General features: G+C 34.6%; 45 protein-coding genes. 21 read left to right on the top strand and 24 right to left on the bottom strand.

Annotated elements, in window-relative coordinates:
• Positions 1-504: 504 nt before the first annotated feature.
• Entirely contained in the window at positions 505-1,245 is a 741-nt protein-coding gene (locus BUC11_RS10590) for a DUF3891 family protein (RefSeq protein ID WP_073353940.1), read from the bottom strand.
• A 459-nt stretch (positions 1,246-1,704) separates the two neighbouring features.
• Here BUC11_RS10590 and BUC11_RS10585 point away from each other — a divergent pair, with 459 nt between their 5' ends.
• The 5 genes from BUC11_RS10585 to BUC11_RS10565 all read left to right on the top strand — a co-directional run bounded on the left by BUC11_RS10585 (position 1,705) and on the right by BUC11_RS10565 (position 7,658).
• Entirely contained in the window at positions 1,705-2,136 is a 432-nt protein-coding gene (locus BUC11_RS10585) for a hypothetical protein (RefSeq protein ID WP_139259458.1), read from the top strand.
• A 438-nt stretch (positions 2,137-2,574) separates the two neighbouring features.
• Positions 2,575-3,420 carry a formate/nitrite transporter family protein gene (locus BUC11_RS10580; RefSeq protein WP_066082519.1) on the top strand — a complete coding sequence of 282 codons (846 nt, stop codon included), beginning with the start codon at positions 2,575-2,577 and terminating at the stop codon, positions 3,418-3,420.
• 747 nt (positions 3,421-4,167) lie between these two features.
• Positions 4,168-4,647, top strand: a complete 480-nt coding sequence (locus BUC11_RS10575) for a DUF6265 family protein (RefSeq protein WP_073353937.1) — start codon at positions 4,168-4,170, stop codon at positions 4,645-4,647.
• 196 nt (positions 4,648-4,843) lie between these two features.
• The gene (locus BUC11_RS10570; protein ID WP_073353935.1) at positions 4,844-7,051 is read left to right on the top strand and encodes a TonB-dependent siderophore receptor; all 2,208 of its coding nucleotides are present in this window, start codon (positions 4,844-4,846) and stop codon (positions 7,049-7,051) included.
• Positions 7,052-7,109: 58 nt separating this feature from the next.
• Positions 7,110-7,658 (top strand): PepSY-associated TM helix domain-containing protein, encoded by a 549-nt coding sequence (locus BUC11_RS10565; RefSeq protein WP_073353934.1) that lies wholly within the window; start codon positions 7,110-7,112, stop codon positions 7,656-7,658.
• A 65-nt stretch (positions 7,659-7,723) separates the two neighbouring features.
• Here BUC11_RS10565 and BUC11_RS10560 read toward each other — a convergent pair whose 3' ends face one another.
• The gene (locus tag BUC11_RS10560) at positions 7,724-10,357 is read right to left on the bottom strand and encodes a valine--tRNA ligase (RefSeq protein ID WP_073353932.1); all 2,634 of its coding nucleotides are present in this window, start codon (positions 10,355-10,357) and stop codon (positions 7,724-7,726) included.
• 211 nt (positions 10,358-10,568) lie between these two features.
• Here BUC11_RS10560 and BUC11_RS10555 point away from each other — a divergent pair, with 211 nt between their 5' ends.
• On the top strand, positions 10,569-10,955 hold the full coding sequence (locus BUC11_RS10555) for a DUF1573 domain-containing protein (RefSeq protein ID WP_073353959.1): 387 nt from the start codon (positions 10,569-10,571) through the stop codon (positions 10,953-10,955).
• A 54-nt stretch (positions 10,956-11,009) separates the two neighbouring features.
• Here BUC11_RS10555 and BUC11_RS10550 read toward each other — a convergent pair whose 3' ends face one another.
• Positions 11,010-12,338 carry a PDZ domain-containing protein gene (locus BUC11_RS10550; RefSeq protein ID WP_073353930.1) on the bottom strand — a complete coding sequence of 443 codons (1,329 nt, stop codon included), beginning with the start codon at positions 12,336-12,338 and terminating at the stop codon, positions 11,010-11,012.
• Positions 12,339-12,464: 126 nt separating this feature from the next.
• On the opposite strand from BUC11_RS10550, the gene BUC11_RS10545 reads away from it, so the two are divergent.
• From BUC11_RS10545 to lgt, 5 genes are all read left to right on the top strand, one after another.
• Positions 12,465-13,670: a pyridoxal phosphate-dependent aminotransferase gene (locus BUC11_RS10545; protein WP_073353928.1), complete on the top strand. Its 1,206-nt coding sequence runs from the start codon at positions 12,465-12,467 to the stop codon at positions 13,668-13,670.
• Positions 13,671-13,894: 224 nt separating this feature from the next.
• On the top strand, positions 13,895-14,566 hold the full coding sequence (gene folE, locus BUC11_RS10540; protein ID WP_073353927.1) for a GTP cyclohydrolase I FolE: 672 nt from the start codon (positions 13,895-13,897) through the stop codon (positions 14,564-14,566).
• Positions 14,567-14,736: 170 nt separating this feature from the next.
• On the top strand, positions 14,737-16,215 hold the full coding sequence (gene cysS / locus BUC11_RS10535) for a cysteine--tRNA ligase (protein ID WP_073353925.1): 1,479 nt from the start codon (positions 14,737-14,739) through the stop codon (positions 16,213-16,215).
• A gap of 95 nt (positions 16,216-16,310) precedes the next feature.
• On the top strand, positions 16,311-16,550 hold the full coding sequence (gene yidD / locus BUC11_RS10530; protein WP_073353924.1) for a membrane protein insertion efficiency factor YidD: 240 nt from the start codon (positions 16,311-16,313) through the stop codon (positions 16,548-16,550).
• A gap of 63 nt (positions 16,551-16,613) precedes the next feature.
• Positions 16,614-17,567 (top strand): prolipoprotein diacylglyceryl transferase, encoded by a 954-nt coding sequence (lgt, locus tag BUC11_RS10525; RefSeq protein WP_073353923.1) that lies wholly within the window; start codon positions 16,614-16,616, stop codon positions 17,565-17,567.
• A 59-nt stretch (positions 17,568-17,626) separates the two neighbouring features.
• Here lgt and BUC11_RS10520 read toward each other — a convergent pair whose 3' ends face one another.
• The 11 genes from BUC11_RS10520 to BUC11_RS10470 form a co-directional block, all read right to left on the bottom strand.
• Entirely contained in the window at positions 17,627-18,241 is a 615-nt protein-coding gene (locus BUC11_RS10520) for an acyloxyacyl hydrolase (RefSeq protein WP_073353921.1), read from the bottom strand.
• Positions 18,242-18,377: 136 nt separating this feature from the next.
• Positions 18,378-21,350: a protein translocase subunit SecDF gene (gene secDF / locus BUC11_RS10515; protein ID WP_073353920.1), complete on the bottom strand. Its 2,973-nt coding sequence runs from the start codon at positions 21,348-21,350 to the stop codon at positions 18,378-18,380.
• 226 nt (positions 21,351-21,576) lie between these two features.
• A complete protein-coding gene (gene mdh, locus BUC11_RS10510; RefSeq protein WP_073353918.1) occupies positions 21,577-22,512 on the bottom strand; it encodes a malate dehydrogenase in 936 nt (311 codons plus the stop codon).
• An 86-nt stretch (positions 22,513-22,598) separates the two neighbouring features.
• Positions 22,599-24,542, bottom strand: coding sequence for a DNA topoisomerase (ATP-hydrolyzing) subunit B (gene gyrB, locus BUC11_RS10505; protein WP_073353917.1), 1,944 nt, complete (start codon positions 24,540-24,542; stop codon positions 22,599-22,601).
• A 182-nt stretch (positions 24,543-24,724) separates the two neighbouring features.
• Positions 24,725-26,341, bottom strand: coding sequence for an asparagine synthase B (gene asnB / locus BUC11_RS10500; RefSeq protein ID WP_073353916.1), 1,617 nt, complete (start codon positions 26,339-26,341; stop codon positions 24,725-24,727).
• A 445-nt stretch (positions 26,342-26,786) separates the two neighbouring features.
• The gene (locus tag BUC11_RS10495) at positions 26,787-28,412 is read right to left on the bottom strand and encodes an amidohydrolase (protein WP_073353915.1); all 1,626 of its coding nucleotides are present in this window, start codon (positions 28,410-28,412) and stop codon (positions 26,787-26,789) included.
• A gap of 171 nt (positions 28,413-28,583) precedes the next feature.
• Positions 28,584-30,260 carry an asparagine synthase B gene (gene asnB / locus BUC11_RS10490; RefSeq protein WP_073353958.1) on the bottom strand — a complete coding sequence of 559 codons (1,677 nt, stop codon included), beginning with the start codon at positions 30,258-30,260 and terminating at the stop codon, positions 28,584-28,586.
• 221 nt (positions 30,261-30,481) lie between these two features.
• Positions 30,482-30,931, bottom strand: a complete 450-nt coding sequence (locus BUC11_RS10485; RefSeq protein ID WP_073353913.1) for a hypothetical protein — start codon at positions 30,929-30,931, stop codon at positions 30,482-30,484.
• A gap of 168 nt (positions 30,932-31,099) precedes the next feature.
• A complete protein-coding gene (locus tag BUC11_RS10480; protein WP_073353911.1) occupies positions 31,100-32,836 on the bottom strand; it encodes a porin family protein in 1,737 nt (578 codons plus the stop codon).
• Positions 32,837-32,951: 115 nt separating this feature from the next.
• On the bottom strand, positions 32,952-33,815 hold the full coding sequence (locus BUC11_RS10475; protein WP_073353910.1) for a PhzF family phenazine biosynthesis protein: 864 nt from the start codon (positions 33,813-33,815) through the stop codon (positions 32,952-32,954).
• Between the two features lie 81 nt (positions 33,816-33,896).
• On the bottom strand, positions 33,897-36,911 hold the full coding sequence (locus BUC11_RS10470) for a tetratricopeptide repeat protein (RefSeq protein ID WP_073353908.1): 3,015 nt from the start codon (positions 36,909-36,911) through the stop codon (positions 33,897-33,899).
• A gap of 246 nt (positions 36,912-37,157) precedes the next feature.
• Between BUC11_RS10470 and BUC11_RS10465 the strand changes: the two genes are divergently transcribed.
• Together BUC11_RS10465 and BUC11_RS10460 are read left to right on the top strand one after the other, a co-directional pair.
• Positions 37,158-37,844, top strand: a complete 687-nt coding sequence (locus BUC11_RS10465) for a cell division ATP-binding protein FtsE (protein ID WP_073353907.1) — start codon at positions 37,158-37,160, stop codon at positions 37,842-37,844.
• Positions 37,844-38,734, top strand: coding sequence for a glycosyltransferase family 2 protein (locus BUC11_RS10460; RefSeq protein WP_073353906.1), 891 nt, complete (start codon positions 37,844-37,846; stop codon positions 38,732-38,734). The genes BUC11_RS10465 and BUC11_RS10460 overlap by 1 nt, the downstream gene beginning before the upstream one ends.
• Here BUC11_RS10460 and BUC11_RS10455 read toward each other — a convergent pair.
• From BUC11_RS10455 to BUC11_RS10445, 3 genes are read right to left on the bottom strand one after another with little or no spacing between them, the layout of a single operon-like run.
• Positions 38,731-39,831 carry a glycosyltransferase family 4 protein gene (locus BUC11_RS10455; RefSeq protein WP_073353904.1) on the bottom strand — a complete coding sequence of 367 codons (1,101 nt, stop codon included), beginning with the start codon at positions 39,829-39,831 and terminating at the stop codon, positions 38,731-38,733. The genes BUC11_RS10460 and BUC11_RS10455 overlap by 4 nt on opposite strands.
• Complete coding sequence (locus tag BUC11_RS10450; protein ID WP_073353903.1) at positions 39,828-40,235, bottom strand: sugar 3,4-ketoisomerase; 408 nt, start codon at positions 40,233-40,235, stop codon at positions 39,828-39,830. The genes BUC11_RS10455 and BUC11_RS10450 overlap by 4 nt, the downstream gene beginning before the upstream one ends.
• Positions 40,232-41,056, bottom strand: coding sequence for a glycosyltransferase (locus BUC11_RS10445; protein WP_073353901.1), 825 nt, complete (start codon positions 41,054-41,056; stop codon positions 40,232-40,234). Before BUC11_RS10445 ends, BUC11_RS10450 begins: the two co-directional genes overlap by 4 nt.
• Before the next feature lie 44 nt (positions 41,057-41,100).
• Here BUC11_RS10445 and BUC11_RS10440 point away from each other — a divergent pair, with 44 nt between their 5' ends.
• On the top strand, positions 41,101-42,237 hold the full coding sequence (locus BUC11_RS10440) for a glycosyltransferase family protein (RefSeq protein ID WP_073353900.1): 1,137 nt from the start codon (positions 41,101-41,103) through the stop codon (positions 42,235-42,237).
• Here BUC11_RS10440 and BUC11_RS10435 read toward each other — a convergent pair.
• The 5 genes from BUC11_RS10435 to BUC11_RS10415 are packed head-to-tail and all read right to left on the bottom strand — an operon-like array spanning position 42,209 to position 46,789.
• Positions 42,209-43,498 carry an O-antigen translocase gene (locus tag BUC11_RS10435; protein ID WP_073353898.1) on the bottom strand — a complete coding sequence of 430 codons (1,290 nt, stop codon included), beginning with the start codon at positions 43,496-43,498 and terminating at the stop codon, positions 42,209-42,211. The two genes, BUC11_RS10440 and BUC11_RS10435, sit on opposite strands and share 29 nt — an antisense overlap.
• Positions 43,498-44,067, bottom strand: a complete 570-nt coding sequence (locus BUC11_RS17165) for an acyltransferase (protein WP_073353897.1) — start codon at positions 44,065-44,067, stop codon at positions 43,498-43,500. The genes BUC11_RS10435 and BUC11_RS17165 overlap by 1 nt, the downstream gene beginning before the upstream one ends.
• A complete protein-coding gene (locus BUC11_RS10425) occupies positions 44,068-45,204 on the bottom strand; it encodes a DegT/DnrJ/EryC1/StrS family aminotransferase (RefSeq protein WP_073353895.1) in 1,137 nt (378 codons plus the stop codon).
• Positions 45,201-46,151 carry a GNAT family N-acetyltransferase gene (locus BUC11_RS10420; protein WP_073353894.1) on the bottom strand — a complete coding sequence of 317 codons (951 nt, stop codon included), beginning with the start codon at positions 46,149-46,151 and terminating at the stop codon, positions 45,201-45,203. Before BUC11_RS10420 ends, BUC11_RS10425 begins: the two co-directional genes overlap by 4 nt.
• 35 nt (positions 46,152-46,186) lie before the next feature.
• A complete protein-coding gene (locus BUC11_RS10415; protein ID WP_073353892.1) occupies positions 46,187-46,789 on the bottom strand; it encodes a trimeric intracellular cation channel family protein in 603 nt (200 codons plus the stop codon).
• Positions 46,790-46,966: 177 nt separating this feature from the next.
• Here BUC11_RS10415 and BUC11_RS10410 point away from each other — a divergent pair, with 177 nt between their 5' ends.
• From BUC11_RS10410 to BUC11_RS10380, 7 genes are all read left to right on the top strand, one after another.
• The gene (locus BUC11_RS10410) at positions 46,967-47,752 is read left to right on the top strand and encodes a TrmH family RNA methyltransferase (RefSeq protein ID WP_073353891.1); all 786 of its coding nucleotides are present in this window, start codon (positions 46,967-46,969) and stop codon (positions 47,750-47,752) included.
• Between the two features lie 68 nt (positions 47,753-47,820).
• A complete protein-coding gene (locus tag BUC11_RS10405) occupies positions 47,821-49,368 on the top strand; it encodes a serine hydrolase (protein WP_073353889.1) in 1,548 nt (515 codons plus the stop codon).
• A 92-nt stretch (positions 49,369-49,460) separates the two neighbouring features.
• On the top strand, positions 49,461-51,683 hold the full coding sequence (locus tag BUC11_RS10400; protein WP_073353956.1) for a RelA/SpoT family protein: 2,223 nt from the start codon (positions 49,461-49,463) through the stop codon (positions 51,681-51,683).
• Positions 51,684-51,803: 120 nt separating this feature from the next.
• Entirely contained in the window at positions 51,804-52,271 is a 468-nt protein-coding gene (locus BUC11_RS10395; RefSeq protein ID WP_073353888.1) for a Fur family transcriptional regulator, read from the top strand.
• A gap of 43 nt (positions 52,272-52,314) precedes the next feature.
• On the top strand, positions 52,315-53,586 hold the full coding sequence (locus tag BUC11_RS10390) for an adenylosuccinate synthase (RefSeq protein ID WP_073353886.1): 1,272 nt from the start codon (positions 52,315-52,317) through the stop codon (positions 53,584-53,586).
• Between the two features lie 135 nt (positions 53,587-53,721).
• Positions 53,722-54,303: a GDP-mannose pyrophosphatase NudK gene (gene nudK, locus BUC11_RS10385; protein ID WP_073353884.1), complete on the top strand. Its 582-nt coding sequence runs from the start codon at positions 53,722-53,724 to the stop codon at positions 54,301-54,303.
• The gene (locus BUC11_RS10380) at positions 54,303-55,184 is read left to right on the top strand and encodes a DMT family transporter (protein ID WP_073353882.1); all 882 of its coding nucleotides are present in this window, start codon (positions 54,303-54,305) and stop codon (positions 55,182-55,184) included. The genes nudK and BUC11_RS10380 overlap by 1 nt, the downstream gene beginning before the upstream one ends.
• 256 nt (positions 55,185-55,440) lie before the next feature.
• Here the strand turns inward: BUC11_RS10380 and BUC11_RS10375 are convergent, their stop codons facing one another.
• Both BUC11_RS10375 and BUC11_RS10370 read right to left on the bottom strand, forming a co-directional pair.
• On the bottom strand, positions 55,441-56,079 hold the full coding sequence (locus BUC11_RS10375) for a peroxiredoxin (RefSeq protein ID WP_073353881.1): 639 nt from the start codon (positions 56,077-56,079) through the stop codon (positions 55,441-55,443).
• A 256-nt stretch (positions 56,080-56,335) separates the two neighbouring features.
• Positions 56,336-57,547 (bottom strand): MFS transporter, encoded by a 1,212-nt coding sequence (locus BUC11_RS10370; RefSeq protein WP_073353879.1) that lies wholly within the window; start codon positions 57,545-57,547, stop codon positions 56,336-56,338.
• Between the last annotated feature and the right edge of the window lie 124 nt (positions 57,548-57,671).

Here is a 57,671-nt window from a genome sequence, read left to right as displayed (position 1 = left end):
AACTTCACCGTTGTCATTAAACCCAGCGAGGAAATTTTGTTACTTGCTCACTTGCTGAGATTCCTCCTTATCGGAGTGTCAAAATAAACTCGACAATTCTTAACTATTACCTTGCCTTCATGACATTGCACGCGAGCTTGAGATTAAATCGAGATTAGTCAAGTAAAGGCAATTTGAGGTTTTTGTTATTTCAGTAGTATAGTGCCAATAGACACATATTTTAATTGTACTAGATTATTCTGCAAAAGTTCTTATAAAAACCATACGAAGTGTGTAGCCCTGATGGTAGCGGCATCCTCGCAGCGCAGCGGAGAGATACAGCGCACAGCAGGAGTATTCGTCCTTTAAAAAAATCATATCGACTGCTCCTAAAAAACAGTAAACACATGCCGTTCGTAAGTCGCTCTCCGAAGTGTTTCTTGCGTAAAGTTGCAATTGCTCTGTAGTTTATCAAGACCTTTTTTTGCTTTCGAGCAGACCTAGTCGAACGCTGGAACCTTTACATTATTTTGTAAACAGAAATTCTTCTCTCTGTACGGGAGTCCTTTCACAGATTTCATTAAAATCTTGGATGGAATTAAAGTGTAATTGCTCGATTATTTTATATTCATAGAACACCTTAAATGAATCCTTCTTAAACACCCATGGTGTTACCGTAATTTCATTTTTGGCTTTATAAAAAGTTTGGCTCATAACACCATCGGGGCTTTTGGCTATTTCCATCTTTCTGCCTTCGAGTTGTATTTTATCCATGCATATCAGAAGCGAAAAAGCATCGCACCACTGCACAAAGCGATACAAACGCTCTGCATATTTTTTATCGATGTCTAAATGTTTTAGAATATCTTTACGGTTTTTTTCTTGCCCTTTTAAAAAGGCGTCTAATTTTTTGTCCTCACTATCGCTTGTATCACCAAAAATAAAATTGATATGCAAAGAAGTGAGCAAGGCATTCAACTGACACTTTGAAGTGGCCATTTCCATCACATTTAGGTATTGCTTTAAATCTGTTTTTTTAGAATCATCATGTACCCTAAAATGTCGAGGTGCACCTGCTTCCGTAAGATTTTTAATTGCTAATGTTTCGGCAACACCATCATCATGCTCGGCAATGGTAATGAGGGTAGGTACCATTATCTCATTAGGCAAATCAATATCATATTGGTAAGCCAACATAGCTGCTAGCAGGCCGTGGGATCGCTGGTTGATAATTTTCCAACCTTTTTGATGGGATTCAACAATCATAATTTAAAATGTGTTGGTCATAATTATTTTCATAAACTAGACCGGATTCCAATCTATAAATCAGGGTCCAAATCAAATATAGTGAAAATTCTTTAAAATCCTCGGTAGTGGTGCGTTCTTTAAATCGTAAATTTAAGCTGGATCTGATGTTGGTTGGAAATATAAAATAATTGATTTCTAATTGATTGCAGTAGGCTTAACTACTGAAAATATTTTTGAGGATCCTGAAAATACTTTTATTAAATGGTTATCTTTCCATCAAATTTATGATTCATAGTGCAACTGCTACAAGTTTGAGGATTTACTAGCATTAGCTCTCTGAACTATTCCTTCTTTTTAAGTAACGATAGTTCTAAAAAGTCTCCCGACTCAGTCTATGAAAGATCTTTCCACTTAAAATTCGCGCTTGTTGTATGACTTAATCCAACTTTTAAAAAACATTACGCTAAAAATAATTTTATGAAGTCAATCTACACCATTCTAATTTTAATGTTCACTTCAACAGTATCTTCTCAATCGAATAGGGTGGTTGGTGCTTATGCGCTTACACTTGCGACTAAGGAAAATGATGTATTTGAATATAAATTGACTTTATCCCAAGATGGCACCTTTTACTTTCACTATTATTCCAATATTAAAAGAGGCATTCCACCGGAAAAACACACATACGGAAAAGGGACTTGGAGCGAGCAAAAGAATGTGATTTCATTTCTTGCCGATAAGAAATCTGATTTTGATGCGAAACACACGTTGGACTTTACAAACTCTAAGGCTAGATTTATAATTAAATCTCCAAGAAACAAAACGGATAGCGTAATTAAAACAAGACTTACATTCGTAGCATCTGATATTTTTTGGTTGAAAAATATTGCTATGATTAAACTAGATTAAAACGTTTTATAGATTAACCAATCTAATTATCAGGCACTACTTTTTAAAAGTTACTATCGCTGCATGAGCCGTCCCACTTTTATGTTCTCTCATAAAAACTACGAGTACTACGAACAATTGATTGCTTTGGTCCCCAATCTAAAATGAAACAACAAAAGGAACTTTTAACTTTTGATAAAAAATACTATCTTTATTCTACTAAAGTGTCTCACATAGATTTAAATAAGACAAAAGAGATCTAAAAATTAAAGCCTATTTTATATTTTTCACGTGACTAAATAGCAAAAAAAAGGGAAGAAAAGATATAGAATTAGGCAAAAAGGGACGATACAGCAGCACTAATTTCGACCCTGTTGTCTGTACAAAATCTTGGCTTATTTTATTTATTCGCAACTTTCTTTACACATCGAATTGTAAAATGGCCAAACAAAAAACACTATGAAAACTGAAACTAAGAAGCAAGAAAAATTCCAAAAGGATTTAGAAAAAAAATCAAAGGAAATTGACGGTGTCAGTGAATATCGTGATATTTTAAGTCGCGTAATTCATGAGGGTGAAGAGATCTTCAAGATCAATAGCAAAGCTTTGACTCTAAGTGCTGTTATTGCAGGACTTGAAATAGGATTTAGCTATTTTCTTCTTTGCACTTTGTACTATTTGTTATCAGGAAAAGTAGAAGAGACAACTATTTTTAAATTACTTAGTGTGGTCTATCCAGTAGGATTTATAATGGTTATTCTCGGAAAGTCGGCTCTTTTTACGGAACAAACTTCCGTTTTGACCTTACCGGTATTAAATGGTCAAAGAACGATCTGGGAATTACTTCGGATTTGGGGATTCGTTGTTTTAGGGAATGTCGTTGGAGGAATTTTATTCACCTTGTTTATTGGCTTTCTTGCCCCACATTTAAGTTTATTTACGCATGAAACCATGGTAAGCATAGGAAGTCACGTAATTCACTATGATGCCTGGGTCCTCTTTTTAAGTGCCATTGTTGCTGGCTGGTTAATGGGTTTATTGAACTGGTTATTGAACAGTACCTTAAATTCACTCACACGCATTTTCCTTATTTTTATGATCACTGGTGTCATCGGTTTTGGAGGCTTTCACCATAGTATTGTAGGTAACATTGAAGTGTTTGGAGCCTTTTTACATTCAGAAACGATTACGTTTTTAGACTACTTATGGTTTTTAGTTCTCGCTTTATTAGGCAATGCGATTGGCGGTGCTATTGTAGTGGGACTTTTCAAATACAGAATTTTCGAATCAAACTATGCCAATTGAAAATAACACAGGATGCGCTAAAGTAGGTCTAATTTAAAGTGGCAATTCTATTGCGTTAAATCATCATGTCTGTAAAATTCAACTATCTCCCACTGCGTTAGGTACCGCTGAAATATGCTACCTCTTTTTTAAAAAGCTAATTGCAGCATTTACAGCACGGATCATTAAAACGAAATAACTTATCAGGACTTGCTATTTAGGAAAATTAACGATACAAAAATAGAATTACATCCCTTCCGAAGTACTACCTCGTATAAATAGCGATTGCTGTGCGAAATCCTAATTCAAAAAAGCATTTTATCTTGGAAATTGCACTTGGAGAGGGTATTCTACCAACTTAGTACCTCATTAAAGAAACTGTAAATCAGGATCAATAATACTCAATAAAAACAGCCTTTCAGGAAACAAAAAGCAACACAAAGCCCCTGAAAAATACAGAACCAAAATTTAATTTGACTAAACTATAAAAGCAAATAGTAACAGTTACCGCGTTAAAAGATATCGCTATACTTCTTGTACATACTATGTGTACTTTCGAAAAAGAGAAAACAAAAAAGAAGGATTATGATTTTTTAAGCCATCCTACTAAGCATCGAAAGCTGCTACTTACTCTGATTTTTGTAGTTGAATTTAATTGCCTATTTAAAACCACATTCCCCATAAAAGGTTACCGATAATATATTCATTACTTTCGATCTTTTTTATAAATTTGTACTGCTGTCACGACGCACTTTAAAAGAAACTATTATGAAAAATACAATAACCTTGGGCTGTTTAATTTTGGTGCTAGCTTCCTGCAAAGAAGATAAGTCACGAACATACGAAAAGATCAATGCCGCAAATTGGCTCCTGGGTAATTGGGAAAACAAGTCTGTTGAAGGAAACCTAACCGAATCTTGGAAAAAAGCAAACGACAGCACTTTTCAAGCAACTTCCTACTTCATAAAAGAAAAAGACACGCTACATTTTGAAACAATTATCTTGGAACAAAAAGGAAAAAAGGTAACCTATTATGCTACGGTGCAAGGGCAAAATGACGGCAAACCGGTTGCGTTTAAATTAAAGACAGCATCCGAGAAAGAATTACTATTCGAAAATCTACAACACGATTACCCTCAAAAAATCAATTATACTTCAATTACTGCAGACAGTTTAGTTGTGAAAATTTCTGGAATGCAACAGGGAAAACCTAGCTCAGAACAGTTTTCGATGAAAAGAATCAAGTAAAAAAACTAATTTTTCGACTTCAAATACAGCCTTACTCCAGAAAAGTAAGGTTTTTTTATGCTCTTAAAATACTGTTTTTCAAAATACTAAATAAAAACTTCAAAGTACTATTCATAATTAATCTAAATAAGTTTTGTTTAATCAAAATCAGAATCTATATTTGCATCGTTATTTTTATTCAATCTAAATAAACAAAATGAAATATAGTTTAACAGTCCCATTTGCATTATTACTTTGTCTTTCTGGACAAGCCCAAGAAACAGCGAACGCCTCAGAAAACCCAACTACTTTAGAAACATTTGATTCTGTTTCCGATACCGTTAGAAATAAAAAAGGAGGTATTCTTAAAGAAGTTATAATCACACCAAATCAACACAAAAAACCAGTCTCTGCGATTCGATCCGGCTTGAAACCAATGGACGTTCCACAAAGCATTCAAATCATAGGAAGCGAGATAATTGAACAACAACAAGCCATTCGCTTAAGTGAGGTTGTAAAAAACATTAATGGTGTGTATGTAGGATCTGCTCGCGGTGGTGCTCAGGAATCCTTTTTTTCACGAGGCTACGATATGTCAGCCAACAATATGTTTAAAAATGGATTTCGTTTTAGCGGTGGTTCGATTCCCGAAGTCTCTTCCTTAGAAAAAGTTGAAGTGCTCAAAGGAAGTGCCGCTCTACTCTACGGAAATGTTGCTCCCGGAGGAATATTAAACATGGTTACTAAAACTCCTTCGTTCAAAAAAGGCGGCGAAATAGCCATGCAAATGGGTAGCTATTCTTTTTACAAACCATCTATTGATATTTATGGTCCATTGAATGCTATTATCGCTTACCGCTTCACGGGTTCCTATGAAAATTCTAAAAGTTTTAGAGATAATGTATCCAAAGAACGATATTATATAAACCCTTCTTTTCTTTTTAAAGTAAGTAATAAAACTGAAATTATACTGCAAGGAGATTACCTAAAGGACGATTGGACACCCGATTTTGGATCAGGAATCATCGGAAAAGAAATCCTGGCGCTACCTAGAAGCACGTATTTAGGGGCCACTTGGTCTACTGGAGAAACCAAACAAGCTACTGTTTCAGGATTAGTAAACCATAATTTCAATAAAGACTGGACATTAAACTTTAATACTTCTTTTCAAAATTTTGATCGAACATCAAAAGGAACAGAACGAATTCAACCCGCAGCCAATGGAGATTGGAAAAGACCATTGGGACAAAATAAAAACCAAGAACAAATTATTGCTGAGCAGTTAAGTATTCAAGGAACGTTCAAAACAGGGCAAGTAAAACATCAATTATTTACAGGTGTTGATTTGGAAAACTCCTTTACAGAAGCCAATACTTTTACCTTTAGCCCTACAACATACGGTAGTGGAAACGTTTTTGATTTCGAGAATTTCGATCAAGGTGGCGCTATACCAAACGCAACAAATACCCGAATTGTAAAAACAGATACGAATCGTTTTGGTATTTATGCCCAAGATTTAATTTCGCTTACCGAAAAATTTAAAGTTTTGACAGGAATTCGTTGGTCATGGCAAGAAGCTCTGGTAGAAACAACGGACTTAGTTAAAAATACAATTACAGAAGGTCAGAAACGTAAAGACCAAGCTTTCACTCCAAAATTGGGACTCGTCTATCAACCGACAAAAGACATGTCCTTGTTTGCCAGCTACGCTAACTCGTTTACACCAAACACCGGAACAACGTTGGATTTAAAGGCGATTAAACCTTCCATTATAGACCAGTACGAAGTGGGAATAAAAAAAGATTTTTGGAGAGGAATACTAAGTACAAATGTTACGGTATACCAAATTACCAATAGCAACTTAGCACAAACAGCCGAATTTAAAGCAGATGGATCAAGCAATACAGATACTTCTCTAAAAGTTCTAAGCGGAGAAACCACTAGTAAAGGCGTAGAATTTGACATTGTTGCAAAACCTATAGAAGGTTTAAATATTATTGCTGGATACAGCTACAATGATATGCGCTACACAAAAACTTCTGGTTTAAAAGGAAGCTTTATAGAAGGAGATCGTTTGGCAAGAACTCCAGCAAACACTGCTAATTTAAGCTTTTTCTACACCTTGCCATCCGGGGTGTTAAAAGGAGTTTCCGTAGGAGCTTTAGGAAATTACATCGGTAAAAGAGTAGGTGGATGGAACAATCAAATAGATGCCTCACTACCAAACGGAATATATGACCGAGAAATTCCTTTGGAAGGTTACACTACAATAGATTTGTCAGCAGGTTACAATTGGAAACAATTCTCCATTTTATGCAGAGTTTCAAATATTGCAAACGTTTTAAATTATACTGTACATGAAAACTACAGTGTAAACCCAATTGCACCGCGTCAAGTAATGACAAGTTTAAAATACAAATTCTAATTAAACCTTTTACCAAATAAATCATCTGATTTATAATTCATTTCACAAAATTCCAACCATGAAAAAAATCAAAGCAAGAAACTTACACCGCGATTTAGGGTACTTTTATATTGGGCTAATCGTTTCTTTTGCCATTTCTGGGCTGATGATGAACCATAGAGATTTTTGGCATCCTGAAAAATACACTACGGAGACAAAAAATATTAAGGTACAATTGCCTTCTGCTAGTGAAATAAACGAAAAATTTGCTGAAGATTTTGGAAAGAAATTAGGGATCGACGACAAGTTCAGACGCCATAATGTGAAAAAAGACGTTTTTAAAATATCTTTCGAAAAACACGATGTTGAAATTGACATGAAAACTGGAAAAGGCGAAATTGTTACCTTCTCTAAAACACCAATCATTAGCCAAACAATGAAATTGCATAAAAGCACATCGAATTTCTGGATTTACTATTCTGATATTTTTGCGATAAGTTTAATCCTCATTGCTCTAACGGGAACCATGATGATCAAAGCTGGAAAATTCAGCTGGAAAAACAGAGGCTGGAAATTGGCTTTAGCCGGAGTTCTATTTCCCTTAATCTTCCTTTTTCTATTGGCTTAAAAAAAATAAGACATAAAAAAATCCCGAATATTTCGGGATTTTCTATTTTCTAAACAAATTTGATTTTATTTCAAACCCGCCAAACTGTGCTCGATAGTTTCAATTTTTGCCAAAGCATCGGCTTCCTTTTGTCTTTCGTTTGCCAATACTTTCTCTGGTGCGCCAGCCACAAATTTCTCATTTGCCAGTTTGTTTTGAACAGACTTTAAGAAACCTTGCGTGTAAATTAGCTCCGCAGTCAATTTAGCAATCTCTGCTTCCACGTCAATATTTCCAGTAATTGGAATAAAATATTCATTCGATTTTACACGGAACGACAGTGCTCCATCTACTTTATCCGAAACATATTCTAACGTAGTGATATTCCCTAATTTGGTTATAACCGAATCAAAATAAGTAGAAGCTTTATCATTGTTTACCACTTTCAACTCGATGGCATCTTTGAACGGAATATTCTTATTTTTACGAATCGTTCTAATTCCGGAGATCACTTCAATTGTATTTTCAAAATCTGTAATTAATCCCGCATTATAAGGTTTTATTTCTGGCCAAGTCGAAACAATTAAGGCTTCCTCTGTTGTTCTTTCTGCCAAAATCTGCCAAATTTCCTCTGTTAAAAAAGGCATGAATGGATGCAATAATTTCATGTTATTTTCGAGCATTTCTATAGCTTTCGCCAAAGTAACGCTGTCAATTGGCTGCTGATAAGCCGGTTTTATCATTTCGAGAAACCAGGAACAGAAATCGTCCCAAACCAATTTGTAGATTGCCATTAAGGCATCAGAAATTCTATATTTTTCGAAATTGTCTTCGATTTCTAGAAGTGTTTGTTGCAATTTGGCTTCGTACCATTCAATCGCCACTTTTGATGCTTCCGGTTGTGAAATAGCATCTGAAACTTCCCAACCTTTTATTAGTTTAAACGCATTCCATATTTTATTAGTAAACGCTTTTCCTTGGTTGCACAACTCTTCATCAAACATAATATCGTTCCCTGCAGAAGCGCTCAAAAGCAATCCCACACGAACTCCATCGGCACCAAATTTTTCAATTAAATCTAAAGGATCCGGAGAATTTCCTAGTGATTTAGACATTTTACGTCTTTGTTTATCCCGAACCAATCCAGTCAAATACACATTTGTAAATGGTTTTTTTCCGGTGTATTCATATCCTGCAATTATCATTCTGGCTACCCAAAAGAATAAAATATCTGGACCGGTAACTAAATCATTCGTAGGATAATAGTATTTAAAATCTTCACTCTCTGGATCCATAATTCCCCCAAAAACAGACATTGGCCACAGCCAAGAAGAAAACCAAGTATCTAAGGCATCAACATCTTGTCTTAAATCTTTTGTTTCAAGTTTCAGGTTTAAAGTTTTCTCTCTCGCTAGCTTTAAGGCTTCCTCAATATTCTCGGCAACCACAAAATCTTCTTTTCCATCTCCGTAGAAATACGCAGGAATTTGTTGTCCCCACCACAATTGGCGGGAAATATTCCAGTCGCGAATGTTATTCAACCAGTGGGCATAGGTATTATTAAAACGAGCAGGATGCAATTTGATTTCACCATCTTCTAATACCGATTTAATTGCCGGTTTTACCAAATCTTCCATTTTCAAGAACCATTGGTCAGACAAACGTGGCTCGATAACCGCTTTGGTTCTTTCCGAAGTTCCCACTTTGTTCAGGTGAATTTCTGTTTTTGCTAAAGCTCCAATCGTTTCTAATTCTTTGGCAATTGCCTCCCGAACTACAAAACGATCTTTTCCTTGATAATGCAATCCAAAACTATTTAAAGTAGCGTCCTCATTAAAAATATCAATAATCTCCAAATTGTGCTTTTCTCCCAATGCTTTGTCATTGATATCGTGCGCCGGAGTTACTTTCAAACATCCTGTTCCAAATTCAATATCAACATATTCATCTTCGATAATTGGAATTACTCTTCCGCAAATAGGCACAATCGCTTTTTTCCCTTTCAAATGTGTAAAACGTTCGTCATTTGGATTAATACAAATCGCAGTATCACCAAAAATAGTTTCCGGACGCGTTGTTGCAATCGTGAGGAAGTCTTCACTTCCTTCTATTTTATATTTTAAGAAATATAATTTCCCTTGTTGTTCTTCATAAATTACTTCTTCGTCTGACAAAGTTGTTTTCGCTTCAGGATCCCAATTTACCATACGGTATCCGCGATAAATCAACCCTTTATTGTATAAATTTACAAAAGATTTAATTACAGATGCCGACATATCTGGATCCATTGTAAATTTGGTTCTTTCCCAATCGCAAGAGGCGCCTAGTTTTTTTAATTGGTCCAGAATTACACCACCATATTTATCCGTCCACTCCCAAGCATGAGCTAAGAACTCTTCGCGGGTCAAATCATTTTTATTAATTCCTTCGGCTTTTAATTTGGCTACCACTTTAGCTTCAGTCGCAATCGAAGCATGATCGGTTCCTGGAACCCAACAAGCGTTAAATCCTTTCAATCGCGCTCTTCTTATTAAGACATCCTGAATAGTGTTATTTAACATGTGTCCCATGTGCAAAACCCCAGTCACATTTGGAGGTGGAATCACAATGGTGTAGGGTGTTCTATGATCTGGTTTTGAATGAAAATAATTATTTTTCATCCAGTAGTCATACCACTTATTTTCAATAGTTTGAGCGTCAAATTGTGCAGGAATTGTCATTTTATTTTGGATTTGAAGATAGGCTAACTAAGTTCATCGATTCAATACGGAATCGACTCTACAGCTTGCTGTAAATCTTTGGTCTGATATTTGCAATTGATATTGAGAACAAAAGTAAATAATTAAGTACACTATAAAAAGAGAAATAAATATTTGTGCGTTAATTAAAACGAAGTATATTTACTTTAATGATTAAAAAATAAAAATGAAAATGAAAAAAACTATAATTCTATTCGCATTCGCATTGATCAGTAGTACCGGTTTTGCTCAAAACGGACCTAAAATCGTATTTTCTGCTAAGGACAATACCATAGATTATGGACGGGTTACTAAGAATGAAGATGGCAGTCGCGATTTCACCTTTACCAATACCGGTAATGCGCCACTAATAATCACTAACGTACTATCAACGTGTGGTTGTACCGTTCCTACAAAACCAAATGAACCAATCATGCCAGGGAAAACAGGCAAAATTACAGTGAAATACAACATGGCTCCAGGACCTATCCGAAAAACAATAACTGTGGAATCGAATGCAGTAAATTATGAAGGCGGAAGAGTCGCTCTGAAAATTAAAGGAGAAGTAATTTCCAATTAATACATTATTTATCAAACTAAAGTGCTTCTGAACTATTTTTCAGAAGCATTTTTTTTACAAAATATCATCTAGTTGAAAACTGAACTTCAAAATTTGTTTTTGACGTTCTACTTCTAAAGTAATCCACTTCTGGTCTATCGATTTAAAAAGGGTATTAATTTCTTGCAACGTGTACTTGTAAGGAACGATAGTATTAATGCTAATAATTAAATCCCCTTTTTGTAACCCTGCTATAGCGGCTGGAGAATTTTTCCTAACATTAGCAATTTCAAAAATAGGCTTTAGTTTAAATTTATATTTAAATTCCGTCTTTGGAGTTGTGCCTCCAGACTCGCCATATTTACTAGCTAACGGAACCGTTTCCATTGGCACAGTTTCCTGAACCCATTGCAAACCATTGTGTTGAATCTCTATCCCACTTTTATTATAACTAAAAGGAGTTGAAAATTCACTGTTCTTTTTCAAATGCAATCTTTGGTTTTGATAATCAAAAACCACATCAAATCTTTTCATGATTTCGCCACCTACAGATCCCATTCGATCAGGCACCATCGTAACATTTCTAATCGAAACAGAGTCTGGAAAAGCCGCAACTGGTGCACTAAATTCAAAATCAGCCATCTTAAATTTTTGAAGTCGCCCTCTTTTACCTTCAACGTCCCCGCTAAATCCCCTTCCTAAAAAATCATCAAAATTTTTCACGGGAACTTTTATAAAAGCAGAACGATCTTGAAACAACCAAACAGCATCACTGTTACCAATATCAATCAACAACTTTACCGCAACTTCATGATTATCTAGCGTAACGGTGCTATTTACATAAGGCTTGAATTTTTCGATAGTGATGGGAATCGTGCTGAATTTCTTTTCAAATTTGGTGCGGTTTCTTTCATTGTTTTGGTGAACAACAATCCTTTTTTTGCGGTAATTCACTTCGACTAAATTATTTCGGAAAAACTGATAACCAATAATCCCGTTCACAGGAATCCCAATATGAGAAGATAAATTAAACTCAGGATCCAAGACAATATAAAGCATGTGATTCTTAATCATTAAATCACTAAATTCTAAAGTATTATTCGTAGACTTTAATCCTTCAACAGCGGCTTGATTTCCTAGACCTTTTAGTAATACCTTTTCAGCATTAAAAAAACGGACTTCTTTTTTTTCTTCTAAACTAAACAATATAGTCTCAGCCACTCCTGTATCTAACAAAAAATTTAGTTCTATTCCATTGACTTTTATAGGCACAAAAACTAAATTATTAATCAATTTAAAAGGTACGCTGGTTTTATTTACCCCTTTTTCGAACTGAAATCCTTCTTGTGCAAAAACAGACACAACGTACAGATAGGTAAATAGTAAAAATAGTACTTTTTTCATTTGAATAATTTACATAAAAATACTAAATTATTTCGATCAAAAATGCAGATTTAACACTATATACGTCTATTGATTGTAATAAATTCGAAAAAAAAATCGCAAATTTGCAATTCAACAATTAAGACTATGCCAAAAATATCAAACAAAGGCAAACAAATGCCTGAATCACCAATACGAAAATTGGTTCCATACTCTGAAATAGCTAAGAAAAAAGGACATAAAGTATATCATTTGAACATTGGTCAACCCGATATAAAAACACCGGAAGTTGCTATGAATGCGGTTAAAAACATTGACTTAACCATTCTGGAATACAGCCACTCTGCAGGAAACGAAAGTTACAGAAAAAAACTAGCCAACTACTACACAAATCAAGGTATTTCCGTAAATATTGAAGACATCATTATCACAACAGGCGGATCTGAAGCGTTAATGTTTGCCATGGGAAGCACGATGGATCAAGGTGATGAAATTATTATTCCAGAACCCTTTTATGCGAATTATAACGGATTTTCAACGGCGTCTGGCGTGAACGTTATTCCTGTTATCTCAACTATCGAAACGGGTTTTGCACTTCCAGCTGTGGCCGATTTTGAAAAACTGATTACTCCAAAAACAAAAGCTATTCTTATTTGTAATCCAGGAAATCCTACTGGATATTTATATTCCAAAGAAGAAATCATGCAGCTAGCAGCTCTAGTTAAAAAACATGATTTATTCTTGATATCTGATGAAGTGTATCGCGAATTCACTTATGATGGTGACATACATTATTCTGTTATGAGCGTTCCTGGACTTGAAGAACACGCCATTATGATTGATTCGGTTTCAAAAAGATACAGCATGTGTGGTGCGAGAATAGGGTGTATTGTTTCTAAAAATAAGGAAGTGATGACTACCGCGATGAAATTTGCACAAGCAAGATTGAGTCCTCCTACTATTGAACAAATTGCAAGTGAAGCAGCACTGGACACGCCGCAAAGTTATTTTGACGAAGTAATTTCAGAATATAGAGAACGAAGAGATACTTTAATTGAAGAATTAAACAAAATAGATGGTGTAATTGTAAGCAAACCTAAAGGTGCTTTTTATTGCATTGCGCAATTGCCAGTGAACAACGCCGACGCTTTCGCTCAATGGCTTTTAGAAAGTTATGACTTAGATGGCGAAACCGTAATGGTTGCACCAGCAGCAGGTTTTTACTCTACACCAGGAATGGGATTGAATCAGGTTCGAATTGCATACGTTTTAAAGAAAGATGACCTGATCAGTGCAGTTCGCATTTTAAAAGCAGCAATTCCAGTTTACAATGCAACACAAACTCAAGCATAAGTAACTAAATTCTTCAGATTTAAAACTGGACTCAACCGGATTTACTATAAAAAAGGCAATAGCGAACTCGTTATTGCCTTTCTTTTTAGGCCTAAAAAAGAAACAAAAACACCTTGAAGAAGCGATAAAGTGCGTTTAAATAGTAGGAGCGATAGAAATTCTTTAATTTTTATTATTTATCTTTACCCCTTAAATAATTACACCCACTATAATAGTTGCTTTTAATGATAAATAAAGAAGAATTTCAAGACGAAATAGGAGACAATCATATTAGTTTATCCGCAAAGAATCCAATAAGAGATGATGCCTTCACCATTTCTGATGATGATAAAATCGAAAAAATAAAAAAAGACGTTGAGAACATCCTACTTACACTAGGCATGGACTTGACCGATGATAGTTTAAAAGGCACACCCAATCGTGTGGCTAAAATGTTTGTAAAAGAAATTTTTGGAGGTTTGAATCCTGCAAAAAAACCAAAAGCATCCACTTTTGACAACAATTACAAATATGGTGAAATGTTAGTCGAGAAAAACATCATAGTCTATTCTACTTGTGAACACCATTTATTACCCATTATAGGAAGAGCTCACGTAGGTTATATTTCTAACGGAAGAGTTATTGGTTTATCTAAAATGAACCGCATCGTAGAATATTATGCCAAAAGACCGCAGGTGCAAGAACGCTTAACGATGCAAATTGTACAAGAATTACAAATTGCTTTAGGTACAGAAGATGTTGCTTGTGTGATAGATGCTAAACACCTTTGTGTTAATTCTAGAGGAATCAGTGATATCGAAAGTAGCACGGTAACATCCGAGTTTGGCGGAAAATTTAAAGATAGCGTTACTCGCAGAGAATTCTTAGATTATATCAAACTAGAAACAAAGTTCTAAATCTTATTCACCCGCAGTGCGGCATGGAATAAAATGGATATTAAACAATAAAATTATTTTAATGCAGAAATGCCCTAGCCCTGATTGAAGTGAAAATCCTTTTTATTCGCCCTTGCGAATAAAAAGATTGAAGCGGAAAGCAGGAAGCAGCTCCAAAAAAAACAATTGAAATGCCTTTATACAAGAGTCAGACTTTAAAAATATACAATTCACTTTCAGGAGAGAAAGAAACATTTACACCTATTCATGAAGGAAATGTGGGAATGTATGTTTGCGGACCAACTGTTTACAGCAATGTGCATCTTGGAAATGTGAGAACATTCATGTCTTTTGACGTAATTTTTAGGTATTTTTTGCATTTGGATTACAAGGTTCGCTACGTTCGTAATATTACTGATGTAGGACATATTGTGGATGATGTAGATGAAGGTGAAGATAAAATTGCAAAAAAAGCACGCTTGGAACAACTAGAACCCATGGAAGTGGTGCAACGTTATACCGTAGATTTTCACGATATTTTGAATGCTTTCAACTTTTTACCTCCTAGTATTGAACCAACAGCAACGGGTCATATTATTGAACAGATTGAAATTATCAAGACCATTATTGATAAAGGAATAGGTTACGAAGCCAATGGATCAGTTTATTTTGATGTAGTTAAATTCAATAAAACAAATCATTACGGGCGATTAAGTGGGCGGAATATCGAGGATATGCTAACCAATACTAGAGATTTAGACGGTCAAACTGATAAAAGAAATCCGCAGGATTTTGCGCTTTGGAAAAAAGCAGAAATACAGCACATCATGCGCTGGCCGTCGCCATGGAGTGATGGATTTCCGGGTTGGCACTTAGAATGTACCGCGATGAGTACGAAATACCTGGGCAATCATTTTGATATTCACGGTGGTGGAATGGACTTAAAATTCCCGCATCATGAATGTGAAATTGCTCAAAATGAGGCGTGCACCGGTCAAACTCCTGTTAATTATTGGTTACATGCCAATATGTTAACTTTGAACGGTAAAAAAATGGCTAAATCTACCGGGAATAATATTTTACCACGAGAAATATTAACAGGAGAAAATACTATTTTAAGTAAAGCTTTCTCAGCATCTGTAGCCCGATTTTTTATGCTGCAAGCGCATTACCGCAGTATTCTTGACTTTTCAGATGACGCGATTGTTGCTTCTGAAAAAGGATATAAGCGATTGATGGAAGCAATGAATTCGTTAAAAGAGATCACTGTCGCTGCAAAAAGCACTCTTAATATTCCAGCATGGAAGCAATTGTGTTATGATGCAATGAATGATGATTTTAATACACCTATCCTAATAGCACAGCTCTTTGAAGGCGTTCGCTTTATCAATTTGCTAAAAGAGGAGAAAGAGAGTTTGAATGCAGCTGACTTAGATTGTTTTGCAAAAACGATGAATGCATTTGTTTTTGATGTGTTAGGACTAGAAGACGAAAAAATTTCTGATAGCACTAACGATAAATTACAAGGAACGGTAAACATGTTAATCGAAATGAGAAAACAGGCTAGAGAAAACAAGAATTTTGCTTTGTCTGATCAAATTAGAGACCAATTGATCACATTAGGAATCCAACTTAAAGATGGCAAAGAAGGTACTACTTTCTCGATTTAATGTCACTCTAGTTCTGATGTTCTGTAACTCTATTAAGCAACGAGTGTAAAAAAGGATAAACGTTATGATACCTTTGATAATTCCCAAGTGAAACTATGAAAATAACTGCACCATTTATCATTTTAGTTCGGTTTTATCAAGTAGCGATTTCACCGTTCACACCTTCAGCTTGTCGATTTGAGCCCACTTGCTCCTCTTACATGATTGAAGCGCTGCAAACTCATGGGTTATTTTATGGAGGATATCTGGGAACAAAACGAATTTTAAGTTGTCATCCTTGGGGAAAAACAGGATATGATCCCGTGCCTAAAAAATCTTGCCTTCATAAACATTAGTTTTTATAGTACAAATTTTACTTTTAATCTTTATTTTTACCTAAAATAACAAAATTACAATACATGACACATGCTTTAAACATTGTTTGGAACCCATCAGAAGGAATCGATTTAGGCTTTTTTATAATTAGGTATTACAGTTTAATGTTTGTCATTGCTTTTGGATTAGGCTGGTATATCATGAAAAATATTTTCGATCGCGAAGGCGAATCGATAGAAAAATTAGACTCTTTATTTATCTGGACTGTATTGGCGACTTTGATTGGTGCTCGTTTAGGACATGTTTTCTTTTACGATTGGGAGTATTACCGCAATCACCTACTGGAGATATTCTTACCCATAAGAGAAAATCCAAACGAAGCTCTATTTAGCATTATTAAAGGTTGGGAATTTACTGGTTTTCAAGGATTAGCAAGTCACGGAGCTGCAATTTCTATCATTATTGCTATGTACTTCTACAGTAAAAATATATTAAAAAAACCGCAGTTATGGATTTTAGATCGCGTGGTTATTCCTGTTGCAAGTGGTGCTATTTTCGTCAGATTGGGTAACTTTTTCAATTCGGAAATCATAGGTCATGAAACAACTTCGCCATTTGGAATAAAATTCATAAAAGATCACTTTAGTCCGATGGATGCTGTCAATGCAACTCAAATTCCTAATCCTAAAGAAGCTTACACCGCCATTGCAACAGACCCTAAATTTGCTGTTTTGTTAGAACAAGTGCCGGTTAGACATCCTACGCAATTGTACGAAGCATTTTGTTATATTTTTGTATTTGCAGTCTTATTTTTCTTGTATTGGAAAACTGAAAAAAGAAAATATACAGGATTTATTTTCGGAATGTTTCTAGTGTTGTTGTTTACGGTTCGTTTTATCGTAGAATCCGTTAAGGAAAGCCAAGGCGGTTTTGAAAGTGCTCTCGGTTTGTTTTCAACAGGACAATGGCTAAGTATTCCTTTTGTACTTATAGGATTGTATTTTATATTTACTGCTGAAAGAGAAATTACGAATTAAAAAAAATAATTTGAATGCAAAGAAAAGCGTTATCTGGATCAAAACAGGTAACGCTTTTTTTATAATGCAAACAATAATCCAAAGTCAATATTTTTAGTAGTGTAACCCGAATTCTTTTTTTGTAGCCCGGCGTTAGATACGTGCCGGATACTTGGCCTTAGATCAATGGTTATTCGATACATTTTAAAAGTAACTCCTAAAGCAATAACGTCAGCAAAGGCAAAACCTTTAGATAATCCCTCCGTTTCTGTATCGGTAATCATTGGTCCCACACTACCCAAAGCATAGAGACTAGCTTGATTAGAAAGTGGTTTCCTGACTAGAAATCCTAAATTCAAGACATACTCTTTGATATCCTTTAACTTTGTGTATCGTTCTCGTTTTTCTATGTAATCCGGTTCGTCCGGTTCAATAAAATACAAATTTAAGAGTTGGTGCGTTGCAAAATTAAGTTCTGGCTGGATAAGTATTTGATAGCTGACTTTTTTTGTTTCTTTTACTTCAAAATAAAATTGCAACTTATAATAGTGATTTGTATAAGAGTAATTTTTATTTTCAAATTCAGTACCTAATCCATAAGCAAAACCCACTTGGACGACCCTATTTTTGACTTGAGCAAAAGACAGCATCGAAAGACAACAAATAAACAAAATAAAAAAAACACTTCTAAACATAACTATTAATTTAAAAACAGACTATTACTTTTGAAACTCTTTGTTAAATTACTAAAAAAAAGTATTGGAATTCAGGTAAAAAAAAAGAGATTCAACTTTCGCTGAATCTCTTTTTGTAAAATTATATAAAAGCATTTTAGCTTTCTTGATGCGCTTTTTCTACTTTTCTTTTATCTTCTTTTGAAATTGTATCAACCAATACTGGCGTAGCAATAAACAGTGAAGAATAGGTTCCAACTATAATACCAACCAACATTGCAAAGATAAATCCTCTAATAGATTCTCCACCAAAAACGAACATGATTAATAAAACGACAATCATCGTTAATGATGTATTGATTGTTCTAGACATCGTTGTATTAATAGATTGATTTACAATTTCAGCAAAAGTACCTTTAGTTTTTCCAGCTAAATATTCACGAACCCTATCAAATACAATAACTGTATCATTCATAGAATATCCAATAACCGTTAAGATTGCAGCGATAAAATGCTGATCGATCTCCATACCAAAAGGCATGAATTTATAACACAAAGAGTAGATTCCTAATACAAAAATAACATCGTGTGCAACTGCAGCAATCGCACCTAAACTATATTGCCATTTTCTATAACTGATCATCAAGTATAAGAAAACAATTGCCATTGCTCCAAGTACTGCCCAGTAAGCGTTAGTTTTAATATCTTCCGCTACTGTTGGCCCCACTTTAGAAGCTTGTAGAATCCCCACTTTTTTACCTTCATACGCATTTACAAATTTATCATATGTAATGTCTGCTGAATAATGCTTTTTCAAGGTGCTAAACAACAATTTATTCACCTCTTCATCAGCTTTAATTCCTGGCTCTTGCACTTTATATTTCGTTGTAATTTTCAATTGGTTAGTATTACCAAATACTTTTACTTCGGCACTACCTTCAAAAACTTGTGCTAATTCTGCTTTCACAGTTTCTGTCTCTATTGGTTTTTCGAAACGCACTTGGAATGTTCTTCCTCCTACAAAATCAACTCCTTGATCTAGACCATTTGTTGCTAAAGAAACAACGCTTATGATAACCACTATACTAGAGAACAAATACGTCCATTTTTTCATCCCTAAGAAATCAAAATGAAAGTTGTTAAACATATTCTTAGAGAAGTTAGTAACAAACGTCAAATTATTCTTTTTGCTAATGTTCCAATCTATAAAGATTCGCGCAATAAAAATAGAAGTAAATAATGAAGTTATAATACCAATCAATAATGTTGTAGCAAAACCTTTAATTGGTCCTGAACCAAAAATGAATAATACAGCACCTGTTAATATGTGAGTAACATTCGCATCAGTAATAGAAGACATTGCACCTCTCCAGCTATACGAAGTTTTAACAGCTTCTTCTAGCGTTTTACCGGCTCTCAATTCTTCTTTTGCTCTTTCATAGATAATGATATTTGCATCTACCGCCGTACCCATTGTCAAAACGATACCGGCAATACCAGGCAAAGTAAGAACAGCTCCAAGACTTGCTAAAATTCCAAATAAGAATAGTAAATTTATGGCTAGTGCAATATTAGCATACCAACCCGCTTTACCATAATAGATCATCATCCAAAGGGATACAATAAGTAAACCAATAATTGCTGAATTAGTACCATTATCAATTGCTTCTTGGCCTAAGGATGGCCCTACAACTTCTGACTGAACAATATCGGCAGTAGCTGGCAATTTACCTGCTCTTAAAACATTAGCTAAATCTTTAGTTTGTGTTACATCAAAAGCTCCTGAAATTTCAGACCTACCACCTGAAATTGGACCACTAGAAACACCTGGTGCAGAATAAACCACATCATCAAGAACAATAGCGATATTGCTTTTTTGAGTATACGCTCTACCTGTTAATTCTTCCCAAGATTTTGCCCCTTGACCATTCATTTGCATAGAAACTGCTGGCTTACCTGATTGATCAAAAGTATCTTTTGCATCAGTAATAACACCACCAGCCATCGCAGGTACATTATCTCTATTTCCTTTTAAAGCATATAATTCTAAAACTTCAACATCTTTAGCTTTAGCATCTTTAATAGTAGTTGGTATACCCCAAACAAATTTGGCATAACGTTGCTCAGCTGGCAAAAGAATTCGGATATCAGCTCTTTTCAAGTAACCATTAATTGTTGCCGTATCTTTTGGAGAGAAAAGCCCTAAAACTGGACCTCCACCTTGACCAACAATTTTATCAAATAAAGGATTTTCCCCTTTTTTTGCAGTTGTAGAATCTTTCGAATCTGTAAGTAAAGCACTTAAAGAATCCTTTACCACTGGTTTAACCTCAGTAGTTTTGATTTCTGTTTTCTTCAATGACTCATTAGCCGCCATTAAGAAATTACCAATTTCTTCGATTTTGTATGTTTCCCAAAACTGCAATTGAGCAGTGCTTGATAATAATTTCTTAGCACGATCTACATCTTTTGCACCCGGAAGTTCAACAAGAATTTGACCTGAATTTCCTAATTTTTGAATATTAGGCTGTGTTACACCAAATTGATCGATACGTTTTCTTAAAACGCCAAAAGCACTTTCTACCGATTCATCAACTTTTCTTTTGATAATTTTTTGAACCTCTGAGTCGGTCATTTGAAAATCAACACCACCTTCACCTTGTAAACTTCTGTTTGCAAAAATATCTGGAGATGCTAATTTTACAGTTCCTTTTGAATTAGCTTCAAAAGCATCAAAAAACTTGTCTAGATATGGTTTATTCCCTTGCAAATCAGCAGTTGCATCAGCCAAAGACTTATTAAAAACTGGATTTTTAGAATTATTCGATAATCCTTTTAGAATATCCTTTACAGAAATTTGAAGGATAACATTAATCCCTCCTTCTAAATCTAGCCCTTTATTGATTTGTTTATCACTTACTTCATTGAAAGTAAAATTGGTAAACCCAAGGTTAAATACTTTTTCTTTACCGATAGAATCTAAATATTTTACTTCTTTGTCAGCATTCCCATTAGCAAAAGATTTTGCATCGTTTTTTACTTTGCTTGCAACAAAAGTGAAAGAAAGTTGGTAAATACTTACCAATGCAAATAGAATTGCGAAAAATTTAATAAGTCCTTTATTCTGCATTATTACTAAAAATTAATTATTTTTTATTTATTTATTTTTGCTTTAAACCTTATATAATAACACTTTACATTCATTTTTAACATTAAAAAAGAATATTTCGGGCTACCTCATTTTTTTTAAACCGAGCAAATATATAATTAACGTTAAGATTAACCAATTTATTTATAGATTAATCTCAAGAAAAAGACTGCAATGATGCAGTCTTCTCTTTTTTATATGTAAATTTTTATACCAAAATCGATTTTAAAGCGTCATTCATTTGTCTGACAGCATCTGCACTTTTAGCAAATAAGGCTTTTTCAGCATCATTTAGTTTAATATCAAGAATTTCTTCCACTCCATTTTTACCAATAATACATGGAACACCAATACAGATATCATTTTGGCCATATTCTCCTTCAACGAAAACAGAACATGCAATCATTTTCTTTTGGTCATTCAAAATACTATCTACTAAGAAAGCAACGGAAGCTCCAGGAGCATACCAAGCCGATGTTCCAAGAAGTCCTGTAAGTGTAGCTCCACCAACCATAGTATCTGCAGCTACTTTTTGCAATTCTTCTTCCGATAAAAATTGAGAAACTGGGATTCCGTTATAAGAAGCCAGTCTTGTCAAAGGAATCATAGTTGTATCACCATGTCCACCAATAACCATAGCTGAAATATCATTAGCCGGTTTGTCTAAAGCCAAAGACAAATACGTTCTAAAACGAGAACTGTCTAACGCTCCACCCATACCAATAATTCTGTTTTTTGGCAATCCCGTAGATTTCAATGCCAAGTAGGTCATCGTGTCCATTGGATTAGAAACTACTACTATAATAGTATCCGGTGAATGTTTTAAAACATTCTCAGCAACCGTTTTCACGATTCCTGCATTGATTCCTATTAATTCTTCACGAGTCATTCCTGGTTTTCTTGGAATTCCTGATGTAATCACGACTACATCACTTCCTGCTGTTTTAGAATAATCATTAGTAACGCCTGATACTTTGGTATTAAAACCTGTATTAGTAGCGCATTGCATGATATCTAATGCTTTACCTTCAGCAAAACCTTCTCTAATATCCAATAATACTACTTCACTGGCAATTCCTCTATAAGAAATCACATCCGCACATGTCGCTCCTACATTTCCTGCTCCTACAATGGTAACTTTCATATTTTAAAGTTTATTCGGTTAATTGTTAATTTGGTTACTTGTTATTGTGTTAATCTATTCGAATGAAAACGAATGGTTACATTAAGTTACGCATCAATATTTGCGTAAACTGCATTTTTCTCAATAAATTCTCTTCTTGGCGGCACCTCATCACCCATTAGCATAGAGAAAACTCTATCGGCTTCCGCCAAACTGTCAATAGTTACCTGACGCAACGTTCTGAAACCCGGATCCATTGTAGTTTCCCATAATTGCTCCGCATTCATCTCTCCAAGACCTTTATAACGTTGAATTCCTGCGCTACCGCCCATTCTTTCATTCGCTTGATCGCGTTGTAAATCATTCCAAGCGTACTCTTTCTTGTTTCCTTTTTTAACTAAATATAAAGGTGGTGCTGCAATATAAACATGACCTTCTTCGATTAATTCTTTCATAAAACGGAAGAAGAATGTCAAAATCAAAGTAGAAATATGACTACCATCGACATCGGCATCACACATAATAATTACTTTATGGTATCGTAATTTTGAAATATTTAATGCCTTACTATCCTCTTCTGTACCAATGGTTACACCAAGTGCCGTAAATATATTTCGAATCTCTTCATTTTCAAAAACTTTGTGATGCATCGCTTTTTCAACGTTCAAAATTTTACCACGCAAAGGTAAAATAGCTTGAAAATTACGGTCACGACCTTGCTTTGCCGTTCCACCTGCCGAATCTCCCTCGACAAGATATACTTCACATTTTGCAGGATCTTGCTCCGAACAATCTGATAGTTTCCCTGGTAATCCACCGCCACCCATTACGGTTTTGCGTTGTACCATTTCACGTGCTTTTTTAGCTGCGTGACGCGCTTGCGCTGCAAGAATTACTTTTTGAACGATGATACGGGCATCATTTGGATTTTCTTCCAAATAATTTTCAATCATTTCACTCACCGCTTGACTTACCGGAGAAACAACTTCTCTGTTACCAAGTTTCGTTTTCGTTTGTCCTTCAAACTGTGGTTCTTGAACTTTTACCGAAATAATAGCAGTTAATCCTTCACGGAAATCGTCTCCTGAAATATCAAATTTCAGCTTATCCAACATTCCAGAAGCATCCGCATATTTCTTTAACGATCTAGTTAGACCAGTTCTAAAACCTTGCAAGTGCGTTCCTCCTTCGTGTGTATTAATATTATTTACGTAAGAAAAAATATTTTCCGTGTAACTTGTGTTGTAAATTAACGCAACCTCAACCGGAATTTCTCCTTTTTCATGATCCATAGAAATAACGTGTGCAATAATTGGCTCACGGTTTCCATCTAAATAACGGATGTATTCTTTTAAACCTTCATCAGAATGAAATACTTCTGATACAAAATTTCCATCTTTATCTTTTTCTCTTTTATCTGTAAAAGTAATAGTAATTCCTTTGTTCAGATAAGACAGTTCGCGCATACGAGCAGATAAAGTATCATAAGAGTACTCTATTGTTTGTGTAAATATGCTTGGATCCGGATAAAAAGTAACGATTGTCCCTCTTTTTGTTGTTTCACCAATTTGTTTAACTGGATATAATGCTTTTCCTTTTTCGTATTCTTGTTCGTATATTTTACCATCACTACTGTGAACGGTAGCTCTCAAATGATTCGATAAAGCGTTTACCACAGAAACCCCAACACCGTGAAGTCCTCCAGAAACTTTATAGGAATCTTTATCAAATTTTCCACCGGCACCAATTTTAGTCATTACAACCTCCAATGCCGAAACACCTTCTTTTTTATGAATACCTACCGGAATACCACGTCCATTATCTTCAACAGAAACGGATCCATCTTCATTAATATCAACTATTATGGTATCACAATGGCCTCCCATTGCTTCATCGATCGAGTTATCTACAACCTCATACACTAAATGATGCAGTCCTCGAACACCCACATCTCCAATATACATCGAAGGACGCATTCTTACGTGCTCCATTCCTTCTAATGCCTGAATACTATCTGCTGAATAACTGTCCTTCTTGATTTCTTCGCTCATATATATTTTATTGTAAAAAATGTAATTTTTGTATAACACGCAAATATATAAAAACGCAAATTATATAACCGTTAAAATCCCTTTTTAAGCCCTTAAGTTATTAACATTTGTTCATATAAATACAAAAAAACGCTCCCAAAATTGAGAGCGTTCTTCATTTATAAAAAATTCAAATTTTTGCATCAAACTACAACTCCTGTTTTAGCAATTGCAGTATCGGCTTTAACGTGAGCTGCATTAGCTCTTCCGCTTGGATCAAGGTTTTCTTGCCATTTCGGAATCCATTTCCTAACCGTTTGTGCCGCACTTATTTGTGGATAATATTTATTAAATATCGATCGGTAAAAATAAGCTTCTTTAGTGGTTGGTGCGTTATAAGGAAATTCCTTTGCAGCTCCGGCTAATTGCTCATCCGTAACTTGTGTCGCACAATAATCAATCAATTCATCAATCCACCTGTATCCTACTCCATCTGAAAATTGTTCTTTTTGCCTCCACAAAACTTCTTCTGGGAGATAAGGGTTTTCAGGTGTATCAAATGCTTTTCTTAGAATGTATTTTTCTTTTCCATCGTACGTTTTAGGCATTTTTTCTTCTGCTTTGATACGAACCGCCAAATCTAAGAACGCTTTGTCTAAAAATGGAACTCTAGTCTCTAAACCATGGGCCATAGTTGATTTATCGGCTCTTAATAAATCGGCAGTGAATAATTTCTGTACTCTTTCAATGGTTTCCTTTTGAAAATCTTCTGCTGACGGTGCATTTCTAAAATACAAGTACCCGCCAAAAATCTCATCGGCTCCCTCGCCTGAAAGCACCACTTTTATACCTAAATCAGTAATTGCTTTTGATAAAAAATACATGGGTGTACTGGCTCTTATTGAAGTCACATCATATGTTTCCAGATGCCAAATTAATTTATCTAAGATTTGAATTCCTTCTTCAACAGTAAAATGAATTTCGTGATGTTCTGTTCCTAAATACTCCGCTACTTTTCTGGCGGCGGCCGCATCCGGTGCATCCGCATCTAAGCCGATAGAAAATGAATGTAATTTTTTACCGCTTTCCACCAATAATCTAGAGGCAATTGCTGCAGTCAAGGAAGAATCCAACCCTCCCGAAAGCAATACTCCAATAGGCACATCACTCATTAAACGCTTGCGAGTTGCTTCGGTCAAAGTTTGCCTGATTAATTCCAAATCTAATGCTTGGTCGGCTTTTAAATAATCTTCGTATTCCGGTTTGTAATATTTTACAAAACCTGTTTTTGCAGTGTAATAATGTCCCGGTGGAAAAGTAGAAAATGTTTTACATTGATCCGTAATAGGTTTCATTTCAGAGGAGAAATAGATTCTTCCTCTTTCGTCCAAACCATAATACAACGGTTTCACTCCCATTGGGTCTCTGCCGGCAATAAAATCATCGCCATCGACTACAACAAATGCCCAATCACCGTCTAGCATGTTACAGAAATCATAACCATACTCTTCGTATAAATGCACAATAACCTCTGAGTCTGATTTGGTTCTAAAAGTATGTTCTTTCAAAACTCCATCTCTTAATTCTTGGTGATTGTATATTTCGCCATTATGAACCATATAAGCTGCTTTCGTACCTTTTATAGGTTGTTTTCCGGAATGCAAATCGATTATCGACAACCTTTCATGACTCAAAATATGCCCTTTTTCAGTAACATGCAGATCACTTTCATCTGGACCTCGATGCGTCATTCTTTTTGAAAGTTCCCCAAACAACTGTTCCTCTTTTCCTCTTCCGATAATGGCTAATATTCCGCACATAACACTATATTTTTATTTTTTACCAATTCTAAGTCGACAAATATGCAATAGCAGTTACAAACACAAAACATAATTAGTGCATTTAGTTACTATTTAAAACCAAAAAGTGAATTTTATCTTAAAAATGTAATTTAAATACCAATAAATTAAAATATTCTATTTCAACTGTAAACTATCGCTATATTCTAAAATAAACAGCATCAATTTTAAACATATAAGTCATGTAAGTTTAAAAAAATCAGTTTCTCAAATCGTGATTAAAAGGGAATATAAGTTAAAAACGTTCTTTGCAAGGCAATGTGACTTTACTTAAATGAACTTTTAGATTTATTTGATTTTATTCAAGAAATTAAAACTTATGTGACTCCTATGTTTTAACAATTCATTCTACAAAATGCTGTTATCTGCAGAATTAAGCGTAAGTTATTAAAGGCTAACAATTCAATTACTTCACTTTCTTCCCTTTTAAATAGGTGTTTCTAGGTTTCATTTTCACTATTTTATTTTCTTCCACTTTCATTAAATCCTGATCAAACATGACAAAATCAGCCCATTTTCCCACTTCCAAACTTCCTTTTTCTTTTTCTTCGAAATTAGAATAAGCTGCCCAAAGGGTCATTCCTCTTAAAGTTTCGGCTCTAGTCAACGCGTTTTCCATTTGAAAACCACCTTTTGGATATTCCTTACTGTCTTTTCTGGCAACTGCAGCATGAAAAGTCAACATCGGATTTACTTCTTCCACAGGGAAATCAGTTCCTAAAGCTACCATTCCAGCTTTTTGAAGTAATTTTTTATACGCATACGCATTTTTAAGACGTTCTTTCCCCAATCGATCCTCCGCCCAATACATATCAGATGTGGCGTGCGTAGGTTGAACCGAAGGAATAATTCCAAATTTGAAATAATCAAAATCTTTTTCACGCAAAACTTGAGCGTGCTCAATTTTCCATCTTCGGTCTTTTGTACCAGCTAAAACATCTCCATAAATTTTCAAAATCACTGTATTGGCAGAATCTCCAATAGCATGCGTATTCAACTGAAACTTTGAAGCTGCAAGTTGTTTTGCAACATGTTTTAATCCCGAAATAGGTGCCAACAAAGCACCGTATTGGCCCGGTTTATCAGAATACGGCTTGTGCATGCAAGCGCCACGAGAACCTAAAGCACCATCGCCATACATTTTAAAAGAACGAACATTCAAATTATCCGTTTTATAAATTCCTTTTTTTAGATACAAATCAATATTTTTTTGATTTGCTGTAACCATAGCATATACGTTAAGCGTCATCACTTTTGCTTTTTGCAAACTGTCCATCAAATGAATCACATCAGGATCTAAACCCGCATCATTTACTGTTGTCAAACCATAATCAAACATCACTTTTTCAGCATCCAACAAAGCCGCAATTTGTATTTTACGTGTTGGTTTTGGAATTATCTTAAACACTAATTCCATCGGATTATCTACTAAAATCCCAGTTGGTTCCCCGTTTGCAATTTCAATTTGACCACCATCTGCTTTAGTATCTTTCGTTATTCCTGCTAATTTCAATGCTTTACTGTTGACGATAATCGCATGCCCGTCAACTCTGTTCAATACCACAGGAATATCAGGAAATGCAATATCTAAATCTGCTTTAGTAGGATACTTTTTTACTTTCCAATCGTTTTGGTCCCAACCATTTCCCACAATAAAAGTTGGATTTTTATCTTTTTGAAAAGCTTTCAAACGAGTAATTATTTCGTCCATACTTTTGGTACCACGTAAATCAGCTTCTTGTAAACTCAATCCATAGCTATAAAAATGGCAGTGTGCATCAAACAAGCCGGGATAGATGAATTCCCCTTCAGCATCAACTGTATTCTTCGATTCATATTGTTTCGTAATTTCACTATTTGTCCCTATAGCTACAATTTTCCCCTTATCGATCGCCATAGCCGAAGCTATTCCAAAAGCGTTATCTAAGGAATAAATCGTTGCATCTGTAATAATCGTATCAACGGAAATTTTAGTTTTTTGACTACAGGAAATCAATAAAAATAAAGCAAGAAAAAGTGAAATGAATCTCATAATTAACAATTTAGTTAGGCTAATATAAAAAAACTCTTCCTAATTACTTCAGACAATGCATAATTATAACGTTTTTTCAAATTCTATACTTTTCCATAAAAATATTTACATAAAAAAACGCTCTCGAAATGGAGAGCGTTTTATCAATTTTAAAATCTTCTTTTTTACTGTTTATGCTTTCACATACGCATCATCATGCACACTCGCTACTGCTCTTCCAGATGGATCATTCATGTTTTTAAAAGCTTCATCCCATTCCAATGCAATTTTTGTACTGCACGCTACACTTGCTTCTTGCGGAACACACAAAGCTGCGGCATCACTTGGAAAATGCTCATGAAAAATAGAACGGTAATAATATTCCTCTTTGGATGTTGGCGTTTGTAGTGGAAACTTGTATTTAGCATTTGCCAATTGTTCGTCTGAAATTTCAATAGCAACTGTTGCTTTTAAGGTATCAATCCAGCCGTATCCTACACCATCACTGAACTGCTCTTTTTGTCTCCAAGCAACACTTGGTGGCAACATATCCTCAAAAGCCTTACGAACTACCCATTTTTCCATTGGATGTTCTTTATTGATCATTTTATCTTGTGGATTAACTCGCATCGCCACATCCATAAATTCTTTATCTAAAAACGGCACACGTCCTTCAATTCCCCAAGCAGCTAAACTTTTGTTCGCACGCAAACAATCGTACATGTGCAATTTCCCTAATTTACGAACGTTCTCTTCGTGAAATTCTCTTGCGTTTGGTGCTTTATGGAAATACAAGTATCCTCCAAAAAGTTCATCCGCTCCTTCACCTGATAATACCATTTTTATACCCATCGATTTAATAACTCTCGCCATCAACCACATAGGTGTTGATGCTCTAATCGTAGTCACATCATAGGTCTCTAGGTTATAGATCACATCTTTAACAGCATCTAAACCTTCTTGAATTGTGAATTTAATTTCGTGATGAATGGTTCCAATATGATCCGCAACAATTTGCGCTGCTGCTAAATCTGGAGAACCTTCTAATCCAACGGAGAAAGAATGCAATTGTGGATACCAAGCATCGGCAACATCACCGGATTCGATACGTTTTTGCGCATATTTTTTGGCCACAGCCGAGGTAATAGAAGAATCTAGTCCTCCCGAAAGCAATACACCATAAGGCACATCGCTCATTAATTGTCTGTGAACCGCAGCTTCTAAGGCCACTTTAATTTCATCAATACTAGTTACGTTGTCTTTTACGGCATCATAATCGGTCCATTCTCTTTTGTACCATTGTACAAATTCGCCATCTTTACTTGACATATAATGTCCTGGAGGAAACAATTGGATTTTGGTACAATATCCTTCTAGCGCTTTCAATTCTGAAGCTACATAAAAAGTTCCGTGCTCATCCCAACCAATGTATAATGGAATAATTCCCATGTGATCACGAGCAACAAAATACTCATCTTTTTCAACATCATAAATAGCAAATCCAAAAATCCCGTTCATTTCATCTATAAAATGAGGTCCTTTTTCTTTGTAAAGTGCTAAAATTACTTCACAGTCACTTTCAGTTTGAAAGTTGTATTTGCCTTCAAATTGTTTACGCAATGCTCTGTGGTTATAAATTTCACCATTTGCCGCTAAAACCAATTGTTTATCTTCACTGAACAACGGTTGTTTCCCTGAAGCTGGATCGACAATTGCCAAACGCTCGTGAGACAAAATGGCTTTTTCATTACTGAAAATTCCGCTCCAGTCCGGTCCACGGTGACGGATAATTTTAGACATTTCCAACACTTGAGGTCTTAAAACCTCCGCTTTTTGTTTTAGATCAAAGGCACATACTATTCCGCACATAACTATATATTTTAAATGTTTTTGTTTATTTTGATAAGGCAAAGATGGTATTATAGTTCTAATTGAAAAACACAAATCCTGTTTTTAGTTTATATTGACAACCAAAAATAGCGATTTGTGTTTAAAATGTAATTAAAAAAGAATGAAAATAGAATTGAAGTTGAAGACTGTAAAGTTGTGGTCTAGATAAGACAATGTCACAATAAAATTATACTCTATTTTTATCTAATTTCCTCAACCAAATACTTCGTACCATTAATCTCAAAAGTAAAACCTTCTTGGTTTCCCATCAATTTATTTCCCAGCGGCGATTGCGGAGATAAGGCAATAATATTGATTCCTTCGATATTAATTTTAGGGAGCGCCACACTCAGATACAAATAGATTCCGTTGGCTTTTACCAAGCTCCCCACAATTATAGTATTAGCAATTGCAGCAGGATCAATTTTATCCAAAACTGTTTTTTGATCCAATACTTCTCTCAATTTCCGATTGAGTTTTTCCTGCTCAATGTGCATCATGGATAGCGCCGTTTCGTGTTTGTCTCCAGCAGAACCTTTGGCATCGTTCTTCGAATCTTCGGTAAGCGCTACAATCATGTCTTTGAATACATCGATCCGATCCTGAACTAATTGTAAATAATGGGTATGTATTTTTTGTTTGAAAGTCATTTGAAGAGTTTAACCGCAAAGTAAGCAAAGTTTTCCGCAAGGTTCGCAAAGTAATTTTGTAAAATCGATTGTAGCTAAAACATTTATATTCTAATTATATAAAACTTCCAAAAAATAAAATATTCCCATTCTTTGCGATAACCTTTGCGCACTTTGCGGTAAAGAAAACTAAAAATCAAATTTATAATTTACTCCTAAAATCACCTGAAATCCTTGAACTGGGTAATTCAACCATTTTTGGTATCCATTATTAGTGATATTATTCGCTCTTGCAAAAGCAGTCAATCGGTCGCTGTATTTGAATCCTACATTGGCATTGACATCAAAATAAGATTTTAAAGTTACTGGAATAGCATTAGTTACAATAGCAGTATTCATTTGGAAATCTTTTCGCTCGCCTACGTAAAACACATTGGCACCAGCAAACCATTTTTCTGTAATATTAAAATCCAAACTGGAGTTTATTTTTATTGCTGGCAAATTCCACGCTTCTTGCTGAAAATTATTTGTAAAACTACTAAAACTTCCATTAACTCCGAAAGTGATATTTTCAGAGAAATCTGCTTTTAATTCTCCATAAAAGTTTAAGGTTCTCATATCATCGTATACGACTTGAAAAGAATTTCCAAAGGCGTAATCGGCATTCCCAGCATTCTCATCATAACTATTGCTTTTAAACAATGCTTTATTTCTCTCATTTAGGTAAGAACCTCTCAAGTTGTAACTCACTGAATTGGTCAATTTCCCTTTCAGTCCAGCAAAAACATCATACTGTTGATCCGTAGGTGCAATAGCTAATGTTGGGGATAAAAATGGATTACTATCTACTAAATCCTGATATGAATTTTGTCTTAAATCACCTTCGGCACCCGCATAGAAAATCATCAAATCACCAACCACCTTATAAGAGGCATTGAATTTTGGATAGACATAAAAGGTATTGCTGCTATTTTGATTGTCCCTACTATAAAAAATTGCAGCACCAATATTCAGTGTCCAATCCTCTTCTTGCATTACAAAACTCGGTGAAATTCCAAAATTTGTAAAACTATATTTCAAAGGTTCCGTATTGGTATTTGTATAATTATTTTTGAAATTTCCAGCGACATAATCAACAGTTAAATCTGTTTTCACCGCACTTTCCATTACATCAAAGGATATGGTTGGTTTAGCGTAAAACCTATTTTCAGAAGAATCAAAACCATCGGAAAAATGATTGAATTTCAAACTTGTTTTATTCAATATACTTTCGTTAAAAGCCACATTTCCTCCCAGAGAGATGGTGTTGTAGGACTGTTTTGGATTAATACTATTGATCAAAATAGATCGATCTTGAGACGATAAAGTGGTACCAAAACTCTCTGGTAATCCATACCAATTGTAAATTTGATTTTGAAATCCTAAATCTAAATTCCAAGACACATTCTTTTGATTTGAACCATACATTAAATCAAGTGAAGTGTCAAAAAAACGGTCATCAAGATTAACGTTTTCTATACCGCCTTGAGAAGAATGATGACGGAACATACCGCCAACATAGTCCGTCGCATTTAAGTCTTGGTTTACAAATAATTCTCCTATAAAAGTTCCGTAATTACCAACACCAAAAGTTGCGTAATTTTTAAATAAAGGGGCTTGAATTTCTTTTTCAACTCCTTCGGCTTTTCCTTTTGAGGGTGTAAAAGTAGAGGCTACAGGAAAGGAAAAAATAGAATATTTTATGCTTTCTTTTTTAGCATTTCCCTCCTCATCCAGTTCCGGAATTTCTTTGACTTTAAAAGCATCTGAAATTTTTGGGGTATACGGTTTTACAACATTTACCGTTTCATTTCCTATTTGCTCTTTCTTTTGTGCAAATGAAAATTGGAAGACGAAGAAGAACAAAATCCCAAACCCAAACCGCATCGAAGTAAAGGGTTCCGAAAAAGTTGATACTTTATTTGTTCTTATTTTTATTTCTAAATCTTTAAATGTCATGTCTAATTTTTTTATTTTGTACCTATTATTCTTTTGTTATAATCTAAACTTCCCACTCCCCTTTTGCAATAAATTGCGTTTTCCCACCTATTTTGATATCAAAATTGTTCTCCTCTAATTTTCCATTAAAATAAATCTGAGAGGGTCTCTTGATAAAATCTCCTTGATAATTGATCATTTGGATTTCAGGAGAATAATATTTCAAAAGAAAAGCCTGCAAACAACAACTCGCACTTCCAGTGGCAGCATCTTCTATAAGTTGGTTATTCTCTAAACAAAGCATCCTACTTGTAAGCTTTGTTCCTTCTAAACAATAAAAATAAAAGGCTCTATGGTTTGTTTTACAATGAGCGCGCAACCAAGCATCCATTTTAATCTGATTCAGGATTAAATTTTGCAATACTGTTGCATTTTTAACAGGAACAATTACAAAAGCGCTTCCCGTGGTCACTTCCTGAATGGGAAATTTTACATCAAAATCATCAAGACTTAAATTGCTGAAGGATGAAAAATCCTCTGCCAAAAAAGTGTCTAAAAATTGTGGTTGCGCAGCTTGTAGCCATACCAAATCGTCTGATTGATAAACTACAATACCACCTATTGGAACTGACAAATTGATCTTTTCAGTGCGCTTCTCAAAAACTTTGTGCATCAAAACCCATGAAGTTCCTATTATGGGGTGCCCCGCAAATTGCATTTCGTGTTCTGGAGTAAAAATTCGTATTGTTGCTGCATTATTTTCCTGATCGAGCTTCGTGATAAAAGTACTTTCCGCAAAGTTTGTTTCTCGGGCAATGGTCTGCATCTCATTAGTGCTTAACTTTTGTGCATCCAAAAACACAGCCAGTTGATTGCCCGCATATTTATGTTCCGCAAAAACATCTACTATATAAAAAGGGATTGTCATTCTTTAATTTTTTTGGCTTTCGACTATTCTCAAAATTTCATACTTACTTTAGTTATTTTCTAACTTTCTTGCCGCGTTTCTTTATTTTGTAATTGATGAATTTGTTTTAGACTCTTCGGCTTTTATAGTGTTCAATTCTCTTTGCGCATCTGACACTACATCTGGAAAATCAGTAAAATTTTGTATCACATTTTCTAAAATATAGGTTGCCTGATAACTGTCTTTCAATCCGTAGAAGTTTTTTGCCATTACAACTAAACCTTTGGCTCCAAAATATTTATAACTAGCGTAATTTTTCGCTAATTTTTGAACAGCAACATTTGACTGTTCAAAATTTCCGTCTTTGTTTTTAAAATAAGAATCATAATATAGCGCTTCGGCTGCTAATTCTCCTTTTGCAATTGCCATTAATTTGGTGTAGGCAACTCTTGCTTTTGCTTCATCTCCCGTTTCAATTGCCGCACGCGCTATAATAATTTGAGCATCACTTTTTACATTATCGTCAGCTTTTGGATTCATCAAAACTTTCTCCGCATACGTGCCTGAACTGCCATAATCTTTCTTGTCATAATACAATTTCATCAAATTGGATTGTGCAAAAGTCGTGTTTTGAGAAATATCAGATTCGTTTTCTAAACGGGATAAAACTACAATTGCCTTGTCGTGCTGTTTATTTTTAAGAAAAATTTGAGCCAATCTTGACAAAGACTGCTCTGTAAACTCACTCCTAGACTGTGCAATCACATACTCAAAATTAGGAATTGATTTGGTTTCAGATCCTTCTGAATAATACGATTGACCAAGGTAGTAATTAGCTTTTAAGGCATGGATGCCTCGAGGAAATTGACTTACATAGCCACTAAATCCCTGGATAGCTTGCTTAGTATTGTTTTGTTGAAATTGTTTTTCAGCAGCTTCGTAGGTGTCATTATCCAATTCTGCATCCGTTACAGCAACAAAATCTAACGTACGAACCCAACTAGCATATTCATCCACTCGACCACCATCAACATAAATTAATCGGGCTGTTGCAACGGCTTCTAAAGCTTCCGGCGTTCTAGGAAAATCGGCAGCCACTTTTTTAAATTTCAACAATGCCTGATCGTCATTATCGGTGTTATAATACACTAAACCCTGACGCAAAATAGATTTAGAAGTGAAGGAGCCTTTTTTAAACTCCGTATTTAAACGCTCGTATGTTTTTATGGCGAGATCATTTTTGTTAGCGGCAACGTAGGTATTAGCCAATTCAAAAAGTGCATCGTCTTTGTATTCAGACTTTGGATACAATTGCACAAAAGAGTTTAATTCGGTCATTTTAGTGTCATTTTTACCCATAAATCCATAAGAAATTGCTTTTTGAAAATATGCATAATCCGCATCTATACTTTTAGATTCAATCACTTTATTATACGCATCCATTGCTGGGCCGTATTTTGAAGTTACAAAACGACAATCTGCTAAACGCAAATACGAATCATTCAATCGCACTTTATCAGCTGGTGCTTTCTCTATTTGGTTTTGAAAATAATTCCCTGCCTGATCGTATTCTTTTAATTTAAAATAGGAATAGGCAATATTATAATTGTGGTTTTTGTATTCTGGGGTTTTTGAAGCTTGGCTTGAACCTGCAAATTGTTTAAAACTTAACAATGCCTCCTTGAAATCATTCGTTACATATTCAGCTTCCCCTTTCCAAAAAATGGCTCTGCTAGTAAAAACTGGATCTTTTTGTTCGGTTGTAGCTTTCGTAAACATCTTTAAAGCATCTTCATACTTTCCATCCGTGTACAATTCCAGTCCTCTATAAAACAGTACTTTTTGATAGGCTAATTTATTTTCCGGCGATTTATTTTTTTCTAATAAAACCAACGCTTCTTTGTAGTTTTTAGAAGAAATATAGGAATCAATTAGCAATTTCTCTACTTCAGAACGGTTGGCGTTATTTGGATATTTGTTTAAAAAAGATTGAAGAACCGCTGGTACACTTTGATACGAATTTCCTAATTCATAACTCAATTTAGCATAATTCAAACTGGCATCTTCTTGTATCGCCAAGTCAAAATCCATTTCCGAAGCATTTTTAAAAGCATTCAACGCTTGCTGTTTTTTATCGGTATTGAGGTAACTTTCTCCTAAATGGTAATATGCATTTTGAGCTACAAAATCCTTTCCACCAATGATTTTATTGAATTGGGAAATGGCATTTTCATAGTCTTTTTGTTTGTAGTACGCATATCCCAATTGGTAAAAATCGGTATTGTTCCACTTTCCTCTTTTCCCTTTGTAAGCGACTAAAAATGGAATGGCTGTATCGTATTTTTTTAAATTAAAATAGCTTTCGCCAATGATTTTATTTAATTCTGATTTTTCCAAAGGATTTGATTTGGCCATTGCTTTCTGACCCAAATCAATTGCTTTTTGGAAATTTCCCAACTTAAAATTCATATCTGCTTGATAATAAGAAAGCTTTTCTTTGTATTTCTCTTCACCTGAAACCTCGTCAAAATACTTTGTCGCTTGTTTATAGTCATCTCCTTCATAGGCCATAAAACCGAGGTAATATTTGGCCTGAGACCCATATTCAGCAGAATTCACTACCTTGTTCAAGTAGGAAGTAGCTTCTTTTTTCTTTTTAGCATTAAAAAAACTATAGCCTTTTTGGAAATTAAATTTATCTTGATCCTTTCTACTCAAACTACTTTCATCCACTTTGTCAAACCATTGTAAAGCTTGCGCATAATCGCCTTGCGTAAAATGATAATGTGCTACTTCAATATAAGCTTGATTTTGCTTTACGCTTGTTGGGTAATCTGTTACAAATTGCTCCATCAACGCATCCGCATTTGCTTGATTGGTTCGAATGGCACAATTCGCAGCGTAATACGCACAGTCTGATTTCAATTCTTCCGTGGTGGCCGTTTCCTTTACTTTGTTGAAAATTAGTTGTGCCGATGCATATTGCGCGTCCTTAAATAGAGAAACCGCTTTATTAAAATCTTTTGAATCGTGCGTGTAAATAGCCGATTTTTGTGCTGAAAGCACCGCCGTTATTATAAAGAAAGAAAAGAAGTAGATCCAGGAAAATTTACGCATTGTGATTTTATTTTAATAATTCAAATGTATTATATTCTGAACTCTATAACGAATCACAATTGGTTTTTATTATGAATATTTATTCTTCAAGGTATAATTTGACGTTCTTTTGATACTATTAGTAAAATCTCACATTTTAAAAATACACCAATATTCCTATTTTCTTTAATTCTGTTTAATACAACAGAATTTATTTTGAATAGAAGCGTTATCTTATTACTTTTACCCCATAAACAAATGCAAACTATGTCACAATCCGTACTGTCTTTAAAAAATGTAACTATTTATCAAGAAGGAAAATCTATTTTAACAGAGGTGAACTTGGAGGTAAATCATGGAGAATTCCTTTACATCATTGGAAAAACAGGGTCAGGAAAAAGCAGCTTAATGAAAACTTTGTATGCTGATTTGCCATTAACCGAAGGAGAGGGAAACATTGTCGACTTTGATTTAGCTTCTTTAAAAGAAGATGACATTCCGTTTTTGAGAAGAAAGATTGGAATCGTTTTTCAAGATTTCAAACTGCTTCCAGACCGCACTGTGAATGACAACATGCTTTTTGTACTTAAAGCAACGGGCTGGATCAATAACGTAGACATGCAGCATAAAATTGAAGAAGTTTTGAATAAAGTAGGGATGAAAGATTTTGGTAAAAAAATGCCTCATCAGCTTTCTGGAGGGGAACAACAGCGAGTGGCCATTGCTCGAGCTCTACTAAATGATCCCGAATTAATTCTTGCAGATGAACCTACAGGAAACTTGGATCCACAAACGAGTGCAGAAGTATTAGAGGTATTGAAAAAAATCAATGCCAATGGAAAAACCATCATTATGGCAACGCATGATTATGCCTTGTTAATGAAATTCCCTTCCAAAACATTGAAATGTGAAGACGCCAAAATTTTTGAAGTGATTCAGCAGAGAACAGTATAATGCTTTCGATACTAATTCCGGTTTATAATTACAATGTTTATCCGCTGGTTTTGGAGTTGCAAAAGCAATGTATCAATTGCGGAATAGTGTTTGAAATCTTTTGCCAAGACGACGCTTCACAATCAAGTTTGAATGCATTTAATGAGAATATAAATGCATTATCAGATTGTAGTTTTGTATCGTTAAAAAAAAATCTGGCACATCGTGAAAACAGAAATTCCTTAGCTGAACAAGCGAAATTTGAATATTTACTTTTTGTCGACGGGGACTCCATTATTATTAGAGACGATTATATCAATAAATTCATTTCTAATTTATATGATTTTGATGTGGTTTATGGAGGACGACAACATCCTGAAAAATGCCCTTCCGACAATCAAAAACTACGTTGGAAATACGGGAAATTTATTGAAGATAAATCTGCAACGAACCGAGAGAAGAAGCCCTTCCAATCATTACTTTTTAACAATACCGTTATAAAAAAAGAGTGTTTCAATCAAGTAAAATTTGATGCTCATCTAAAAAAATATGGTCATGACGACACGCAAGTTTCGTATCAATTAAGTCTATTAAACGCAACAGTAAATCATATTGAAAATGTTGTTGAACACGGAGATATTGATATAAATTCGGTCTATTTAAAAAAAACTAAAGAGTCATTAGAAAATTTGATTGCGCTTTATGAAGAAGAAAAAATTGATGTTGCTTTTGTAAAGTTGATTCAATTGTATCATTTTTTAAAAGGTACAAAAATTACTTTTATTATTTCCAAAATACATTCCGTTTTTCAGCATTTATTAATGAAGAATTTGACAGGAAATCATCCTAATTTATTTCTTTTTAATTGGTATCGAGTTGGATATTTATGCGCTATCGATGATAAAAATTAATTCTTTTTTATTCTAATAAATAATTCATCCCAAGTTTGCATAATCACATCGATGTTGTATTTTTCGATGGATAATTTCGCCTTTTCACCCATCTGTTGTCTTAGTGTCGCATTTTCGATTAGAGCTACTACGGCTTGCACGTAATCTGATTCCTTACCATTTTCGATCAAAAATCCATTTTCATTTGGAGTCAAAATTTCTCTGGGGCCACTGGGGCAATCATAAGCAACGCATGGCAATCCAGCCGCCATCGCTTCAATTAACACCATGCCAAAAGCTTCAAAACGAGACGTCATTAGGTAAAAAGAAGCTTCCAAATATTTCTCTTCAATATGTTGAACTGGCTCATGAAAGGTAACATTATTATAAATATTTAGATTTTTAGCGATGGAGCGTAAATCTAGATTTTCAGTTGATTTCCCGTAAATACCCAACGTCCAATCTGGATGGTTTATTACTACTTTTTTCCAAATTGCCAACATCCTGTCAAATCCCTTTTCATAAGTATGTCTCCCAACGGCGATTACTTTTTTGCTTTGTAAAGCATTGTGCTTTCTTATCGTAAACCATAATGGATTTGGAATCACTAGCGTATTTTTGACATCCCATTCTTTTCCACTTTCGCTAGTTAATACTACAAATTGATCGTATTTTTTGACACCTCTGTTTTTCAAGACAGTCTTAAAACTCGAAGTAATTTTTGTCAAAATGTTTTTTTTAACTTCTTTTTCCTCGATAAATCTGGAACTGTGCATTTCTAGAATTAGCGGAATTTTATTTTTTAAAATAAAAGGAATTAAGTAGGCTTTTAAACCGTTATCACATACAATAATGACATCTGGCTGAATGACTTTCACTTTCGCTTTTAATGCATTTTGGTACAAATTAAAAAGACTAATTGCAGTGCCTGTTAACAGCATATCGTGAAAAACAATATGCTGATTGAAGGGATAGAATAAAGCAGAAAAACCATTGTTTTGAGTAAGAATATGAACTTCGTATCCAAAGTGTTCAATAAGATAATTAGTTTTTATCGAAAGTACTCGGGCGACACCTCCCGCGTTATTGATGTTAGGAACAATGTATAAAAGCTTCATTTTTTAGACTCCAAAAATTCATTAAAATCCCGAATATAGTCTTCTTCGTCATAAACATCAGAAGCTAAAACCAAACATACGGCTCCTGAAGAAAAGTTTTGTAATTCTCTCCAAATTCCCGTCGGAATATGCAAACCAATATTAGGTTTATTCAATAGAAATGATTTTTTTTCTACTCCGTCATTTAAAACTACTTCAAAACTTCCGCTCAAAGCGATTAAAACTTCTTGCTGCACAATATGTGAATGACCCCCTCTAAAAGCATTACTAGGAACATCAAAAAGGTAGTACACCCGTTTGAATTCGAATGGTAAAACGGCCTCTTGAATAAATGCTAGGTTTCCCCGCGTATCTTCTATAACGGGAATCTTTAATAATTGAATGGAATTTATAGTTGTTTTCATTTCTGCATTTGTATAAAATCTAACTTGCCTTTATTTGCTGATTTTATCGCTGCAAACAGTTGATTTAGTTTCACTTTATTTTGTTTAAGATCGAAAAAAAGCTTTAAAAAAACTCCTTTATAATAACCGTATTTTGAAATTCTGGTTAAGAAAGCGCCTTGCACGTAATACCGTTGTTTAAAATTTAATTTATTGTCTGTTGAAAACCTCGAATGACTTGCAATAACTTTTGGCACAATAATTACACTTTGCTTTTGCTTTCTCCAATCAGATAAAAAAATAGCTTCTTCACCCATTGCAAATGGACTTCCTATACCAAAATTAGTATCAAACTTAATATTCAATTGGTCGAGAGCTGCTTTTTTAAAACTTATTTCAATGGACAAAATATTAGAAATATCTAGAAAACTCAATCGAGTTTTTGCTGTAGAAGGATATTTTTTAAACAAGAAACCACTAAAATCATCGATTGCAAAACAAATACTTTGTGCTTCTTGATACTTATTGTGCGCTTCAAGAATAGTGTTTTCAAAATCTTCTTTAAATACTTCGTCGTCATCTGCAATTAAAATAATTTCTCCTTTTGCATTTTTAAAGCCCGTATTCCTGCTTTTTGACAACCCTTTTTCAAATGAATTTACTATTCGAATTGACGGATAATTGGAAACTAATAATTTATCCGGTTGGGTTTGGTTGATAATTAAAATCGAAAAGTTTGAAAAATGAGAGAATGAAAACATCGGAATTAAAAAATCCAATGAATCTCTATCCATGGTTGACAATACTATTTCCAGATCTCCTTTTTTAAATTCTTTTATCAATTTGTACTTATATTTACACAAATATAAATAATTCAGATTTGTAAATGAAAATACTTTTGATAGGCGAATACAGTCGATTGCATAATTCTTTAAAAGAAGGATTAATAGCGCTAGGACATGACGTCATTTTGTTGTCGTCAGGAGATTATTTCAAGAAATTCGATACCGATTATTCCTTTCATTCCTCTTTTACATCTGGACATTGGCTGCCTAGAAAGATAAAAAATATCATTCACAAACTCACTGGAATCGATTTATCAAAAGCTGAAAGAGGACTCCGTTTTTATCTTTTATTACCTAAATTAAAAAACTTCGATCACGTACAGCTCATTAACTCTGATGCCATTGAGACCTTCCCTTTTCTATCGCGACTACTGTATAAAAAGTTATTCAAGAAAATTAAAAATCGAAGTTTACTAATCTGTGGTGATGAAACCCCAGTGATTGACTATTTGTTAAAAAAAGAAACAGATTATTGCATTCTGACTCCATATTTCGAGAACAATTCTTTAAAAAATCATTTTGAATATCCATTGAAATATGCGGCTAAAAACTATAGAAGAACCTTTGACTGGTTGTCTGAAAATTGTCGAAATCTTATTACATCTGATTTAGATTATAAAATTCCTATGGACAAAATGAACTATAAAACTCACTTCATCCCTAATCCTGTTAATAGCAATAAAATAAAATTTCAAGATCAAGAAATCAATGAAAAGATTGTTATTTTTTTAGGGATAAATCGCTCCAGTTACATTAAAAAAGGAATTCCTTACTTTGAAAAAGCATTGCGAATTATACAGGAGAAATATCCTGAAAAGGTAACAGTCATTATCACTGAGAACATACCTTACAGCGACTATATTAATAGATACAATACCGCTCAAATTGTATTAGATCAAATTTATGCTATTGACCAAGGCTATAATGCACTGGAAGCCATGGCAAAAGGTAAAGTTGTTTTTACTGGTGGAGGAAATGATTTTATCGATCATTATAATTTAAAGGAGAGAGTAAATATACATGCAACACCAAATATTGACTCTTTAGTAAATGAGATTTCCTTTTTGATAGAAAATCCAGAAGCGATTGTTGTTATTGGAAATCGTGCCAGAGCCTTCATCGAAAGAGAGCACGACCATATTAATATTGCTAGTCAATATTTGGCCGCTTGGAAATAAAAAATAGTTTTCGAAACATAAATAAAATCAACAGGAACAAGATCAAATTGGCAATAAAATAAGCCATTAAAGCACCTTGAAATGAAAAACGACTGATTAAATAAAAAGATACTATCAAATAGGAAACATTAAATACTATTTCAAGAATAAAATATTTTTTGACCCTAGCTTTCACAACAATTTGATAGCCAAAAGCCAATGTCATAATCCTTAAAAAATCACCTAAAAGCTGCCAAATTAGTACGTCCTTCACTTTTAAAAAAGATTTTGTAAAAGCAAGATCTAAAATAAATCCTTTCAATAAAAAAACAAGCAATAATACTGCAAAAAATAATGGAACAAAGACACGAAAATAGGATTTTAATTCTAATTTGAACTCCTCCTCTGTTTTTAAAGAAGATAATTTTGGGAGGTAATATAATGATAACCCAGAGCTAAAAACCAACATATAAAAACTAGAAAATTTATTGGTAGCATCCCAAATACCAGCTTCTTGTATAGAATGCGTTTTGATTATAAAACTTCTTATGAGTAATAGCGTTACAGGTGTAAGTATGGCACTTAATAAAGCCATTGAAGAAAAGCTCTTGATGGTATCTAAATATTTCTTTGCTATAATTTTCTGAAGGCTAAATTGAAAATAACTGCTATCCTTTATTATAAAAACAAAAGTCACCACCACCGCCACTAATTCGCTCAAAACAATTGCTAACAATCCTCCGTTTATCGCATTATTTACTATCAAAAAAGTCGTTAAACTAAAAATTAATAGATTCGAGACAATCTGCAGAATGACAATTTTTTTATATTTTTCTAAAGCAGTATAGATGGCAATCCAAAATGTATTGATAACAAGTAAAGGCAGTAACAATCCAAAAAAACGAATAGGATATGCAAAGGAAATAGTAAGAAATAAAAATTCGGATATTACATTGGAGAAAACTAAAATTATCAAACCTAAACCTACTGAAACAAATAGGAAGAACCAAAAAAAAGTAGAATAAATGACACCTAATTCATTTTTATCCTCTTTATTCTCCACGAAAACTTTAATGAATGAATTGTTAATTCCTAATGTAGCCATGGACTTCATCATTGTTGTGAAGTTTCTAAAATTCCCTAATAATGCCATTCCTGACGTACCTAAATAAATGGAAATAATCTTAGTAGAAACAATCCCTAGCATAAAACTCACCACCACTGAAATCGAATTTAGTGAGATTACTTTAAGAAGCGGATTTTGTTTGATGGTCTTTAACATTATAAGTTTCTAATAACTTTAGCAGGATTTCCTGCCGCAATAACATTTTTAGGGATATTTTTGCTCACCACAGATCCATTTCCTATTACAGAATTTTCTCCTATCGTAACTCCTTTCAAAATAGAAACATTTGAACCAATAAAGACATTTTCCCCAATATACACTGGAAAAGAAATTGGATTACTCTCATTTCTTTTATCAAGATCTAAATAATGCCCATCGTTATCCATGATTGTACAGTTGCCGCCTATTAAAACGTTATCTCTGATTGTAACTTTCGAAGAACAAATAATCGAAAAAGCATTATTAATAGCAACATTACTTCCAATGTTAATTTCACTGCTATCATATTTAGCTTCCATAAAAGTATATCCTAAATAAAAATAGGGCGACGAAATTACCCCAATTTGTACATTTTCTTCAAAAATAATTGTTCCTTTTCCTTTCAATAGTACAGGATAGAAAAGCTTTGGCTTACCCACCACACGTTGGCAATCGGAGAGGAATTTATACTTTATAATCCGCAAATTAACAAAGCACAATTGTTTTATTTTGCTAATTAATCCCATTTAATATTTATTTAAAAGTAAAACAATATAACTGACCTCCTCCATCGTCAAAACTGGACTCATAGGCAAGCTTAAAACTTCCTCATGCATCTTCTCCGTAATTGGAAAAGACAGATCATTGTACTGTTTTAAAGCTTTTTGCTGGTGTGGAGCAATGGGATAGTGAATTACAGTTTGGATACCATTTTTGCTAAGGTAATCCTGTAGCGCTATTCGGTTTTTAGTTCGAATTACAAACAGGTGAAAAACATGATTAGATTGCTCCGTACCAAGCAATGACAGTTTGGGCAAAATGATTTTATCGTTTTTAATTTCAGACAAATAGCGTTTGGCAATGGTTCTTCGCTTTTCATTTTCAGTATCTAAAGACGGTAATTTTACGTTCAAAAAAGCTGCTTGCAACTCATCTAACCTCGAATTTACACCAATATAATCATTATAATATTTGGTTTCTGAACCGTAATTGCGCATTGAAAAAATTACCTTAGCTAAAGCTGCATCATTTGTAGTAACAGCACCAGCATCTCCTAAACAACCTAAATTTTTTCCAGGATAAAAACTAAAAGCTGCCGCATTACTTAAATTACCTGCTTTCCGCTCTATTGCATTTGAGATATCACTTTTGGCAACTAGTACAGCCCCATGAGCTTGAGCTGCATCTTCAATAACCAGCAAATTATTTGCCACAGCAATTTCGTTTATCGCATCCATTTCGGCCAATTGTCCATACAAATGAACCGCCAAAATAGCTTTAGTTTTAGACGTAATTTTAGCTAAAATCAACGCCGAATTTATGTTGTAGGTTTCTACATTTGGCTCGACTAAAACCGGAATTAAATCTGCTTGTAAAATCGACAATATACTAGCAATATAGGTGTTTGCAGGAACAATAACTTCATCGCCTTTTTGCAGTTTTCCAAGTTGAATATAACCTTTGAAAATCAAAACTAAAGCGTCAAAACCATTTCCTACGCCAAAACAATGTTTTACACCACAATAGGTAGCAAAATTAGTTTCAAATGCGGCAACCTCATTCCCTAAAACATACCAACCGCTATGTAAAACCGATTTCAATTTTTCTTGAAAAGCAGTTTCGTAGGGTTCGTTTATTTTTTTTAAATCAAGAAAAGGGATCATAATAGCTTCATTTTATAAAAATCCTGGTTGTAAACAGAGCAACCTAATTCCTCTTTTTGTTTCAAAAGTCCGGCGTGGTATCCTTTTTCATTAGCGTCATTAACGATTCCCATATCAAAAAAAAGTTTTCCTTCCTGTTTGTATTTTTTTATTAAAGTAATAAATAAAAAATCTAAGGCACGCAATTCCTCCCCTTTTTTTGTTGTAGCACCATATTGCGATTTCACCACTGTTTCCGTCTCAAAAAGTGTTATCCCGGCAATGATAGTACCATCATAATAAGCTGAAAACTGTCTGATATTATTTGGGAACTTTTCTTTAAGTGCTGTAATTTCTTGTAGCGTATGTACGGGCTTTGCATTGTGTTTTTCTGATAGTCTTGGCTCTAGGACCAATTCCCAAAATGACTCCAATTCTTGTTCTTCTACGAGTTCTACATCGAGTTCTTCTACTTTCCTAAAATGCTTTAATTTACTTTTTGAAATGGTTAATGGCATCGCTAAATTAATACCCAAATTCATTTCTTTTTTATCTAAAAACGCTCCTTTTTTAAACATAAAAAATTCCATTTCAGCGTTGCCTTTTGACACATAGAATAAAGGAATCGGATTGTAATAAAAGGACTGTATCTCCATCTCTTTGTAAAAAGACAGAACAGCATCCAAAATCGTTGCTACTTTTTCTCCATTTAATTTAGCCGAGTAAACTAATCCGCCATACGTTAAACCTTGATGCGAAAAAACGACAACTCCAACTCTATTGGCAGGTAAAACAGCCACTAGCTTGTCATCCTCAAAAATCATCAACGAGAAATCCTCGAACCGATCGTTGTGGTATTCCATAAAATCTCGGTGAAATAAAAAAGTAGCATTTTTGGCTTGACCAATAAAGGCATTCCAATTTATATAATCGTTTTTTTGGTATTGTTTTACAAAATAATTTTTCACTCTTTGAATTTAGACTTCGTGAAAGTACTTCTTTTTTATTTATGTTCTAAAGTAGGTAAATACCATTTGAATTTTACAGCCATTAATCGAACCGAAATGATAACTAGTGACGTCGTTAAATACAAAACATCATTTTCCAAATTCAGTTTTCGAAGCAGAAAAAAAACAATTCCACCTAAAATACATATTGTAGCATAAATTTCTCTTCTAAATATAACAGGAATTTCTGTACACAAAATATCGCGGATCACACCACCAAAGCAAGCCGTCATTGTACCTAATGCGATACAAATAATGGGATGTAGACCAATGTTGATTCCTTTTTCTAAACCAATCAATGTAAAAACACCCAATCCAATAGTGTCAAATAAAAATAAAGAAGTACGCAATCTATCGAATTTTTTTCTAAATATAATAGCCAAAACAAAGCCAATTGCTATTACATAAACATACTTTAAATCCAGCATCCAGCCCACAGGAGTCCTCCCAATCATGATGTCTCGGAGCGTTCCACCACCAACAGCAGTGACAAATGCGATGATAAATACCCCAAAAGGATCCAGCTTTTTATTCATGGCCGTCAATGCGCCCGACATAGCAAAAGCCATCGTACCGATGATATCTAATAAGTGAAACATTTGATTTGGGATTTTGATTTTCGAATTCGGACAAAAATAAAGAAATTCCTCGTGAAACAACCTTAAAACTCCCACAATATGACATTCTCTTAGTTTCCAACAAATATTCGAACCCTATTATAAAAACTGGATTTTCTCTATGTATCTTTGTAGCTATTAATTAAATAGTTGAACGTCTTGAAACAAATCACTTCTATACAAAATCCATACATAAAATCTTTAGTGCAATTGCAGGAAAAGGCAAAGGCACGCAAGCAATCCGGAAATTTCTTAATGGAAGGCAAACGTGAAATTGCAATAGCGGTTAAAGGGGGTTACGAACTGGAAACACTATTGTTTTTACCTGAAATTTGTTCTGAGGCGGAGGCGCGTCAAGTAGCTCCGACTGCAACATTGATAGAAATCAACAAGGAAGTATATCAGAAGCTCGCTTATCGAGATACTACCGAAGGTGTTTTGGCTGTTGCCAAAACCAAATCAATGCAATTATCTGATTTGAAATTATCTGCAAATCCTTTAATTCTAGTTGCCGAAGCGCCCGAAAAACCAGGTAATATTGGCGCACTACTTCGCACAGCCGACGCTGCTAATTTAGATGCCGTGATTATTGCTAATCCAAAAAGTGATCTATACAATCCAAATATTGTGCGTTCTAGCGTAGGTTGTTTATTTACCAATCAGATTGCCACTGGAACGACATCAGAAATTATTACTTTTTTGAAAGAACGAAATATCAGTTTTTATTGCGCGACTTTGCAAAATTCGACGGCATATCACACACAGGATTATACCACCCCAACCGCATTAGTTGTGGGCACAGAAGCCACTGGATTAACGGAGGAATGGCGTACGGCAGCAACTCAAAATATTATTATTCCAATGCAAGGTGAAATCGATTCGATGAATGTTTCTGTTGCAGCAGCTATTTTGATTTTTGAAGCCAAAAGACAAAGAGGGTTTTAGATTTTTGATTGCAGATTTATAACAAAAAAATAGTAACAATTCACCATTTTACAAACATCGTAATTAATATGAAAAATAAATTATTCTTTGCAATTGCCCTAATTTCAACCTCTTTTTCTTTCGCACAAATCGATGCGGCTAAAGTTGACTATCTTGTGGAGCGCACTTTAAAAACATTCAATGTTCCTGGAATTGCTGTCGCAATTGTCAAAGATGGAAAGATTATTCATGCGAAAGGATATGGTGTAAAATCTATTTTGACTAAAGAAAAAGTAGATGCCAATACCCTTTTTGGAATTGCATCCAATAGTAAAGCGTTTACAAGCGCCGCTTTGGCCATGTTAGTAGACGAAGGAAAAGTAAAATGGGATGACAAAGTCATTAAATACCTTCCTAATTTCAAGATGTATAATGAATACGTTACGAATGAATTTACAATTCGGGATTTATTAACGCACCGTAGCGGATTAGGCCTTGGCGCGGGAGACTTGATGATTTGGCCTGACGGAAGTGATTTTACAGCTACTGATATTATTCAAAATATACAGTATTTAAAACCCGTTTCCGCCTTTAGAACCCAATACGATTATGACAACTTACTATACATTATTGCTGGAGAAGTAATACAAGTAGCAAGCGGCAAGAGCTGGTGCGATTTTGTAGAAGAACGCATGATGAAACCCTTGGAAATGAATTATAGTGCTGCTTCATTTGTACGATTGAAAGATACCACCAATGTTATTGCACCGCATGTTCCCATCAACAGGGAACTAAAAGTAATCAAACGCTATAAAAACCAACTCTTTGATGCAGCAGCTGGAATTTACTCCAGTGTGAATGATTTGAGTAAATGGACCATCATGCAAATGAACAATGGAAAATATGGCGCTGATAACAAGCAATTATTTTCGAAAAAGGAGCACGATGAGATGTGGCAATTACAAACCATAATTCCAGCGGCCACAAGACCTCCGTACAATACGCATTTTAGCGGCTATGGCTTGGGCTGGTTCCTAAGTGATGTAAAAGGATACAAACAAGTTACCCACACCGGCGGATTAGAGGGTATTGTTACTCAAGTAACGCTTTTACCGGAACTGAATGTAGGAATTATTGTTTTGACCAATCAGCAGTCTGGCGCTGCGTTCAGAGCAATTACCAATACTATAAAAGACAGTTACTTAGGCATTCAATCCGAAGATTACGTGGCTAATTACAGTACAAGTCTAAAACAAAATGAAGCCTCATCAGACAAAATCACAGACGAAGTTTGGGCAGCTGTAGCTAAAAATAAAAAAGACAAAATCAAAATTGATTTCAAAAGCTTTATAGGAACCTACCAAGACAATTGGTTTGGCGAGGTGGTACTTTCAGAAAGAAAAGGAAAATTGTTTTTTGCCTCTAAACGCTCTCCACAGCTTACGGGCGAAGTTTTTTTCTATAAGGATGCGAATTATGTAGTAAAATGGGATAATGCTTATTTCCATGCGGATGCTCATTTGTTTTTTGAATGTGATGCTACTGGAAAAGCAGTACGACTAACAATGAAGCCCATTTCTGAATTAACTGATTTTAGCTATGATTTTCAGGATTTAGATTTTATAAGAATAAATTAAATAATAAGCTCAATTTCTTATACCTTAAGTTCTAATATACATTTGCATATCTCCGAGCTTATTGTTATTTTTAGGAAATGAACCATGCCGTTATGACAGAAATAGATTTAGAAAAAGAAAACAAAGCAATTGCTCAAGAATACAAGGAACTGCTGCGGATAAGTTATCAAACCTTAACTCCCGAAGACAAGAAACTGATTCGAAAAGCATTTGATGTGTCCGTAGAAGCCCATAAAGAACAAAGGAGAAAATCCGGCGAAGCCTATATCTTCCACCCTATTGCTGTAGCAAAAATTGTTGCTTCGGAAATAGGCTTGGGAGCAACCTCTATTGCAGCAGCCTTGTTGCACGATGTTGTTGAGGACACACCTACTACTGTGCAGGATATTGAACGCTTGTTTAATCCAAAAGTAGCGCAAATCGTAGAAGGATTGACCAAAATATCATTGGTACAAAGAGATTTAAATGTTTCCATGCAAGCAGAAAATTTCCGTAAAATGATATTAACGCTGAATGATGATGTTCGCGTTATTCTTATCAAACTTGCGGATCGTTTGCACAACATGCAAACTATGGATTCTATGCAAGAGGACAAACAAACCAAAATTGCATCTGAAACTTTGTACATATACGCACCACTAGCACATCGCTTAGGGCTATATAATATAAAAACCAAGCTGGAAGATTTAGGATTAAAATATACGGAACCGGCAATTTACAAAGAAATAGTCAGTAAAATAAAAGAAACTAAAGAAGAGCAAGATGCTTATATTGACGATATTTCAAATGTCCTAAAAGCCTCTTTAGATGCTGAAGGTGTTGAATACATCATAAAAGGTCGTCCAAAATCTATTTATTCTATTCGTAGAAAAATGTTAGCACAAAACGTGAGTTTTGATGAAGTATACGACAAATTTGCATTGCGCATTGTATATAAATCAAATCCACATGATGAGAAATTCGTTGCTTGGAAAATATATTCTATTGTTACTGACCATTACAGACCGAGTCCAAGCCGTTTGCGGGACTGGATTTCATCACCAAAATCAACAGGTTATGAAGCCTTGCACATTACCGTTATGGGGCCAAAAGGACGTTGGGTGGAAGTACAAGTTCGGAGCGAAAGAATGGATGAAATTGCTGAAAAGGGATACGCAGCACATTATAAATACAAGAATGGTGCTACCGAAGAAAGTGGATTAGACGTATGGCTTAATTTACTAAAGGAAGCGCTAGAGAATTCTGAAACGAATGCCGTAGACTTTGTAGAAGATTTCAAAATGAATTTATATTCAAAAGAGATCTTCGTTTTTACTCCAAAAGGGGAAATAAAATCGTTGCCTAAAGGAGCTACATCGCTCGATTTTGCGTTTAGCATTCACTCTGAAATAGGAATACGAACCAGAGGAACTCGGGTCAATGGAAAACTAGTTCCTTTGAATTTTGAATTGAAAAGTGGAGATCAAATTGAAGTCATCACGTCACAGCATCAAAAGCCTACCATTAACTGGCTTGATTATGTCACCACCTCTCGAGCAAAAACGAAAATAAAAAATGTTTTAAACGAAAATACCAAGAAAATTGGTGAAGAAGGCAAAGAACTGCTTACCCGAAAATTAAAGCATCTAAAAATAACCATGAGTGAGCAGGTTATTAATGAGTTAGTCAACTTTTTTAAACTAAAAACAAGTTTAGATTTATTTTATAGAGTGGGAATTGGTGCTATCGAGAACCAGCAACTTAAAGATTACGCCGCACAAAAAAGCAATACATTCATTAATTTCTTCAAAAATAAAATGAAGCGTTCTTCCAGTACTACTGCTGACGAAGACATTCACAAACCAATAGTTAGCAGTAATTATGACATGCTTGTTTTTGGGAAAGAACATGACAAACTAGATTATAAATTATCTCCTTGCTGCAATCCAATTCCTGGCGATGACGTATTTGGGTTTGTAACAATCAATGAAGGGATAAAAGTGCACAAAAAAGATTGCCCTAATGCTATAGGAATGCAATCCAATTACGCCTACCGAATTATGTCGGCCAAGTGGATCGATTCTTCGCAGGAAGAGTTCAAAGCCATTATAAACATAACAGGAATGGATGTTTTAGGACTTACAAATCAATTAACAAAAGTGATATCAAACAACATGCATGTTAATATTCAAAGTATAGCGCTGAGCACTGATGCTGGAATTTTTCATGGCCAAGTTGCGGTAATTGTTCAAAACAATACCATTTTAAAAAAAATGATTAATAATATCAAGAAGATTGACGGAATAGATAAAGTAACTCGGGAGTACAAAACGTAGCACAATAGTGATTTTTGCTGACTTTTATTTAGGCATTTTGAACTCGTATTAGAACAAACTTGAAACTTAACAAACCGGAAACTTTAAACTTTAAACTAAAAAAATTATCTTTGCCACTATATGACACTCATTTCCACAGATAACACCAAAAACCAAGAAATTGTAAAAAATGTTTTTACAATGTATCTTGAAAAAAAAGGACATCGCAAAACCCCTGAACGTTATGCTATCCTTCAGGAAATTTACGATAGCGAAGAACATTTTGATGTAGAAAATTTATATATCAAAATGAAAAACAAAAACTATCGTGTGAGTAGGGCAACGCTTTACAATACAATCGAGTTGCTCCTAGATTGTGCTTTAGTTCGCAAACACCAATTTGGACAAAATCAAGCACATTACGAAAAATCGTATTTTGACAAACAGCACGACCATATTATAATGACTGATACAGGTGAAGTAATTGAGTTTTGTGATCCGAGGATTCAAAGTATCAAAAAAACAATCGAAGAAATTTTTGATATCGAAATTACCAATCATTCGTTATATCTCTACGCAGTAAAGAAACAAAAAGAAAACTTGGAATAAGATCGTTTAAAAACATAAAAATTAACTACAAATAACGTACAGAATGACCGTAGATTTATTACTAGGATTACAATGGGGAGATGAAGGAAAAGGAAAAATTGTTGATGTTCTTACTTCTAAATACGATATTATTGCTCGTTTTCAAGGAGGACCAAACGCAGGACATACTTTAGAATTTGACGGAATAAAACACGTACTTAGAACCATTCCTTCTGGAATTTTTCACGGAAATAACATGAACATCATTGGTAATGGTGTTGTAATTGATCCTGTAGTTTTTAAAAGTGAAATTGATGGCTTAGCCAAATTTAACTTAGACCTAAAGGCAAAGCTAATTATTTCTAGAAAAGCTCATTTAATATTACCTACCCATCGTTTATTGGATGCAGCATCTGAAGCATCAAAAGGAAAAGCAAAAATAGGTTCTACTCTAAAAGGAATTGGTCCAACGTATATGGACAAAACCGGAAGAAACGGTATCCGCGTTGGAGATATTGAATTAGAGGACTTTGCAGATCGTTACAGAGCTTTGGCGGATAAGCATGAAGCCATGATTGCGTTTTACAATGTTGATATTCAGTACAATTTACCCGAATTAGAAAAAGAATTTTTTGAAGCTATCGAAGATCTAAAAAAATTAGATTTTATTGATAGTGAAGAGTATTTACACCAAGCTCAAAAGGCAGGTAAATCAATATTATGTGAAGGTGCTCAAGGTTCCTTACTGGACGTTGATTTTGGGACCTATCCTTTTGTAACATCCTCTAACACTACTGCTGCTGGTGCTTGTACTGGTTTAGGAATTGCTCCAAATAAAATCAAAGAAGTATACGGAATTTTCAAAGCGTATGTAACTCGCGTAGGTAGTGGTCCTTTCCCAACGGAACTTTTTGATGAAGACGGTGCTACAATGGCAAGTGTTGGAAATGAATTTGGATCTGTGACTGGCAGACAAAGACGTTGTGGATGGTTAGACTTAGTAGCACTTAAATATGCTATTCAAGTTAATGGTGTTACACAATTAATGATGATGAAAGGAGATGTACTTTCTGGATTTGAAACGTTAAAAGTATGTACCGAATACAATTATAAAGGAGAGAAAATTTCTCATTTTCCTTACAACATCGAACCTGAGAATGTAACTCCAGTGTATCAGGAATTCAAAGGTTGGCATGCCGATTTAACCGGAATGACCACTTACGAAGAACTACCAACAGAGTTGAAAGAGTACATTGAATTTATCGAAAGAGAAGTTGAAGTTCCTATCAAAATAGTTTCTGTTGGACCAGATAGAAAGCAGACTATTCTTAAATAAGATTACAAAACGCTCTGAAATTTCAGAGCGTTTTTTTTTCCTCTCCCCAACCCTCTCCAAAAATAGAGGTAGCCGAGACTGGATTACTTTTTAATAATATTTTACCTAAACAAAAAAAATACTTTCGATACAGCCATGAAAAATCCAACTATTAAAATACAAAAAACTGAATTGCTATCTGACAACTGGTATATCTTAAATAAAGTTACTTTCGACTATCAAAAAAAAGACGATTCTTGGATCACCCAAAAAAGAGAAGTGTATGACCGTGGGAACGGCGCGGCGATTTTATTGTACAATAAACAACAAAAAACGGTTATTTTAACGAGACAATTTCGCTTGCCAACCTACCTAAATGGGAATGACTCTGGCATGATGATTGAAGTTTGCGCCGGTCTTTTAGACGAAGACAATCCAGAACAATGCATCATTCGAGAAACAGAGGAAGAAACAGGATACCGACTCATAAAAGTCACTAAAATCATGCAAACCTATATGTCTCCTGGTGCTGTAACTGAAATTTTATACTTGTTTGTTGGGGCTTACGATGAATCTATGAAAGTCAGTGAAGGTGGCGGAGTAGCGCACGAACAGGAGAATATTGATGTACTCGAAATGCCCTATGAAGAAGCATACGCTATGATAGCAACAGGCCAAATTCAAGATGCCAAAACAATTATGTTATTACAACATGCCAAAATAAACAATCTTGTTTAATGAGTAATCAGACCAAGGGAGTTTTATTTGCCTTATTCGCTACACTTCTATGGTCAGTCAACATGGTCATTGCTAGTGGTGTAAAAGGACATATTCCACCAGTGGGATTGGCTTTTTGGCGCTGGACCGTTGCCTGTATTGTTTTAGCTCCTTTTGCTGCTAAAAGGACTTTTGAAAGTTTACCAATACTAAAAAAGCACTTTTGGTACCTTACACTTACCGCCGTTTTGGGCATTACTATTTTTAATACACTGATATACTTTGCAGGAAAAACAACAAGTGCTATCAATTTATCATTAATTGCCATTTCAATTCCGCTGTTTATCATTATCCTTTCCAGAATCATCTACAAAGAGAAAGTATCCAATATAAAAATAGTAGGAATTGCTACCATAATTATAGGAGTTCTAGTGCTTATTTCCAAAGGTTCCTTACAAGCATTGCTTACCATCAATTTTACAATTGGAGACTTGTTGATGCTTCTCGCTTGTTTCTTTTTTGCGTGTTACACTATTTTAGTTCGAAAAAAACCACAACAACTAGCTCCGAAAGTATTTTTATTTAGTGTTTTCAGTATTGGTACAGCACTACTTCTTCCTTTATATATTTGGGAAAATACTACTTATCAAAAAGTGATTTTTGATTCTACAACAATCTTAATTACGCTATACGTTGGTATTTTTGCGTCGCTAGTTTCTTTTTATTTATGGAACGAGGCAATCCGATTAATAGGTACTTCGAAAACTGCTTTAATTTATTATTTGATTCCAATATTTAGCGGCATACTTGCTTATTTTTTTCTAAATCAAGCTATTGGACTTACCCAAATCATAAGTATGGGAATCATTATTTCTGGCCTGTTTATTACAGCTAAAAAATAAAATGTGATATATTTTTTACAGTGAACTCTATTTGTAATTACTGCCTTGAGATAAAAGTTAAGGATAACATTTTTGAGAAATTCCAATGTGTAGTAAAAACTCCATTAACTACTGCGTATTAAAGCTACCCGTTTACTCTAACCTTTGAATTAAACGCCATTATCTCGCTTCTTTTTACTGAGGTCTTTGAGCATAAAAAAAGCAACATAAAATCGTTTTTATGCTGCTTTTCAATCTGTAATAGCGCGGTAAATTATTATTTATTAGGCTGTGGCGTCATCCTTAAATACGGTTTAACCCTTTCATAGCCTTTTGGAAACTTTGCTGCAATATCTTCATCTTTAATAGCAGTTGAAATCACTACATTATCTCCATCTTTCCAGTTGGCTGGTGTTGCCACGCTATATTTAGCCGTTAACTGTAGACTATCGATTACACGCAGAATTTCATCAAAATTTCTACCTGTAGATGCCGGATAGGTTAAGGTCAATTTTACTTTTTTGTCAGGCCCAATTATATAAACGGAACGCACTGTAAAACTTTCACTTGCATTAGGGTGAATCATATCATATAATGCTGCAATTCGTTTGTCTTCATCCGCAATAATAGGGAAATTTACTGTCGTATTTTGAGTTTCATTGATATCTTTGATCCATTCCATGTGTGAATCTACACCGTCCACGCTCAAGGCGATAACTTTTACATCCCTCTTTTCAAATTCAGGATAATAATTGGCTACGGTTCCCAATTCAGTGGTACAGACTGGTGTAAAATCAGCTGGATGTGAGAACAAAACGCCCCACGAGTCTCCAAGCCATTCATGAAATTTTATTTTTCCTTGTGACGTTTCTGCTTCAAAATCAGGAGCAATATCGCCTAATCGTAATGTTGCCATACTCGTTTTTTTTTATTGATTAGTAACATTGTAAGTTATTGAAATAAAAGTAATAAAGAAGAAAATTTATCTTAAGATTGTACTAAATTATTACCAAAATCACAAAATGACCCTCTCCAAATTTGACCATAAGAATGCCAAATAACTTACTATTGATTAACGGACCAATTTTTTGTTTACCATTCAGATGAAGAAAGAATGTTTAACAAAATATACTGTTTAGCTGGAATCAACTCCTGAAAAACACATTACAGTTCTATTTTTTCTTTAGATTAGGCAAAAAGAAGGCGATACCTCCTATCAAAGGCAAGTACGCACACAGGTGGTAAACATAATTTATGCTAGTATGATCCGCAAGATTTCCCAATAATGCAGAGCCCAAACCTCCCATTCCAAAAGCGAAACCATAGAAAAGGCCAGAGACCATACCTAATTTTTTAGGCAATAATTCTTGCGCAAAGACCAAGATCGCAGGAAATGCAGATGAAATAATCGTTCCTATTATGACTGACAAAACCCCTGTCCAAAACAAATCGACATACTGCAACAGCAGAGTAAAAGGAGCAGCTCCCAATACTGAAAACCATATTACGTATTTCCTTCCAAATTTATCCCCTAACGGCCCTCCAATTAAGGTTCCAATAGCACAAGAAGCCAAAAACAAAACCAAATGAAATTGGGCTTCCTGAACAGACAAATTAAATTTTTCCATCAAGTAAAAAGTAAAGTAACTAGACATACTTGCCATGTAAAAGAATTTCGAAAAGATCAATACCATCAAAATTGCAACCGAAATCTTTATAGTTTTTGGCGATAAATTAGGCAAGTCGATTACTGCTTTTTTAGTACTTCTTAAACTCAGATGGTTTTGGTACCAAAGCGCAATTTTACTCAAAACAAGTAAGCCAATCAGCGCAACAACCACGAACCAAATAATAGAATATTGGGAGTTAGGAACCACAATTAAGGCGACTAACAACGGTCCTATTGCGGTCCCAGCATTACCTCCTAATTGAAAAATGGATTGTGCTAAACCACGTTTGCCACCTGAGGCCAAAAAGGAGATCCGCGATGCTTCAGGATGAAAAATGGAAGAACCAATTCCAACCAAAACTACTGAAACAATAATCGTTTCAAAACTGGAAGCGTAGGATAAGCAAACAATTCCAGATAAAGTAAATAGCATTCCAAAAATCTGAGAAAAAGGCTTTGGTCTTTTATCCGTGTATAAACCAACCACAGGCTGCAAAATAGAGGCCGCCAATTGATAGGCTAACGTAATTAATCCAATTTGGGTAAACGTCAACTGAAAGTTTTCCTTTAAAATAGGGTATGCCGCAGGGATAACAGCTTGCAGTAAATCATTGAGTAAATGGGCAAATGCTATCGAAAATAATATGGAATAAACGGTTTGCTGAGCGACAGGCGCTCTTTCAATTGGTGCAGCGTTATCAGAGGATACATTCATTTTTTTACTAAAACTATTAATTATTAATGGGTGGATTCAATTAATTAATGCGAATTCCTGATTATTGTTTAATAATTGTAAATATACTTCATTTGGAGAATCAAATTGATGCCTTTTCCGAGGT

The organism is Flavobacterium xanthum, assembly GCF_900142695.1.
GTDB classification, from domain to species: domain Bacteria; phylum Bacteroidota; class Bacteroidia; order Flavobacteriales; family Flavobacteriaceae; genus Flavobacterium; species Flavobacterium xanthum.
Note: the sequence above shows the minus strand (reverse complement) of the source record. Positions and strands in the feature narration are given on the sequence as shown.

What these genes read in the sequence shown, in the direction of transcription:
- BUC11_RS10590 (WP_073353940.1), bottom strand. Translation starts at nt 1,245, where the DNA reads ATGATTGTTGAATCCCATCAAAAAGGTTGGAAAATTATCAACCAGCGA.
- BUC11_RS10585 (WP_139259458.1), top strand. Translation starts at nt 1,705, where the DNA reads ATGAAGTCAATCTACACCATTCTAATTTTAATGTTCACTTCAACAGTA.
- BUC11_RS10580 (WP_066082519.1), top strand. Translation starts at nt 2,575, where the DNA reads ATGAAAACTGAAACTAAGAAGCAAGAAAAATTCCAAAAGGATTTAGAA.
- BUC11_RS10575 (WP_073353937.1), top strand. Translation starts at nt 4,168, where the DNA reads ATGAAAAATACAATAACCTTGGGCTGTTTAATTTTGGTGCTAGCTTCC.
- BUC11_RS10570 (WP_073353935.1), top strand. Translation starts at nt 4,844, where the DNA reads ATGAAATATAGTTTAACAGTCCCATTTGCATTATTACTTTGTCTTTCT.
- BUC11_RS10565 (WP_073353934.1), top strand. Translation starts at nt 7,110, where the DNA reads ATGAAAAAAATCAAAGCAAGAAACTTACACCGCGATTTAGGGTACTTT.
- BUC11_RS10560 (WP_073353932.1), bottom strand. Translation starts at nt 10,357, where the DNA reads ATGACAATTCCTGCACAATTTGACGCTCAAACTATTGAAAATAAGTGG.
- BUC11_RS10555 (WP_073353959.1), top strand. Translation starts at nt 10,569, where the DNA reads ATGAAAAAAACTATAATTCTATTCGCATTCGCATTGATCAGTAGTACC.
- BUC11_RS10550 (WP_073353930.1), bottom strand. Translation starts at nt 12,338, where the DNA reads ATGAAAAAAGTACTATTTTTACTATTTACCTATCTGTACGTTGTGTCT.
- BUC11_RS10545 (WP_073353928.1), top strand. Translation starts at nt 12,465, where the DNA reads ATGCCAAAAATATCAAACAAAGGCAAACAAATGCCTGAATCACCAATA.
- folE (WP_073353927.1), top strand. Translation starts at nt 13,895, where the DNA reads ATGATAAATAAAGAAGAATTTCAAGACGAAATAGGAGACAATCATATT.
- cysS (WP_073353925.1), top strand. Translation starts at nt 14,737, where the DNA reads ATGCCTTTATACAAGAGTCAGACTTTAAAAATATACAATTCACTTTCA.
- yidD (WP_073353924.1), top strand. Translation starts at nt 16,311, where the DNA reads ATGAAAATAACTGCACCATTTATCATTTTAGTTCGGTTTTATCAAGTA.
- lgt (WP_073353923.1), top strand. Translation starts at nt 16,614, where the DNA reads ATGACACATGCTTTAAACATTGTTTGGAACCCATCAGAAGGAATCGAT.
- BUC11_RS10520 (WP_073353921.1), bottom strand. Translation starts at nt 18,241, where the DNA reads ATGTTTAGAAGTGTTTTTTTTATTTTGTTTATTTGTTGTCTTTCGATG.
- secDF (WP_073353920.1), bottom strand. Translation starts at nt 21,350, where the DNA reads ATGCAGAATAAAGGACTTATTAAATTTTTCGCAATTCTATTTGCATTG.
- mdh (WP_073353918.1), bottom strand. Translation starts at nt 22,512, where the DNA reads ATGAAAGTTACCATTGTAGGAGCAGGAAATGTAGGAGCGACATGTGCG.
- gyrB (WP_073353917.1), bottom strand. Translation starts at nt 24,542, where the DNA reads ATGAGCGAAGAAATCAAGAAGGACAGTTATTCAGCAGATAGTATTCAG.
- asnB (WP_073353916.1), bottom strand. Translation starts at nt 26,341, where the DNA reads ATGTGCGGAATATTAGCCATTATCGGAAGAGGAAAAGAGGAACAGTTG.
- BUC11_RS10495 (WP_073353915.1), bottom strand. Translation starts at nt 28,412, where the DNA reads ATGAGATTCATTTCACTTTTTCTTGCTTTATTTTTATTGATTTCCTGT.
- asnB (WP_073353958.1), bottom strand. Translation starts at nt 30,260, where the DNA reads ATGTGCGGAATAGTATGTGCCTTTGATCTAAAACAAAAAGCGGAGGTT.
- BUC11_RS10485 (WP_073353913.1), bottom strand. Translation starts at nt 30,931, where the DNA reads ATGACTTTCAAACAAAAAATACATACCCATTATTTACAATTAGTTCAG.
- BUC11_RS10480 (WP_073353911.1), bottom strand. Translation starts at nt 32,836, where the DNA reads ATGCGGTTTGGGTTTGGGATTTTGTTCTTCTTCGTCTTCCAATTTTCA.
- BUC11_RS10475 (WP_073353910.1), bottom strand. Translation starts at nt 33,815, where the DNA reads ATGACAATCCCTTTTTATATAGTAGATGTTTTTGCGGAACATAAATAT.
- BUC11_RS10470 (WP_073353908.1), bottom strand. Translation starts at nt 36,911, where the DNA reads ATGCGTAAATTTTCCTGGATCTACTTCTTTTCTTTCTTTATAATAACG.
- BUC11_RS10465 (WP_073353907.1), top strand. Translation starts at nt 37,158, where the DNA reads ATGTCACAATCCGTACTGTCTTTAAAAAATGTAACTATTTATCAAGAA.
- BUC11_RS10460 (WP_073353906.1), top strand. Translation starts at nt 37,844, where the DNA reads ATGCTTTCGATACTAATTCCGGTTTATAATTACAATGTTTATCCGCTG.
- BUC11_RS10455 (WP_073353904.1), bottom strand. Translation starts at nt 39,831, where the DNA reads ATGAAGCTTTTATACATTGTTCCTAACATCAATAACGCGGGAGGTGTC.
- BUC11_RS10450 (WP_073353903.1), bottom strand. Translation starts at nt 40,235, where the DNA reads ATGAAAACAACTATAAATTCCATTCAATTATTAAAGATTCCCGTTATA.
- BUC11_RS10440 (WP_073353900.1), top strand. Translation starts at nt 41,101, where the DNA reads ATGAAAATACTTTTGATAGGCGAATACAGTCGATTGCATAATTCTTTA.
- BUC11_RS10435 (WP_073353898.1), bottom strand. Translation starts at nt 43,498, where the DNA reads ATGTTAAAGACCATCAAACAAAATCCGCTTCTTAAAGTAATCTCACTA.
- BUC11_RS17165 (WP_073353897.1), bottom strand. Translation starts at nt 44,067, where the DNA reads ATGGGATTAATTAGCAAAATAAAACAATTGTGCTTTGTTAATTTGCGG.
- BUC11_RS10425 (WP_073353895.1), bottom strand. Translation starts at nt 45,204, where the DNA reads ATGATCCCTTTTCTTGATTTAAAAAAAATAAACGAACCCTACGAAACT.
- BUC11_RS10415 (WP_073353892.1), bottom strand. Translation starts at nt 46,789, where the DNA reads ATGTTTCACTTATTAGATATCATCGGTACGATGGCTTTTGCTATGTCG.
- BUC11_RS10405 (WP_073353889.1), top strand. Translation starts at nt 47,821, where the DNA reads ATGAAAAATAAATTATTCTTTGCAATTGCCCTAATTTCAACCTCTTTT.
- BUC11_RS10400 (WP_073353956.1), top strand. Translation starts at nt 49,461, where the DNA reads ATGACAGAAATAGATTTAGAAAAAGAAAACAAAGCAATTGCTCAAGAA.
- BUC11_RS10395 (WP_073353888.1), top strand. Translation starts at nt 51,804, where the DNA reads ATGACACTCATTTCCACAGATAACACCAAAAACCAAGAAATTGTAAAA.
- BUC11_RS10390 (WP_073353886.1), top strand. Translation starts at nt 52,315, where the DNA reads ATGACCGTAGATTTATTACTAGGATTACAATGGGGAGATGAAGGAAAA.
- nudK (WP_073353884.1), top strand. Translation starts at nt 53,722, where the DNA reads ATGAAAAATCCAACTATTAAAATACAAAAAACTGAATTGCTATCTGAC.
- BUC11_RS10380 (WP_073353882.1), top strand. Translation starts at nt 54,303, where the DNA reads ATGAGTAATCAGACCAAGGGAGTTTTATTTGCCTTATTCGCTACACTT.
- BUC11_RS10375 (WP_073353881.1), bottom strand. Translation starts at nt 56,079, where the DNA reads ATGGCAACATTACGATTAGGCGATATTGCTCCTGATTTTGAAGCAGAA.
- BUC11_RS10370 (WP_073353879.1), bottom strand. Translation starts at nt 57,547, where the DNA reads ATGAATGTATCCTCTGATAACGCTGCACCAATTGAAAGAGCGCCTGTC.